Here is a 57,671-nt window from a genome sequence, read left to right on the forward strand (position 1 = left end):
TAAATTGGGTATTGCTGTACGTACAGGTCACCATTGTGCACAACCCGTTATGGATCGGTTCGGAATTCCAGGTACCATTCGAGCTTCTTTTGCGCTGTATAATACAAAAGAAGAGGTAGATGCTTTAGTTACTGGTCTTAGAAGAGCAGTTAATATGTTAGTTTAAAAAAATATAAATAGTAATGACTATTAACGAAATACAAGATGAATTAATGGATGATTTTTCTTTTTTTACAGATTGGATGGAAAAATATGAATATATCATTCAATTAGGAAAAGAGCTTCCATTAATCAGTGAAGAACATAAGAAAGATGATTACATCATCAAAGGGTGCCAGTCAAAAGTATGGTTGTTTCCTGAAGTAAAAGATGGTAAAGTATATTTTACTGCTGATAGTGATGCTATCATTACAAAAGGCTTGGTAAGCTTAATGGTAAAGGTATTATCTGGTCATACTGCTAAGGAAATTGTGGATGCAGATTTATACTTTATTAATCAGATAGGTCTAAACGAACACCTTTCTCCAACACGTGCGAATGGGTTGCTTTCGATGGTTAAACAAATGAAATTATATGCTTTGGCTTTACAGGCGAGGGGATAAAAAATACTTTAGAACCGTTAACTATTGTATGAATAAAAAATCCCGATGTGAGCTTTTCACATCGGGATTTTTTATTTATCACCTACTTTATTTATACTTCTAATAATAAACGAGCAGGATCTTCTAATAGTTGTTTTACACGTACTAAGAAGCTTACTGACTCACGACCATCAATAACACGGTGATCATAAGAAAGAGCGATATACATCATTGGACGGATGACCACTTGACCATTCTCAGCAACTGGACGTTGAATGATGTTGTGCATACCTAGGATAGCAGATTGAGGAGCATTGATAATCGGCGTCGACATCATTGAACCAAATACACCACCATTTGTGATGGTAAATGTACCACCAGTCATTTCATCAATCGTTAATTTATTGTCACGTGCTTTTACAGCTAATGCGCCAATTCCTTTTTCGATTTCATGTAATGACATTGATTCTGCATTTCTAAGTACAGGTACTACTAATCCTTTAGGAGCAGAAACTGCAATTGAAATATCTGCAAAATCAGAATATACCAATTCGTTTTCTTCAATTCTAGCATTTACAGCAGGCCATTCTTTTAAAGCAGTTGTCACTGCTTTAGTGAAAAATGACATAAATCCAAGACCTACACCATGTTTCTCTTTGAAAGTATCTTTGTATTTAGCGCGTAAATCCATGATCGGTTGCATATTGACCTCATTGAAAGTCGTTAACATAGCCGTTTCATTTTTTACAGAAACTAAACGTTTAGCAATTGTTTTGCGTAGAGACGTCATTTTTTCACGACGTTCATTACGAGAGCCAGCCACAGCAACCGGAGCAGCAGCTTTAGGTGCTTCTTTAGCAGGAGCAGCAGCTTTAGGAGCTACTTGTGCTTTTTCAGCATCTTCTTTTGTAATACGTCCTTCTTTACCTGTGCCTTTAATTGTAGCAGGATCAATTCCTTTTTCTCTTAAAATTTTTGCAGCAGCAGGAGAAGCAGTTCCAGCGGCATAAGAATCAGGGTTCTCATCGGCAACATTAGCTGTTGCAGCAGGAGCACTAGCTTTCTCTTCAGAAGCAGCAGCAGCAGGTTTTGCATCACCAGCAGGAGCACCACCTTCTTCGATAGTACATACTACAGCACCAATTTCTAAAGTATCTCCTTCTTGAGCAATGATTCTTAAGATACCTGCTTTTTCAGCTGGTAATTCAAAAGTTGCTTTGTCAGATTCCAATTCCGCGATGTTTTCGTCCATTTCAACGTAATCGCCATCTTGTTTCAACCATTGTGACAAGGTTACCTCAGTAATGGATTCACCTACGGTTGGTACTTTAATTTCTAAGCTCATATATAATGTTCTTTACAGACAATTGCGTCTTTTTGATAAAAGACGCAATTGGATAAAAATTGTTTTTATTCGAATGATTTATTTAAAATTTCAGCTTGTTGTGCTACGTGTTGTTTCATGTAACCCGTTGCCGTACTTCCACTTTCCTTACGCGCTACAAAACCAGTAAATGCAATTTCTGTATTCATCAGTTTACGACAATAGTAAGACCAAGCTCCCATGTTTTCGTTTTCTTCCTGAACCCAAACAAATTGAGTAGCTTTAGTGTATTTTTTGCGAATTGCTTTCAATTGCTCCTCAGGAATAGGGAATAGTTGTTCCAATCTGACAATGGCAATATCTTTACGTTTGTCAGCTTCTTGCTTCTCTAATAAATCATAATATACTTTACCAGAACAGAACAATACACGTTTTACGTCTTTTGCATTTACATGTGCATCATCAATTACTTCTTGGAATGTATTTGATGTAAAATCTTTCAACGGTGATACCACTTTAGGGTGACGTAATAAAGATTTTGGTGTAAATGCGACCAATGGTTTGCGGAATTCGCGAACTTGTTGACGGCGTAATAAGTGAAAATAGTTAGCTGGTGTAGTACAATTTGCTAGAATTAAGTTTTCATTAGCACAAAGTTCTAAGAATCTTTCGATACGAGCAGAAGAGTGTTCTGGACCTTGTCCTTCCATACCGTGAGGTAATAACATGACCAATCCATTCGAACGTTTCCACTTGGTTTCTGCAGATGATAAATATTGATCCACGATGATCTGTGCACCATTATAGAAATCTCCAAATTGAGCTTCCCAAATCGTTAATGCATGTGGATTAGCAGAAGCATAACCGTATTCAAAACCTAATACTGCATATTCAGAAAGAAGCGAATTGTAGATAGAGAATTTGTCTCCACCAGTGATATTTGCTAAAGGTGTATAAGTCTCTTCAGAATTTTCCAATGTCAATACTGCATGTCTGTGCGAGAATGTACCACGTTGTACATCTTGACCAGAAATACGAACACGACTACCTTCATTTAATAATGTCGCGTAAGCCATTAATTCACCCATTGCCCAATCGTAAGAATCTTTTTCAATCATCTTAGCACGATCTTCGAATAAACGAGAAATTTTACGGAAGAACGTTTTATCTGTAGGAAGTGTTGTAATCTCTTTCGCTAATTGCAAAAATGTTTGATCTGAAACATTAGTTTTGACAGGCGTGAACGATTCTCCTTTTTTAGCAGGGCGTAATCCTTTCCAAGCTCCAGAGAACATAGGAGTCTCTTCTGTTAGATTAACAACTTCTTTAGATTCCTCTAGTTTTTCTTGTAATACAGCTTTGAATTCTTTCTCAATTTTTTTAGAGTAAGACTCATCTATGCTTCCCTCATCAATTAATTTTTTAGCATATACCTCTTTTGGATTAGGATGCTTTTCAATGAGTTTATATAATAAAGGTTGAGTGAACTTAGGTTCATCTGCTTCATTATGACCAAATCTTCTGTAACATAACAAGTCAATGAAAACGTCAGTTTTGTATTTTTGACGATATTCTACCGCTAGTTTAATCGCATATACTAATGCTTCTGCATCATCACCGTTTACGTGAAATACAGGAGAAGAAGTTATTTTTGCTACATCAGTACAGTAGGTTCCTGATCTTGCATCTTTATAGTTTGTTGTAAAACCAATTTGGTTGTTGATAACGATATGAATAGTACCACCAGTTTTGTAACCATCTAATTTAGACATTTGTGTTACTTCGTATACCACACCTTGTCCTGCAATTGCAGCATCACCATGAATAGCAATAGGAGCGATTTTTGAAGAATCTCCCTCATATTTCATGTCAATCTTTGAACGGACCAAACCTTCAACAATAGGATCTACTGTTTCCAAGTGTGATGGATTTGGTGCTAAACTTAAATGAATCGTTTTACCATCATCAGTTTTAACATCTGTGGAATAACCTAAGTGATATTTAACATCACCACCAAAGTTTACTTCAGGATCTTCTGCATATGTCTTACCTTCAAATTCTGAGAAAACAGTTTTGTAAGGTTTTCCCATGATATTGGTCAATACATTTAAACGGCCACGATGAGCCATTCCAATAACAAATTCTTGGATACCTAATTCTGAACCTTTTTCAATAACGGCATCTAGAGCTGGAATTAAACTTTCTGCACCTTCTAATGAAAAACGTTTTTGACCTAAAAACTTTGTTCCTAAGAAACTTTCAAAAGCAACTGCATGATTTAATTTATCTAAAATTCTTTTTTTGATATCTAAAGAATACGTTGGTTTGTTGCGGTCAGCTTCCATACGATCTTGTAACCATTTAATTTTTTCAGGGTTACGAATGTATTTGAATTCTGCGCCGATAGAACGACAGTAGGTATCCTCGATGAGTTGTCTGATATCTTTCAATTTGGCAGGACCTAGGCCAACTTCAACACCAGCATTAAAAATGGTGTCCATGTCTGCTTCAGAAAGACCAAATGTTTCTAATTCTTTTCCAGGGTAATATTTGCGACGCTCACGTACCGGATTTGTTTGTGTAAATAAATGACCACGATCTCTGTAGCCATTAATCATGTTCAATACATTTATTTCCTTTAAAACATGATCTGGTGTTGCATCTGCTGAAACACCAACACTTTCGCCCGCATTTTGACCAAAGTCAAAACCTTCGAAAAATTTTTGCCAGCCAAAATCTACGGATTCTGGATCTTGTTTGTACGCTTGATATAACCCGTCGATGTAGCTCGAATCGGCGTTACTCAAATATGTAAGTTTGTCCATCTATTTGAAAAAATATGAATGTGTCAAAGTTAGGAATAAAAATAGAGTTTTAGGTACTGTAATTGATTATTTTAGTGAGGAATCTAAATTTTAATCTCGTTTTAATAAAGATTAAAATTGTGACGATAAATCATCAATGATCTTATATTTATTCAAAAAAGACATTAATTTATTTGTCCTAAATAATTCTCTGGTACTTGAATACCTTTTGGATAATGCGTGTTGATGAGTTTTTGCCAATCTATCGGCATATTATCTTTCTCACTTGTACCTACCCCTGCTATATGTGACCAATTGCCATAATTAGTAGCTGGCGAATAGTCAAATATATTTTGTTCAAACCAATACGCTCCTTTCAACCAGTTGATATTGTATTCTTGTACCAGATAGCTAGAAACAATGATTCTGGCGAAGTAAGGTAAATATCCAGTTTTTTGAAGAAGTCTCATGCTTTGGTTAACAAAATCATTTTCCGTTTCTCCAAATCTCCATTTGTCAAATAGCAATTGATCGTTCTTACTCATGATCTGTTCTTTCTTAAATCCTTTTTCTTTAAAAAATACGTTTGGATATTTTTTTAGCATGAATCTAAAATAATCTCTCCAAAGCAACATATCTATGATTTTATCAAATCGCTTGTTCTTCTTCCCATTTTCTCTTTTTTTGATTTCATGGTACAATTTAATTGGCGATAATGATCCTAATGCAATAAAAGGTGACAATAACGTGTAATCATGCTCTGAGCCTTTTGGGTCATCTAATATCATTTGCATCGTCTCCAGACCTAAATCTTCTCCACCTTCGATTAATTTATTGCTGACAAGAGCAATTTCTTCTTGGCTATAGCCTAATTCTTCTAAAGTGGGAAGGGGTGTTTTTTCGAGATGAGGAGCAGTCACGAAATTAGTTGGATAATCTGCTGTATTTCTAACAAAACTCTCGCGTTCTATTTTCTTTTTGAATGTTGCAAAAGAATTTGGAATATCACGTATAGGAAAAGGTAAGTCCTCCTTGTGATACAAGGTATGACCAATAATATGCTTTAAGTTAATTCTACTTTTCCACAGTTCTTCTTCAACTTTTTCGGAAATAGTTGTTTCTCTATGAGCAACCTCACGATGATGATACACTTCATCTACTTCATATTTTTGAGCAATACGCGGTATGATATCTTCTGGATATCCTACAAAAGTGATTAAATCACTTCCAAGAGATTGCAATTTTTCTTTTAGTGCTTTTACGGTTTCTAGTTGAAAAGCTGCTCTTATGACATTTGTATTTAGAAAATCGTATTGATTTTTAGCGTAATATCTAGGGTCGAAACAAAATACGGGTATGATAAAGGTACTTTTTGAGGATGCTTCTAAGAATACTTCATTATCATGAAGCCTTAAATCATTTCTAAACCAAATCAACGCAGCCCTTTTTTCCATACAGATATAATTTTTTTGTACTATTTCCCCCAAGAAAGCATATAGGATGTACAAATATATAAGGTTATTGTTGGTTTTATTGACATTATTGACATATTTACAATAAAAGGACAATAATTAAATATGTAAAAAAACGGTTTCAATTAAACCTTACTGCATTTTATTTGTTTAATTTGTGATTAAGGAAATTTTAATAATTCATTCATGGATGTATTAATTACAGGTTTAAATACGTATTTGGGAAGACGGGCTGTTAGCCATCTACATAGTGATGAATTTAAGGTTACCGGATTAGTGCGGAATTTGAAAATTTTTAATAAACGATTGGATGAATCTGTAACGGCAGATCTAATTGAAATTGATTTATTTAAATCGAATACGCTACCTCAAGATTTTTACTTAGAAGATTTACAATTAGGGATCTATTTTACTCAGGTTCCCGGATTAAATGATCCCTTGAATATGCAGATGGAGCTTATTTCACTCCGTAATTTTATTGAAGTATGTAAGCAAAATTCTTGTGATCGAATTGTATACATGGCCCAATTGATGGATTCTTTTTATATTGATGCTATTCAGACTTTATTTGAAGAATATAGAGTTAAATATACGGTGGTATTAAAGAGTAGTGCTATTGGGAAGGGAACTATTTTGAGTGATATTTTTAGCAAGTTAGCGAAGAGTAGATACATACCTTATTGGAAGTATATTGGCAATCTTAAATTTAGACCCATATCCTTATTAGATGTTTACCGTTGGATTAGGATAATGCCATGGAAGAATGATTTTATTAGTGAAGTTATTTATTTAGGTGGGGACGAGAGCTTAGATTATAAGCAACTTTTTTCTCGTTATATGCAAGTACATCATCCGGGGGGAACGTATCAAACGATCTCTATTAGCAAGTGGATGGTCAAATTGTTTTATACCCGTTTTTACAATATCCATAAAGAAAACTTTGATGAATTTCGGCGGATAATGAAATATGAGTCTGACGTTGATAATACAAGTTGGTCTAGCAAAGTTCATTTTACTTTTACAAGCATGCATCATAATTTTTTGATCGATAAATAATGTCAATGTATGTGTCATTTAAACTTTATCCTGCCAATTATTCTGTTATTTTTGTAGTAGAATAATAAAAGGGGGCATTATGGGGTACAAAAGTTTAGCGGAGTGTGTTGCCGACTTAGAGCAGCATGGACATTTGATTCGTATCAAAGAAGAGGTAGATCCTTATCTAGAAATGGCGTCAATACATATGCGTGTATTTGATGTTGAGGGTCCAGCTTTATATTTTGAAAATATAAAAGGTTCTGAGTTTCCTGCTGTTTCAAATCTATTCGGTACTTTGAATCGCTCTAAATTTATGTTTAGAGATACACTTGACCATATAAAAAAATTGGTCGATGTTAAGATGGATCCTACTTCGGTTTTAAAAAATCCATTTAAGTATTTAAGTTCATCGGCTGTTGCGTTAGGAGCTTTACCCTGGAAAAAGAAAACCAATGCCCCGATTCTATACGGTAAAACAGCGATAACTAAGCTTCCTCAGATAGTCAATTGGCCTATGGACGGTGGTGCATTCGTTACTATGCCTCAGGTTTATACAGAGGATATTACACAGCCGGGTATTATGCAGGCTAATCTAGGTATGTATCGTATTCAGCTTTCTGGTAATGATTATATTCAAGATAAAGAAATCGGTTTACATTATCAATTGCATCGTGGAATTGGAATTCATCAACAAAAAGCAAATCAATTAGGAAAACCTTTAAAAGTTAGTATTTTCATTGGTGGTCCACCTTCACATCCACTTTCTGCAGTCATGCCTTTGCCTGAAGGATTATCTGAAATGATTTTTGCTGGAGCTTTAGGTAATCGTAGATTTCGTTATTTCTATGACAAAGAAGGTTTTTGTATTTCTTCTGATGCTGACTTTGTTATCACGGGTACTGTATATCCCAACGAAACTAAACCCGAGGGACCATTTGGTGATCATATCGGTTATTATAGTTTGACCCATCCTTTTCCATTGATGAGGGTTCATAATGTCTATCACAAGAAAGATCCTATTTGGTCATTTACAGTTGTTGGAAGACCTCCACAAGAGGATACTAGTTTTGGTAATTTGATCCATGAAATTACTGGAGCCGCAATCCCCAAAGAGATCAATGGTTTGCAAGCTGTCCATGCCGTAGATGCTGCAGGAGTTCATCCATTACTTTTTGCGATTGGTAGAGAAAGTTATACACCCTATCAAAAAGTAGATCGTCCGCAAGAAATTTTGACCATAGCAAGTCAAGCTTTAGGTAAAAATCAGCTGAGTTTGGCAAAGTATTTATTTATAGCAGCAATTGAAGATGACCCATCATTGGATATTTATAATGTTGCAGGGTTTTTTATGCATATGTTGGAAAGAATCGATCTTACCCGAGATTTGCACTTTCATACCAATACAACAATAGATACTTTAGATTATTCTGGAGATGGACTCAATGCTGGATCAAAGGTTGTTTTTGCGGCCGCAGGTTCAAAGAAAAGATCGTTAAGTAAGGAGATCCCTGTGGGTTTAACCATCCCAAGACCATTTAACAATGTTAAAATAGCTTTGCCAGGGATTCTTGTAGTTGACGCAGCTGCATTTACATCTTATGAGCAGGAGGAAACTATTTTAAAAAATTGGTGTGATGCCATGAAAGATGAAGATTTTGCTGGAATTCAGATGATTGTTTTGGCTGATGATGCTGACTTTACTGCAGCAAATGAGAATAATTTTGTTTGGGTAACATTCACTAGGTCAAATCCTGCTTATGATATTTACGGGGTTAATAGTTTTACCAAATACAAACATTGGGGCTGTCACGGACCAATTATTATTGATGCTAGGCGTAAACCACATCATGCTCCAGATTTAGTTAAGGACCCTGCAGTAGAAAAAAGGGTTGATAATTTGGGGGCAAAAGGCGGCTCATTGTACGGGATCATATAAGAGTTAAATAAAATCAGGTGACAGTTATATCATTACAGATCCTGATTTAATTAGATTAAAAGGAACGCTTCTAAATAGCTAGTAAATTGCAAAAAGTCATTTGATTATTCCTAGGTTTGTATAGGAAAATATTAATAAAATAGCTATGTCAAAGACAAAACTTACGATCAACAATAATGGTTCGGTAAAAATAGAAGGCGATTTTGAAATCGTTGATAGAAATGGAGATACTTATGGTTTACAGGGTAGAACAGTGCTTTCTATCTGTCGTTGTGGATTATCCAAAAACAAACCATTTTGTGATGGTGCCCATAATGGACATTTTGAACATGAAGCTATTGCTTTTGACCTTCCTCCAAAAAAAGTATAAAAGCACTTAGTAATCTTACAGATTAGGATTTTTTTTTATCTAAAACACCCATTTGTACTTCATTGATGCAAATGGGTGTTTTATTATCTTTATATGTTTTAAGAGATTATCATCATTAACCTTTTGTCTTAATGATAGTTATTTTTAAATCTTGTTGTATCGCCATGTATAATCGTTAAGTGAACGGTTATTTTATACTATTCCTCAACATTCACTTTAAAGTCTTCCGGAATTACTCTTCTACAGATATGTGATCTTATATTTTTTATGGACATTATGCCATTTACGTATGCGTGTTGATTTGTCAAAAGTGTAGATTAAGACGTCCAATACCATATTGATATGGTGTGCATTATTAATGGGTATGAAGTTAATATCTTATTAATATATGATAGAGCTATAATAGTGTAATTATAGAGGGTTGATAGAGGGTTTCTATAGGGTTTGTATAGGTAAAACTCTATATAACCTCTATTATAACATAAGAATAACTAGATAAATACTGGATTTGATTATCATTTGTTCCCCATATGATAATAACTTATCAAGGGATAGCATTATAGCCATATTTATTGGCTCAAAAAGTCCATACTTTGTCAGAAATGATAGTAGGAGAATACCGTCTAAATTTTTTGTTACGATCTGGAATTGATATTTATCGTTCGGAATAAAAAATGAAAAGATATTGAACAAAATACCTTAGTCGAAAGATGAAGATTGTTGCGGAGCGTTAGGGATTATTACATGATTTCGGAAAGGGGCAGGCTAAATCATAAACTAAAGCTATCCGCTTTGCTTATTTCTTTTGCTGTGAATATTTTGTTGTTTGATCAAGTTCAGGAGGAAACATGTTTCTTTATTTCGAATAAAGTTTGAAATATGCTCATATTCCATCAGGGAGAATATGAGCATATCTCCATTATGATGATGTTATTTAAATAACAACGGTGCTAGTTCGCGCAAGCTACGGCGCCAAGTCTGAAATTCATGTCCAGTATTTGGTGATACGTAAGATACCGCATAAACGCCAGCTTTTTTTAGTTCATCAACCGCTTGTTTTACTTTATCTGGGTTTTCTTTACTGCCAGAACTGAGAAATATCAGTTTTACATCCGGTTTATGAGCTAAATCGGATGCGGCGTATGTACCTCCGCTTAATAATGCGTAGTGTGCGAAGACTTTTGGATTGCGTAGTGTGATCATTTTTGTCTCCATTCCACCCATTGATAATCCCGCCATGGCACGGTTTGCCTTATCCGTTAATGTTCTAAAGTTAGCATCGACATAAGGTATTAGTTCTTTAATTAAAACGGTTTCGAATTCTTCGATTTTAAATTCATTGATTCTTCCCCATTTCACTTCATTAGTCATACCGTAGGTCATGACAACGATGAATGGTTTTATTTTTCCTTCGGCAATCATATTATCCATGATTAGATTTGCTTTTCCTTGATTAGACCACGCCGTTTCATCTTCGCCCCAACCGTGTTGTAGATATAAAACGGGATACCGCTTATTGGTGTCTTTACTATAGCTTGGCGGTGTATAGACAAATGCTCTTCGAGAAGTGTTTGTACTAGGGGAGGGGAACAATATTTGAGATACCTGTCCATGGGGCACATCTTTGAAGGAATAAAAATCTTCATCAGGTGCTGGAATTTCTATCCCACTTTCCCAGCGTACAGATCCATAGTAATTCATCGATCCTGGATCGTTGAATTTTCCTCCATCTACCGTAATGTTATAGTAATGGAATCCTTCATCCATTGGGCCTTCTGTAGTGCCTGTAAAGAATCCATCATTTTGTTTTTGTAGGACTGTGCCACTTCCTCCGCCTAAACCTAAGCTTACCCGTACACTGTCTGCTTTTGGTGCGTGTATTTTAAATCTGGCGTACCCCTGCGAGTTAACCTGTGGGAAGAGTTGTCCTGGTTGATTAGTTGCTGCTGGTTTAAAATCCTCTTTTAAAGATTGAGCAGATAGCATATTACTGATGAATAAGCCTGAAAGGAGAATAATTAGTTTTGTCATTAGAATAAAGGTTGTTTTATATAATAGGTTGTAATTGTTAACTAAATATAAGGTTTTTTATTTCCATATGAAAAAAAATAAGAAAGATCAGTACTGATGTACTTACGCATGCGTTCAGGTGTGTCTTTTACGACACATCTCCGTGGAAAATGGAGAAGCCAAGATGTACAGTAACCAATTATAAACAAAAATTGGTTAATAATTTATCTTAAATTTTTAGGCTATGGAGAAACGGGGTAATCGAAGTGAAGAGGGTATTACCCGCATCGAGACTTGTTTGGATAACGAGACGGTATGGCTGACACGGGGCAGAGATAGTATTTTACTGAAATTGGCGCAGCATAATATGGGGAATAGCGAAAGTCGCACCTGAGCGTAATGCGAAGATATTATTCAGATGTATTTTAGTGACTATAGAAGTGATAAGGGGGCATGAGTGCCATCTTGGGAATGACTAGATTGCTTATATTGACAAATATTTATACCTAAAATATGTCATGTCCCCAAATTTTTGTCTTTGACCCTTTTGTTTGATCTAGCTCACAAAAGTCCATACACAGCAAAAGCCCAAATTGCTTTGGGCTTTATTTTTTTGGCGGAGAGCGAGGGATTCGAACCCCCGGACCTATGACAGTCAACAGTTTTCAAGACTGCCGCATTCGACCACTCTGCCAGCTCTCCGCGACAAAAGTACAAATTTTAAGGTTGCAACCAAATTTATTTTTGTATTTATATGCCTTTTAATCCCATTTCCATTGTATCTTATTGTTTTTTAGTTACTTTAATTTTGATTTTTTTCTTTAAATCTTTATCCTTAGTTTGCAATCATGGAGAAGGATTATACTTTATTACGATCATCACTAATGGAATCATGTAAAATGCATGTTGAAGATCGGATTGCAAATTTGGAATTAGCTTTGAAATCGGCTCATGAAGCAAGTACTGATGATACAAAAAGTAGTGCAGGAGATAAATATGAGACCACACGCGAGATGATGCAACAGGACATTGCACGATGTCAGATGCAACTTGCTGAGGCAAAAAAGGATGAGTTAATTTTAAATAATCTTGTTGAACCAAATCATACTGATTATGTTCAAAATGGAAGTGTTGTTAAGACAAATTTGGGTATTTATTTTATTGCAATTAGTATTGGCGTTGTAAAAATCGATGAGGAGAAGGTATTTGTTATCTCAAATCAATCTCCTATTGGAAAGTTGTTATTACGAAAGAAGGTCGGAGAGTCATTTATCTTTAATCATGTAGAACAACATCTACTTTCTATAAATTAGTATTTAAATCGAAACCATTTACTCTTTTAATTGTTAACTTTAAGTGTCTATATAGGATAATTTAGGCTTTTAAAAATAATAAAAATGTGTGATTATGAAGTTAAAAAGAGTATTCCCAATGTTAATGATGGCGGGCACTTTAGTTGCTGCAATGCCTTCTTGTAAATCTAAAGTTTCTGATGCTGATTTGAAAGCAAAAGTAGAAACAGTGATTACTAGTCATCAAGGTATCACAACTTCGGTTAAAGATGGAGTTGTTACCCTGGAAGGTTTCGCTTCTTCAGAAGCTGAAAAAGCACAGATCGAGACCGATGTTAAAGCAGCTGATAAATCAATCAAATCTGTTGTTAATAATATTATAGTACAAGTTACTGCTCCAGCAGCAATATCTGTTAATACTGTTGATGAATCGTTAGCAAAAGGTATTGTTGATGCAACGAAAGACTTTCCTACTGTACAAGCTACTGTGAAAGATGGTATCATTACCGTGACAGGAACTATTGAAAAAGCTAAATTAGTAACATTAAAACAAGCTTTGGACAATTTACATCCTAAGAAAGTAGATCTGAGTGCAGTTGTTACTAAATAATTATTTCAAAATCGAATATCATGGCTTTACAAGAAAAATATAAAGTATTATTAGATACTGCAAGATCATTAGGCACTAAGGATTTAAATTTTGCCGAACAAGACGGTGTTCTCCAAATTAGGGGAACAGCACCATCTGCTGATGTGAAAAATAAATTATGGGAGGTATATGGAAATATAGATCCTAATTTTGCATCTGGAGATGTCGTTATGGATGTCGATGTCACTACGGAAGTTCCAGGCAGCCAAGTAAAGGTTATTACGGATAGTTCAAATTTGAATATTCGTAAAGGGCCAGGTACAGATCAACCAATTGTAGGAAAAGCGGCTAAAGACGAAATTATAACGTTGATTAGTAAAGCTAATGATCAGTGGTGGTTGGTTCGTACTAAGGATAACGAAGAAGGATATTGTTACGCGCAATATTTGCAAACTGTTTAAGTTTATTTTTACATTCAGCAAAGCCTAAAATAATTCTATTTTAGGCTTTGTTATTTTTTTTCAATGGTTGTAGTGAGACGTTGACAATAATTGCGCTTGTCTTAACTAATTATAATATCATTTGAAACATTGTTATCTTTGACTTTTTAAGCAATTTCTTAATCATATTATGCGAAATTTAGGGCTTGTATATTTTTTGTTTATACTATTATTTACTTCTTGTCAAACTAAGGCTCCTACTTATGGAGATATTTTAGCGACATCATTAGATCAAAAGCTATTTAAAGATTTTGATAGTACAGCCTATTTCAATACTATTCAAAATGAATTGAAAAATGAAAATTCCCATTTATTTAATCCTAAATGGATGAGTGAAATAGCCGACTCATCTCGGGGTTTTACATGGATTCAGAATCAATTAGTTAGTGGTGGTACAGATACATTACTGCATTATTTGGAAAAATCAGGTGAACATGGCATTAATCCATCAATTTTTCATACAGAAGAAATTCGCAATGCACTTAATCGTCTTCAAAGTAAGGAAATTAAAGATATAAATGAAGCCTATACGATATTGGCTAAAATAGAACTTCTTTCTTCTGATGCCTTAGTTGCCTATGTCAATATACTCGAAAATGGACTTATAAATCCGAAGAAACTCTATGGAAGATATTTTGTCGGGCATAACCGTTATACATTAAAAAAAGCAAAACAGTTATTAGACAGTACATTAAATGTCTCTCATATTGCTCAGGAAGCCCAACCTAAAAATGCTTTCTATAAAAAGTTTCAACAACTACTGATAGCTGGTAATTTGAGTAAGGAAGATCGTAATCACGTCCTCATGAGTATGGAACGTTTACGTTGGATGGGAAAAGATTTTCCAGATAAATATGTATTCGTCAATATTCCCGAAATGAAATTGCGCATGATTGATGAAGGTGCTGTACAGCAAATAATGAATGTTTGCGTGGGAGAAACTGAAAATAAAGCCTTCGCTAAAACAGGACAAAATCATGAAACACCGATGATGAGTGGCGTATTAGATCGAATGCAGGTAAATCCGGTATGGAATATTCCTAAAAGTATTGTAAAAAAGGAATTACTAAATAGTGTGCGGGCTAATCCAGGATATTTGGAAAGTCGAAATATGGTTGTTTACAATTTAAAAGGACAAATTGTAGATCCATATACAATCAACTGGCAAGCCGACTCAGTAGAGAATTTTAAATTCAAACAAAATCCGGGTTTTGATAATTCATTGGGAAACATCAAGTTTATCTTTGCAAATCCTTATGCAATCTACTTACATGATACCCCCGCTAAACAAAAATTTAAAGTCAGTAACCGTGCACTGAGCCATGGTTGTGTTCGTGTAGAAGATCCCGCTAGTTTAGCTTCTTTTTTAGTTAATAATGAAAAGGAAGCAGCTAAAATTGCTACTGAAATAAAAGATTCAGTTAATAATTCCCGATGGGTTAAAATGAAAGTAGGTGTTCCTGTTTATTTGTCTTATTATACAACCTGGTTAGATAAAAATAATAAAATTGAACAGTTTCCGGATATTTATGGTTATGATGATAGATTGAGAATAGCTATGAAAAAATATCTGAATTAAAGTTCAAAATAAAAATTAAAGTCCCTTTTCTTTAATAAGCGAAGGGACTTTAATTTTATTCAGATTTGCTTTTACTAGCTTTTTTTGTTTTCTTTTCAGCTCGTTTTTCTTTTAGCGTCTTTTCAGCTTTCTTTTTATCATTCTTTACTGCATTTTGTTCTTTTGCCATAACAGTTATGTTTAAGTGAATAATAACATTTCTTACTAAAGCTACTGATAATAAATAAGATTATGCCCATATTTGCATATTTTTAATTATATAATAAGACTTTTATTTTTTATTGAAAATAAATAATATACTGAATACTTCTTATTGGAATATTTAGATTAAACTTTAATCCACTGTCTGAGTCATATTTAGTGGATTTTTATAATTTTGAACAAATGAAGAAACAATTTCTAGGTAAAGCATTGGCTTTATTTGAAGGATTTAGAAAACATAAAATTACGACGGCGGATTTAGAGGCTGCTGAGCTAAAAGCAAAAAATTTAGATGTTCGAAAAGAGGATTTTCAAATTTTAATTGCTATGTGTAAAGATACATTTTCAGGTAAATATAAAATGAATAAGTGGAACTTATCTGTGATAGTTGCTACAATTGTATATGTAATATCACCATTAGATGCCATTCCAGATGTAATTCCTGTTTTGGGATGGGTAGATGATATCACTATTATTGGGTATGCTGTTGCCAAACTATCGGAAGAAATATTACAATATAAGTTGTTTAGAAAACAAGCGTTAGTGAATCAATCATAATACTTAAATTTACTGTTTTTAAGAAGCCCTTGTTAAGATAATTTTCAAGGGCTTCGTTTTGACTTATGGATTCTAATTTATTTTAGCATTATTTAACTTTATTTTTTTGTTTTAATTTAGCTTTTGAAATTATTTTAATTTTATTTGCAATCACAAGTTGTTCTTTTTCAGTGTTTTAAACCTGTGTAATTTAAACAATAAGCTAAATTTTGTTTGTATCTATCTATTAAATTTAGCTAGATTTGGACAATATTTTAAAACAAAAGTATGACTTTATCAAAGATTAAACAGTTAGCTACTTTAGGAATCCACCAACCTAAAGAAGTATTTTGTCAGTTGGATAGAACCGCCCTTATTGCGCATGCTATCCAAAATGGAGAAGCTTCTCTTGCCGAAAATGGAGCTTTGAATATTTTGACTGGAAAATTTACAGGTAGATCGCCAAAAGATCGATATATCGTACAAGATGAAATCACTGAAAGTAGAGTTTTTTGGAATGAAGTTAACCAAGCAATTACTCAACAAATCTTTAATAGATTATATGATTTAACTACCAACTACCTATCGGCTAAAGAACTTTTCGTAAGAGACTGCCAAGTTGTATCGAGTGATGATTTAGCAAAACACATTCTGGTTGTATCGACAAAAGCAACTCAGGATCTTTTTGCTTCTAATATGTTTATTTCAAACCCTGTTATTGAAAATACGGAAGTAGATTGGACGGTGCTAGTAGCTTCTGATCTTCAAGTTTCAAATTATCAGAAATTGGGACTTCATGCTGCTAATTGTGTAGCTATTGATTTTACACGTCACGTTGTTCTAGTTATTGGTACGGGGTATACTGGAGAGATTAAAAAAAGTATTTTTTCAATTCTCAATTTTGTTTTACCAGTTGAAGATGGGGTTTTATCTATGCATTGTTCTGCTAATGTAGGGAAAGAAGGCGATACCGCATTATTTTTTGGATTAAGTGGTACGGGAAAGACAACATTATCTGCAGATGTCAACCGCTATTTGGTAGGGGATGACGAACACGGTTGGTCAGATCATGGTGTGTTTAATTTCGAAGGAGGTTGTTACGCAAAATGCCTAGGATTAGATCCTAAACATGAACCAGAAATTTGTGGAGCCATTAGGTCAGGCTCACTATTGGAAAATATTAAATTTCATGAAGGTACGACTATACCTAATTTTCAAGATGCTAGTATAACCGAAAATATGCGCGTTTCATACCCATTGTCCTATGTTTCTTCTTACAGAGATGTTAAATTGGTTGATGCTCCTCATAATATTTTCTTTTTGTCAGCGGATGCATTTGGTGTATTACCTCCCATCTCAAAGTTGACGGTTGAACAAGCGATGTATTATTTTATTAATGGTTATACTGCTAAGGTTGCTGGTACGGAAATGGGTGTTTCAAAGCCTACAGCGACATTCTCAGCTTGTTTTGGACAAGCATTTATGCCTTTGCACCCCATGGAGTATGCCGAACTATTGCGAGATCGGTTAAAAAAGAATCCTGATACAAAAGTATGGTTAGTGAATACAGGTTGGATAGGAGGTCCTTATGGTGTTGGTCGTAGAATCAAATTATCTTATACACGTAGTTTAATCCAAGCAGCCTTGTCGGGAGAACTAGAAGAATATCCAATGGAGTTGCATCCCATATTTGGTTTAAAATATCCAACATTTTGTCAAGAAGTACCACAACAGGTTTTAGGTGCTAAACAATTGTGGAACAATGATGAAGCTTATGACGAGCAGGCTAAGGCGCTTAAATTACTTTTTGAAAATAATTTTAAAAAGTATCAAGACACCTACTTTACAACCGTTTAATATATAAGCTATTTTAAATCAATAATTGATATATGAAAACGTTAGGTCAATTTATTATTGAAAAGCAGGCGGATTTTCCATTTGCGAAGGGGGAGCTATCTCGATTACTTCGAGATATCGCTATTGCTGCAAAATTGGTTAATCGAGAAGTCAATAAAGCAGGGTTAGCTGATTTATTGGGCGTCCATGGCGATATGAATATCCAAGGTGAAGTACAGCAAAAGTTGGATGTATATGCCGACGTTCAATTTATTTCAGCCCTGCAAAGAGGTGGAGAATGTTGTTATTTAGCTTCAGAGGAACATGAGTTAGGTATTGATCTATCTAATGATTATGTTTCTAAAAATGCAAAATATATGGTCTGTATTGATCCGTTAGATGGCTCGTCAAATATAGATGTAAACGTATCAGTGGGAACCATTTTCTCTATCTATAGGAGAGCTTGCAAAGAGCAAGTGACGATGGCTGATGAATTGCTTCAGCAGGGAAAAAAACAAGTAGCTGCTGGCTACATAATTTATGGCTCATCAACGATGCTTGTATATACAACTGGCAATGGTGTGAATGGATTTACGTTAGATCCTTCAATAGGGGAGTTTTGTTTATCTCATCCTAATATGAAGATTCCTGAGCATGGACAGATTTATTCGATTAATGAAGGAAATTATATTAAATTTCCGCAAGCTATTAAGAATTATATCAAATATTGTCAAATTGAAGACTCTGATACCAATCGACCTTATACTTCACGCTACATTGGTTCTATGGTTGCTGACATTCACCGTAATTTGATTCGTGGTGGAGTGTTTATTTATCCTGAAACGTTATCTTTTCCTAAAGGAAAGTTACGTTTGATGTATGAGTGTAATCCAATGGCTTTTATTATCGAGCAAGCGGGAGGAAAGGCTACAACTGGTAGTGATCGTATCTTAGATATTCAACCTACTGAATTACATCAGCGTGTTCCTATAGTGATTGGCAGTAAAAAAATGGTGGAACAGGTCGAGTATTTTTATAGTATGGAACTTGAAACCGTGTTAGATGCTTAAAAAAATAGGTACATGATGTTCTTTATTTAAATCTCCTTTCTTTAAATTTGATTTTATATTTAAGTAGAGTCATTTTATATGCAAAGGATTATAAAAGTCATTGTGCTATGCTTTGTTTGTATCAGCATTCAACAAGCTAATGCGCAAACAAAGTCAGTAGTAGAGAAAGATACGTTATCATTTCCATATGATCCAGAAGCGAATGCCAAAGAGGATTTGGACAAATTAATCACTCAGGCAGCTAAAGAATCAAAGCATATCATTATTCAGGCAGGTGGCAATTGGTGTATCTGGTGTTTGAGATTCAATGATTATATTCATAAGACAGCAGATATTAAGCAGTATCTACAAAATAATTATTTGTACTATCATCTCAATTATTCTAAAGAGAATAAAAATGACGATGTGTTTCAAAAATATGTTCCAGATTCATTAAAATTAGGCTATCCTTTTTTTATTGTTTTGGATAGTAAAGGGGAAGTGCTCAAAATTCAAGAAAGTGGTGCTTTGGAAGATGGTAAAAGTTATAGTAAAGATCGGGTAATGGAATTTTTTAGAACTTGGGCTAAAAAATAATTATTCAATGGATATGAAAAGGCTTTAGAATTTTATTCTAAAGCCTTTTTTGTTTTGATAATAATAGCTTAATAGTATTATATCTTAATGTCTTTTTATGGACAATAACATCATTATTATTTTATTTGGACTATTTAGTTAGTTTTGCGAACTTATTCTCTTCATATTTTGTTAAAGAGATATTCTTGTCGTTAAAGGCGAGCACTATTTATGATAGATTGGAATGGAACAAAAATTGAGAATATTTGATTTAATAGATCGGCAATTGGAATTATATCCAAATTTAGCCATGTTTTCTAGTAAAACAAAGGGTGACTGGAAAGCTTTAACTACCACAGAATTTCTAAATCAGGTTAATACTATTTCAAAAGGATTGATTGAACTAGGAGTTAAACCAAATGAAAAAGTTGGTTTAATTGCAGAAAGTGGTATACAATGGCATATTGTGGATTTTGCTATTCAACAAATAGGTGCAGTTGTAGTCGCCATATATCCTAATATAACCGACGCTGATTATCAATATATCTTTAATGATGCAGAAATTAGGGTAGCTATTGTGAGTACTAAGAGCCTGTATCAAAGAATTGTTAATCTTAAAGATTCTATTTATACATTAAAATATATTTTTTGTATTGAAGAACACGATCAAATCAGAAATTGGAGTGAAATTGTTCAAATTGGACGACATATAGAGGATATTGAAGTTCAAAAACTGAAAGATCAAGTAAGATCAACAGACCTTGTAACATTGATTTATACCTCAGGTACGACAGGTAAACCCAAGGGAGTCATGTTATCTCATGATAATATTGTTGCAAATGTAAGGTCTGCAACTGAGATTACACCATGTAAAGCATATGATAGAGGGTTGACATTTTTACCCCCTTGCCACGCCTATGAAAGAATGGTTATCTACACTTATTTTTATCTCGGTATTACCGTGTATATAGCGGAGTCATTTGACAAAATCGGTCAAAATTTAATGGAAATAAGACCTAATATTATGACTGCAGTACCAAGAATTCTGGAGAAGGTGTATGAAAAGATCATAAAAAAAGGGCATGAGCTGAATGGGATAAAAAGAAAGATATTTGACTGGGCGGTATCTGTAGGAGAAAAGTATGATCCAGTTTCTGAAAAAAGAAGTTTTGTGTATGATTTAAAATTGAATTTAGCCAGAAAGCTCGTCCTGAATAAATGGTATGAAGGTCTTGGTGGTACATTACAAACCGTTGCGTCTGGGAGCGCATCTTTACAAAGTAAATTGATACGTGTATTTTTAGCAGCTGGAATCCCGATTTATGAAGGGTATGGTATGACCGAGGCATCTCCCCTTATTTCTGTTAATCATTATCTAAAAGGTATTCGTGTTGGAACTGTTGGTCCTGCAGTGAAGGATGTTGAGATCAAATTGGCGAGCGATGGCGAAATCTTAGTCAAAGGACCGAATGTGATGATGGGGTATTATAAAAATCCCGAGGAAACGAGTAAAACCATTATTGATGGGTGGCTATATACTGGAGATATTGGCACTTGGGAAGATGATATATTTTTGAAGATTATCGATCGAAAAAAGGAACTTTTTAAAATATCTGGAGGTAAGTACGTCACTCCACAACCTATTGAAAAAAAATTGGTGGAATCCAAGTTTATTGAACAGGCTATGGTAGTAGGAGAGGGGATGAAGTTTGCATCTGCTTTTATCGTTCCTGATTATGGACATTTGGTAGATTGGTTTAAATCAGAAGATCCAAGTTTAGTGCAATTATCTAAAATTGATTTTCTTAAAGAAGATAAAGTTATAAAAAAAATAAATCAAGAAGTTAGGATAGCAAATCAGCATTTTGGCAATTGGGAACAAATTAAGAGGCCTATTATTATTGCGGAAGAATTTACTATTGATGGAGGTGAATTGACACCGACACTAAAATTAAAACGGAAAATGATTTTGCAAAAATATAAATATGAATATGATCAACTTTATCAAAGTGTGGTCGATTAACTATATTTTATAAGTTTTAAAATCTAAACTTAAGATCAAGAATCTGAAAGATACGTATGATTAAGAGGAGCAAGACATGTTTATTTCTGCTCCTCTTTTTTTTCTATTAATTGCTTTCAAGATCAAATTTAAAGATGCTATGATTTAAGAAAAATAAGCATGTTTTCCATATTAAAAAATAATGCTTAAAGTTATATATTAAAAATTGCCATGTTAATCGATAAATCGGAATTGTTTTTACCATAAATTCAACAATTTAATAACTTTTTATTTTAAATAAGTTGATAGTATGGACAGGAAATAATCAGAAATTAGCTTGCGAATTGGGGTGCTGTTCATATAAATGAAATTTAAAATATTAATTATGAACGATGTAAAAATTTATTGCAAAAAAATATTAGAAACAGTTTTTAAATACCAATAATTGTTCTACTTTTGTAGCACAAACACGGTAGATGTAGCTCAGTTGGTTAGAGCATCGGTTTGTGGTACCGAGGGTCGTGGGTTCGAGCCCCATCATTTACCCAAAGCCAGTACATATTGTACTGGCTTTTGTTTTTTCAAAACTTTCTATTCGCATATTCACTAAACATTATCCTTTATTTTTTGTTAACTTTAGCTAAAGAATCTAATGAAAATATACTTCTGCTTACTTTTTATCTTGAGTATCGGTCATGCTACTATCTTTGCTCAACAAAAGTTACCAAAGGGCTTTAGTTATGTACAAGATATTATACCAGAAATCAATTTTGACTTACGCTATTATGGTTCACATAATTTTGTTGGTAAAAAAATTGAAGGTTATGATTCTCCTACCCTTATTCTAAGTACCGCTGCAACTCAAGCCTTGGAAAAGGTGGAGAAAGAATTGAATAAAAAAGGAATGGCTTTGAAAATTTTTGATGCTTATCGGCCTCAAAAAGCAGTTGATCATTTTAAAAAATGGGCTACCGATGTTAATGATACCTTGGGTAAAAAGGAGTTTTATCCAAAGTTAGATAAAAGAAATTTATTTAAACTAGGTTTTATAGCAGGTAAGTCTGGGCATAGCCGTGGTAGTACTGTTGATCTCACCATTATTACAATCCATGATCACCAGGAAATAGATATGGGAAGTCCTTTTGATTTTTTTGGTTCTATTTCACATTTTGATAGTAAAGATATCGATCGTGTTCAAAAAAAGAATCGCACGTTATTGAAAAATATCATGTCTAAATATGGTTTTAAAGGTTATGCTAAGGAATGGTGGCATTTTACTTTGATCAATGAACCTTATCAAAAAACTTATTTTGATTTTAATGTTAATTAATGAGAGATTTTTAGTGAAAATAAGTGTATTTAATGGTGCTTTTCTCATGCTTTTAGGTCTTCCAAAGCTTTTGATAAATGTGGTCGTTCTTATAATTAGTGTAACTTGAATCGCTATACTTAAATTGGCATTAACACGTTTTTTTCTTTTTGGATTAATTGATAATCTTCTTCCATATTTTTCAAAGTAGGATCTGGATGCAATTTTTCCGAAATTCTTTATAACACTTAAATATCGGAAACGCGCATTTCATTACGCATATTTTTAGCATCCTGTAGATCTCCATTGCTTTTTGGCAGTTAATAACGCTTGTGCCTACAATATCAAGCATAATTAATTATTTTTGCAAATTTGACCACACTTCATATGTTTGTTCTCATACCTTTGTTTATAATTTATAGTACATATTAAATGAAACAATCTAAATATATCTTAGTATTATTTTTATTACTTTTTTTTGTGGAAAGCGGCTTTACGCAGGTTTTTGTTGATACTAGCAATGCAAAGAAAAGTACTCCTGTTACAGGGAATTCTCGAAATCGTAAAGATTTAAGTCGTCGAGAGAGTAGGGTACGACGTAGCCATATTGATACTGCAATTGTCCAGTCAGATCCAGCTATCGATAGTTTGCGAATGGACCTGTCAAAAATAAATGTTAAATATATTACGAATATTCGTGCGGCCGCGCTAGAAAATGAAGCTGTACATAAGCGTGATCTTCGTACACAATTTATTGAAAAGGTAAATGCTTTTTCAGGAACCTTACCTCCAGATTCTGTAGAAAGATGGACTATGCATGCTAGAAGTCAAATAGCAGATTTGAATACTTTTCAGGGAAGTTTGGATAGTTATAATCGAAGTCTTCACCTGACTTTAAGTCAATTGAAAGATTTTAGATCAAAGTATAGTCAGAGTGAAACGAGTACTAGATTGAATAATTATCTGACGACTGCCGAGCTGGAAGTTCAAAGTAAGATTGATTCGTTAAAGGTTTCTGTTGATATTACGAATGAAAATTTGAAAGCTTACTATAGTTTATCTCACCGTGTAAAGGAAACAGCTAGCAAACAAATTAATAAAGAGCCTTCTGATTCAGCTACTGTGAAAAGTTCTTTGTGGAAAGCCGGTAGTACAACAGTAACAAAAGAGAAAATTTTAAACAATTTAAAAAATAACTACAGAAAGAGTAAGTCAATAGATACTTATGTCAATAAAACAGCATGGACAAGTAGGATTTTATTGATTATTTTGGTTATTGCATATTTATATTGGATCACATCTACGGCCTTTGTTTTAAATAGAGATAACAATAGTAAGAGAGAGGCAAAATTACCATTGCATATATGGCCTCTTATTGGAAAAGCAATTATTTTATTTTTGACCTTATTACCCATTGTCTCGATCGTTACTCCAACGTTAATTATTCAGGCAACACAACTGCTACTAATGGTGTTTTTTGGGATTTTACTTCGGAAAAAATTTACGCTAAAACATGGTAAAATTGTTGGTTTTCTATTGTTGTTTTACATCTGTGATGTATTTGTAAATTCTGTTGTAAGTGAAGATCTTATCATGCGAATTGTCTGTATTATATTTAATATCGTGGCTCTTTATATTGGTTTTTATTTAAAGAAACACATTAAAGACCCTGCTGCAGCCGGATATATTCAATTACCTGTTTTTATCATATTTGCCATTTTAAATGGTGGTGCTATCTTTTTGAATATTTTAGGATATGTAGATCATTCTCGCAGTTTTAGTATTGCTGGCGCTGTTGGGCTTGCCCAGTCTTTTACGTTGACGTTTTTTATACATATGATCAAAGATGATGTCAAAAATCAATTCGCCAGAAATCGAGTGAAAAAAGGTTTTTGGTTGCGATTCAATGAAGAACGAGCATTGAAAGCTACAGGCGATGCCCTGAAATTTTTGTGTCTTCTATTAGCGATTATTGTACTGGCAAATAACTTGCAATTTGCAGCTTCATTAGCAACATCTGTTTCTAAGTTTTTAAGTAATAATCACCAACTCGGAGGTATCAATTTTAATTTTGGTAATCTAGCGTTGGCTGTTATCATATTAGCTGCAGCTAATTGGTTTCAGAAGAATTTGAATTTACTTTTGATTGGGGGCGAAAATGGAGCTTTAAGCAAGGATTACGATCATAAAATGACGCTTTTTCCTTTGTTTAGGTTGATTATAATAGTCATTGGATTTTTTATAGCGATATCTGCTCTAGGTGTTAGTTTGGATAAGCTAACGGTTATAGTAGGGGCTTTAAGTGTTGGTATCGGTTTAGGGATGCAAAATATCATCAATAATTTTGTGTCTGGAATTATTTTAGCTTTCGATAAACCTTTTCGGGTAGGTGATCGTATTGAATTGGCTGATAAAAAAGGGCGCGTAAAAGAAATTGGTATTCGTGCAAGTGTTTTGAATACAGGCGACGGAGCGGAAGTGATCATCCCTAATGGTGATTTACTATCTGGTCGGGTCGTCAATTGGACGTTGTCAAATGATGATGCAAGGACGAGTTTTGTCGTTCAGGTCGACCGCTCTGCTGATCTGGAAACAATGAAATTATGGATTAAGGAAGCTGTTGGGCATAGTAGCCATAGTAAACCTGAGATGGGGGTAGGTATTAGTGTTCAGGATATCAGTGAAGAAATGATTTATTTGAGTATAGGTTGTTGGATCGATAATCCAGCCAATGGTGGAGATTTTAAAAATGATGTTTTGATTGAATTGAATAATCGATTCAAAAATGAGGGATTGAAATTCTTTAGTATTGTTACACCGACTAAGTAGTTGAAAAATAAATACAGAAATGAAAGGTCATCATGAAGATACATCATGTTGACCTTTTGTTTTTTAGAACTAGATAGGTGCCTATGAAATAATTTAATAAGATCACAGAGTGCAACTACTTATAGTGATTAAAATGATCAAAGACATTGAAGTAGATTCATCATGAATAAAGAATATGTATTTTAATAGATACAATCTATTATTTTCAAATCTCTTTCCTACATTTACATACCTAAAATACAATTTTAAAACAATCTATTATTTAACGTCTAAACAGCTATAAATAAAATAAGAAAACACAAAATTGTAATATAATGTATAAACAACACAGAAAGGTGATGCTTGCTTTGGCATTTCCTTTAATGGTAAGTATTGCTCCGACACAGGCTCATTTTAAAACAATGGCGATTCAGCAGCAAACTAACCCAATGTTAACTATTGTCAGTGCAAAAAAAATAAATGCTACGACTGTAGAGGTTTTATTTTCCAATAATCAGCGCTTGACATTCGATTTTTATGGTAACCATATTTTTCGATTATTTCAGGATAATGGAGGGGGGATCATTCGAGATCCTGAAGCTAAACCTGCTGCTGAAATATTGGTATCAAATCCAAGAAAACCCATTCAACAATTAAATCTTAGCGATACCAACAATCAAATAATAATTGCTACAGGGGAGATCAATATCCTGATTGATAAAACCACAAATTTGTTGAAAGTGATCAATGAGAAAAATAAAGGTGAAGCAGTTGTTTTTACGAAGCCTATTATCTTTGAAAAAAATAAAGTTACCTTAAGCCTTCAGGAGAAAACTGATGAATATTTTTATGGTGGAGGCGTTCAGAATGGTCGTTTTTCTCATAAAGGAAAAGTCATTTCCATTGAAAATCAAAATAGTTGGACCGATGGAGGAGTAGCTTCACCTACTCCTTATTACTGGTCGTCAAACGGGTATGGTTTTATGTGGCATACTTTTAAACCAGGAAAATATGACTTTGGATCAAAAGAAAAAGGACAAGTTCATTTGACACATGATAGTGATTATTTAGATGTTTTCTTTATGATCAATGACGGGGCAGTTTCTTTATTGAACGATTTTTATCAATTAACGGGAAATCCAATTTTACTTCCAAAATTTGGTTTTTATCAAGGTCACCTGAATGCCTATAATCGTGATTACTGGAAAGAAGATGAAAAAGGAATTCTATTTGAGGATGGGAAGCGCTATAAAGAAGGTCAAAAAGATAATGGTGGTATTAAGGAATCATTAAATGGTGAATTGAACAATTATCAATTTTCGGCTCGTGCTGTTATTGACCGTTATAAGAAGCATGATATGCCATTTGGTTGGTTATTGCCTAATGATGGTTATGGAGCAGGTTATGGACAAACAGAAACATTAGATGGCAATATTGCGAACTTAAAAAGTTTAGGAGATTATGCTCGTAAAAATGGTGTCGAAATTGGACTATGGACACAATCTGATCTGCACCCAAAATCTGAAATTAGTGCTTTGTTGCAACGTGATATTGTTAAAGAAGTAAGAGATGCAGGAGTTCGTGTACTTAAAACTGATGTGGCATGGGTAGGAGCTGGTTATTCCTTTGGATTGAATGGAGTGGCAGATGTCGGTCATATCATTCCTTATTACGGAAATGAAGCTAGACCGTTAACTATTTCATTAGATGGTTGGGCAGGTACTCAACGTTATGCTGGTATTTGGTCTGGAGATCAAACAGGCGGTGTTTGGGAATATATTCGATTTCATATTCCCACTTATCTGGGATCTGGACTATCAGGGCAGCCAAATATTACTTCAGATATGGATGGCATATTTGGAGGTAAAAATAATGCGGTCAATATTCGTGACTTCCAGTGGAAAACTTTTACTCCAATGGAGTTGAATATGGATGGGTGGGGTTCTAACGAAAAATATCCACACGCATTGGGGGAGCCAGTTACCTCAATAAATCGAAACTATCTGAAATTGAAATCAGAATTGATTCCTTATGCGTATAGTATAGCTAAGGAAGCAGTAGATGGATTGCCAATGATCAGAGCATTATTCCTAACCTATCCAAATGTTTATACACAGGGGACAGCCACGCAGTACCAATATTTATATGGTCCATCGTTTCTAGTGGCCCCAATCTATCAAGCTACAAAATCTGATGATAAAGGGAATGATATCCGTAACGGTATTTATTTACCTGAAGGAAGTTGGATTGATTACTTTAGCGGAGATAAATTTGAAGGAAATGTCATTCTTAATAATTTTGATTCTCCGATTTGGAAATTACCTCTATTCGTTAAAAATGGCTCTATTATTCCAATGGCAAACCCAAATAATAACGTTCATGAAATCAATAAATCTCTTCGTATTTATGAAATCTATCCAAAAGGAAAAAGCTCATTTACGGAGTATGATGATGATGGTATTTCAGAAGGATATAAATCTGGAAAGGGAGCTTCGACATTAATTGAATCTCTTTTAGGTGAGCAGGATAAGCTTTCGGTAACTGTAAATCGCACGACTGGTGATTTTGATGGGTTTGTGAAAAATAAACAAACTGAATTTAGAATCAATGTTACAGAGATACCTAAAAAGTTAAAGGCTACAATAGGTAAAACTAAAATTAAATTGGTGGAAGTGAAATCTATTAACGAATTCATTAACCAAGAAAATGTTTATTTTTATGATGCTGCCCCTAATATGAATAAGTTTGCAACCAAGGGCAGTGAGTTCGAAAAACAAATCATAGTAAAAAATCCAGTTTTGCATATTAAATTAGCCAGTACTGATATTACTAAAAATGAGGTCAATCTATTATTAGATGGTTTCAAATTTGAACCTGTTAATCGATTCCGAATTTCGCAAGGAGCATTAACCACACCTCAACATGCACTTGTTACTGAAGATCATAGAGCAGCATATACATTGACTCCTTCTTGGAGTAGCGTAGACCATGCTGATTATTATGAAATCGAATTTAATAATATGCTTTATTCGACAATAAAAGATAATGCATTGCTGTTTGAGGGGTTGGCCCCAGAAACGACATATACTTTTAAATTGAGATCGGTTAATAAACAAGGTTTTTCTGATTGGACGGAAATTCAGTCTAAGACGAAGGCAAATCCATTGGAGTTTGCTATTCGCGATATTAAAGGAGAAACTACAGCTGAAAATCAGGATGGTTCTGGTATTGATAAGTTGTTAGATTTTGACGAAGGAAATATGTGGCACACTGCTTGGGGTAAAAAAGCCATACCATTTGATATGATCTTAGATTTGAAATCAGTGAATCAATTGGATAAGTTTCAATATTTACCACGTACAGGACGCGGCAATGGGATCGTATTGAAAGGTAAAGTTTATTATAGTGCAGATAAGGATAATTGGACTGAATCGGGAGTTTTTAATTGGGCAAATAATGATGAAGTAAAAACTTTCAATTTTGATGGTCAACCTACTGCTCGATTTGTAAAATTAGCAATTACAGAAGGTGTAGGTGGTTTTGGCTCAGGCCGAGAACTTTATATCTTTAAAGTACCTGGTACTGAAAGTTATCTTCCAGGAGATATCAATAATGATCGTTTGATTGATCGAAATGATCTGACATCCTATACAAACTATACCGGACTAAAAAGAGGAGATGCTGATTTTGAAGGCTATGTGAGTAATGGCGATATTAATAAAAATGATTTAATAGATGCTTATGATATTTCTGTTGTTGCTACTCAGTTAGATGGTGGTATCAAAGAAGCTCAGGTTGATAAAGTGGCAGGTCAAATTAGCTTATCAACTGCAAAACAAAATTATAAGAAAGGTGAGATCATCGAAATTATGGTCAAAGGTAAAGATCTTAAATCTGTGAATGCAATTAGTTTTGGATTACCTTATCTATCACAAGATTATGAATTTGTTTCTGTTCAGGCATTAGCCGTTAAAGATATGGATAATCTAACAAATGATCGCTTGCATACGAGTGGTGAAAAAGTATTATATCCCACTTTTGTACATGTTGGAGATCAGAAGGCTCTCTATGGAAATGAAGATTTATTTGTGTTGAAATTACGAGCGAAGCGTGATATTAATTATACATTGAAAGCTATTCAAGGATTTTTAGTTGATAAAAATCTGAATACGATAAAGTTTTAATCTCAAAAATTTTCATCTTAAAAACAGGCTTAGAAATCACTTTCTAAGCCTGTTTTATTTTCATGAGCTCCAATTGTTTGCTCCGTATTTATTGATGTAAAATAATTATCTTTATATCAACGATTATGATTAAATTTCTATTTGAACTAGCCTTTGACAAAAGGTATTAATATGTTACCAATATACTTATTGGCAATTGATTCGAAAATATGAAAGAATTCACATGTGATATATGAAAAGATCCATTAAAATTATCAAGAATAGGTCAGATATAGGAGCGGGTACAAGAGGGTCTGATTTGGGGATTGATGCTATTGAAATTGCTGCTATCAATAAGGGAAGTCAGTACTTTCACCACTACCCATTTACGGATGTCAAAACACGAAATGATGTCGTATACGATCCTGCTCTGCATCCATTTGCAAAACGTATTAAAGAGGTTTTGAAACAATGTGGTGAAGTTGCTTCTATAGTAGAGCAAACATTAAAGGATGATTTCTTTCCTCTTGTATTTTCGGGAGATCATTCTTCGGCTATTGGCACGATTTCAGGAATAAAATCTGCATTTCCAGAAAAGTCATTAGGCGTAATTTGGATTGATGCACATGCAGATATTCATTCCCCTTACACGACACCATCTGGAAATCTGCATGGAATGCCTTTAGCTGCTACATTGGCAGAAGATAATTTATTGTGTGCTATTAATAGGATTGATGAGGAGACGAAGGAATATTGGCAAAAGTTAAAGACGTTAGGTCACATTACCGGAAAGGTCAAGTCAAGTGATCTCATTTATTTTGGTGTGCGAGATACTGAGCCTGCCGAGGATATTTTAATTAATGATTTAGAAATTAAAAATTATATCGTAGAAGAGGTTCGCAGATTATCTGTTAAAACATGTGTGCATGAGGTAATAAAAAAACTTGACGATTGTGATCTGATCTATGTTTCTTTTGATGTGGATAGTATGGATAGCGAGTTGATCTCAGATGGCACAGGTACTCCTGTTCCTAAAGGTTTTTATCCGGCTGAGGTTATTGAATTGTTGGAAGAGCTATTAAGTTTAAAAAAGGTTGTATGCTTTGAAGTCGTTGAGGTAAATCCGTTATTGGATCATAAGGGAAACAAAATGGCTGAAGTGGCTTTTGAAATATTAGAAAAAGCAACTCAAGCAATTGAAGGGTGACGTACTTTGCATTTATAATGACAATTATACTTATATTTTCACTGTTTGTAAAAAATAAAAAGAGATCAGGCTGATATATCCTGATCTCTTTAAAATATACTATGTTATAAATCTAAAAATATTATTCTTTGAATTTATTATATATAAGTCGTGTTGTTAAAGATTTGCATGATAGCAGTGATTGTTATCATTATTGCATTTTTTTATTGCCTTCAAAGTGAATCATCCATGAAATACCATACTTGTCTTGAAATGATGAATACAGTTCTGCCCAAAATTGTTCTCCCAAAGGCATTTCAATATTTTGTGCCGCCACTGTAAGTTTATTGTATAAATCTTTGGCCTCTTCAGCAGTTTGGGTGTCTAACATTAAATAAGCGTTTGTACCTGCAGTCGCTTTATGACCAAAACCTTCTATGCAGTCGGAGCCCATTAACATCACCGAATCATTGATTTTTATTGCCGTATGCATGACTTTGTCTGCGACCTCAGTAGGTAAAGGGGAGTTGGGATCTGCAGGCATATCTTTGAAGCGATACACACCTAAAGAGGTGGTGTTGAAAACAGATTGATAAAATTCGAAAGCCTCTTCGCAATTACCATTAAAATTTAAATAAGCATGTAAAATAGCCATAATTTTGTTTTTTAATTTATGTTTAATCAAAGTTAGGTGTTCCATTGACAACTGAATGTCAGTAATAAATACAATGTAATTTATTTTAATCGCATCATTCTAAATTTTTTATTTCTCAATCAAGTCCAATTATTTAAGCTGAATATATTGATTTTGCCGTTTATGGTTAAAAGTTGGTGCCATTTCTAAGTCAAAAATAATGTAAACATCGATCAATATACTTCGCATATGACAAGTAATGGTCAGGAGGATATTAAAATTTATTGTTCCTTTCGTATTCGACTTAAGGAAGTGTCTGTAATACCAAGATAAGAGGCAATATACTTTAAAGCCGCTTGTTTGATTATTTGTGGCTTGTTTTTGATGAGATTTTGATAACGCTGGGTTGCAGAGAGTGAAACCATATCAATAAAACGTTTTTTATTGGTATGCAAGGCAAAGGTCATCCAAGAACGGCCCCACTCACTAAATGTTGGGATGGTATGATATAAGGTTTGGAACGTATTGAAATCAATTTTCCATGCAGTACAGTCTGTTAAACATTGGAGATTTTCTGGAGAAGGAAATTGGAGAAAAAGCGACGTGACTTCAATAACGATATCATGATTTCCAAAAAAATCGGTCGTAATTTCATTTCCTTGGTAATCGTGGATAAAAGAACGTACCAGTCCGCTTTCCAAGATATAATATTCATGAGCTTTTTCATCTTTCCGAAGTAAAAAATCATTTTTAGAAAACTGAACGAGTTCGTGTCCCATCATGATTTTATCCAGGTCACTTTGATTAATTGCCAGGTTTTGGTAATGATGAAGTAAAGCTTTCATAATTATCTGTTTACTGTAAAATTCTTTATATGAATTTATATAAAAACAGTATAGAAAAGTAATAATGAAACCATTTATTTAAAGAAAGTGATAGGGTATCCCTATTGAAAGAGTTGTTTAAGTTTTTCATATGCATATCGATTTGTTTGTTTTAATGTGTAATTGATAAAGAAATAAATATTTTTATGTTAAATTTTCAATAAAAATTTAAAAATATTATGAATTTCATTATTATTTGTTTTACTTTGTATCAATAATTCAAGTTTGGGATAGAAACAATAAAATAACAATAATATGTGTGGTATCATAGGAGCATTTGATTTAAAGGAATCTGTAGAAATAATCAGACCTCAAGTATTAGAAATGTCAAAGCGTATACGTCATCGTGGGCCGGATTGGTCAGGTATTTATAGTTCTGATCATGCTATCTTAGCTCATGAGCGGTTAGCTATAGTAGATCCAAAATCGGGTAGTCAACCTTTATATAGTCCTGATGGGCAAGTGGTGTTGGCTGTCAATGGTGAGATCTATAATCATCAAGAACTTCGTGATAGTTTGCCTAATTATGCTTTTACTACACAATCTGACTCTGAAGTTGTACTTGCCTTATATCTAGAAAAAGGTCCACAATTTATAGAAGAGTTAAATGGAATTTTTGGTTTCGCTTTATATGACGCACGAAATGATTCATTTTTTGTTGCCCGTGATCATATGGGTATCATACCTTTATATTATGGAACTGACAGTAATGGACAGTTTTTTGTTTCATCAGAATTGAAATCTTTGGAAGGATTTTGCAATACCATAGATCAATTTCCTCCTGGACACTATATCTATAGCATTGAAAGTAAAGAACCAACAAGATGGTATTCTAGACAATGGGAGTCTTACGAGGCGGTTAAAGATGCAGAAACTGATATCGTTCGATTACGTGATGCTTTAGAGGCTGCTGTACATCGTCAATTAATGTCCGATGTACCTTATGGTGTATTATTATCTGGAGGCTTAGATTCTTCTGTTATTGCTGCTGTTACGAAGAAGTTTGCTTCAAAGCGTATTGAATCAGGCGACGAAGAAGAGGCTTGGTATCCACAGTTACATTCTTTTGCAGTGGGTTTGAAAGGAGCTCCAGATTTAATTGCAGCACAAAAAGCAGCAGATCATATCGGTACTATCCATCATGAGATCAATTTTACAATTCAAGAGGGGCTTGATGCCATTCGTGATGTAATCTATCATTTAGAAACCTACGATGTGACTACGATACGGGCTTCGACTCCTATGTACTTATTATCACGTGTTATTAAATCGATGGGTATCAAAATGGTACTTTCAGGAGAAGGGTCTGACGAGTTATTTGGAGGATACTTGTACTTTCATAAAGCACCAGATGCTAAGGAATTTCATGAAGAAACGGTTCGTAAATTGAAAAAACTATACCTATATGATTGTTTACGTGCTAATAAGTCTTTAGCCGCTTGGGGAGTAGAAGGACGTGTTCCATTCTTGGATAAAGAATTCATGGATGTGGCGATGACGATCAATCCAAAGGATAAGATGATTAAAGATGGTCGTATGGAAAAGTGGGTTTTACGTAAGGCTTTTGAAGATTATCTTCCGGAAAGTATTGCATGGCGCCAAAAAGAACAATTTTCTGATGGAGTAGGATATAGTTGGATCGATACTTTGAAAGAACAAGCGGAGGCTAAAGTAAGTGATGCAGTATTTGCTGAAGCTGCGGATAGGTTTCCGATTAATACGCCTAAGAATAAAGAAGAATTTTTATATCGTACAATATTTGAATCTCATTTTCCTTCTGAAGCGGCTGCTAAAACAGTACCTTCGGTTAAATCGGTTGCTTGTAGTACACCAGAGGCATTATTATGGGATGCTTCATTTCAAAACTTAAATGATCCTTCAGGAAGAGCTGTTGCTGCGGTGCATAATGATAGCTATGCTAAAAAAGTGGTATTGGCAGACTAATTGGATTTAAATATTGATCACATAAAAAAGACTCGGTTCCATCAGGCGAGTCTTTTTTATGTGACTTTAATGTGTTTGGCATTTATCTTTTGACCGAAAAATATCTCTGCTTTTGATTCAAAATCAAGTGGATCATCAGTTGTATAAAATTTCATAGTTCCATTTTTAGAACTTTTGAGCTCTATATCATGATGCACGTCTAAATATTTTTTCAAGCTCTTAGCAACAAGTGGTCCTTGGGAAATGATCTTGATATGATCGGGTACAAATTGTTGAATTACAGGTAATAATAATGGATAGTGTGTACATGCCAGAACGATGGTATCGATATCTAGTGATTGTTTTAATAATTGATGGATATCTTTTTCTACAAAGTATTTTGCACCTTCTGTATCAATTTCATTATTTTCAACTAGAGGAACCCAAAAAGGACAGTCATGTTGAAAAACTTCAATTTCTGGATAGAATTTATTGATTTCAATTTTATAAGATTCGGATTTCACTGTACCGGTTGTGGCTAAAATGCCTACGTGGTTGGTTTTTGTGAATTCTTTTACAATTTCTGTGGTGGGGCGTATCACTCCCAAAACTTTCTTGCCAGGAGGAAGATCATTTTGCTGAATGGATCGTAATGCTTTTGCTGATGCCGTATTACATGCCAAAATGACCAAATTGCACCCCAACTCAAATAATTTAAATACACATTGTTTAGTAAATTCATAAACCGTTTCGAATGAACGGGTGCCATAGGGAATACGAGCATTATCGCCTAAGTAGATATAATCATATTGGGGCAATTTTTTTTTGATCTCCTTAAATACGGATAAACCTCCGTATCCAGAATCAAAAATCCCTATCGGACCAATATGTTTTTTTTCTTGCTCCATAAAAAAGTGCTATAAGTGTTACCTTACAGCACTTTTAATACTATAGGGTAAAACTATATTTGTTTAAGCAAAGATGGTTTTTCTTTATAAATTTTCCATAATAATTCTCCAAATAAAGTGTTCTGCCAAGCGAACCATTTACGTGTGAAGTTTTTGGGATCATCTTTGTGAAATGATTCGTGCATAAAACCGGTATCTCCATGTGTAGCAATTAACATTTTTACACATTCTACCACTTCTTTATCATTATTTGATGTAAAAGCACGCATCATAATGGACATTGGCCAAATGAAGTCGCGACCAATATGTGGACCTCCAATTCCTTCGCCTGCTGTGCCTTTGAAGAAAAATGGATTATTATCTGATAGTATATATTGACGTGTACGTTGATAAATTGGATCTTCGACTTTTACAGCATCTAAGTAAGGTAATGAAAGCAGACTTGGCACATTGGCATCATCCATCATTAAGAATGAACCGAAACCATCAACTTCAAAAGCATAAACTTTTCCAAACTGTGGGTGATCTACTATTCCATGTTTTTGAACAGCAGACTCTACCTCATTAGCAAGAGCTTCCATCTTAGCCGCTAAGCTGTTATTATTTTTGACTTTTCTTAAGATTTCTGCTGACTGTCTTAAACTTACTATTGCAAATAGGTTAGAAGGGATTAAGAAGGAAAATATAGTTGAATCATCAGAAGGTCTAAAACTAGAACAAATTAAACCGACAGGTTTAACAGGGTATCCGTATCCATCAACTTGTAGCGTATCTGATCCACGTGGAGTAGTTCGCATAAATTTATATGGACCTAAGTTCTCTTTACGCTGCTGCTCGACAAATGTTTTGTAAATTTTCTCCTGTGCTAATTCCCATTCTTCATTGAACGGAGTTGCATCGTTTGTTTCTTTCCAGTAGTGATAGGCGAGCCTAATCGGATAACAAAGCGAATCGATTTCCCATTTACGTTCATGAATTCCAGGTTTCATATCCGTGTGGTCACTGAACCATTCTCCTTTTTTTGTTGGGTCATTATAGAATGCATTTGCATATGGGTCTATATTGATACATTTGCTTTGTTTATGAATTAAACCTGAAATTAGATTTTTTAGATTTTTATCATCTTTCATAAAAGCTAAGTACGGCCATACTTGAGCACTACTGTCTCGTAACCACATGGCATCAATATCTCCAGTGATTACATAAGTGTAATTACGGTTATTTTCGACATACGGAAATACGGTCGTGTCTAGGGTATTAGGAAGACAGTTACCAAAAAGCCAAGCTAATTCCTTATTATTTGTAGCCTTACCAAATGTTACAATAGAATTTTCAATTGCTTTACTGGAGAAAAGACGTTTATCTGCTGGAATACGCACCGTCGGGAATGAAGTCTGCATCGAAGCAAAAGATGCCTTGCTCGCAAATAATCCAGCTCCCAATACGGCTGAATTTTGAATGAATGTTCTGCGTTTCATTGTTAAATATCAAAAAGGTTATATATTATCATACTGGTTTTTATCAAATGCAAGGTAATAAAAAAAGGTTAAAACAGAAAGCAAATACGTTTTAGCATATTTTTTTTATTACCGTTAAACCTTTTAAGTGCAAAAAAAAGTGTTATTTTGTTTTTAGGAATAGATTTTGCTGTTCCATATAGTTGTTTAAAAAAATCTCATGAAAGAAAAAGTTTCATTAAAATTTATAGCATTAGCAGGGTTACTCTCTACCGCTATGCTAGGTCAAAATGAAGTCCGCGCACAAATTAAAAATCAGCCCTATTCTTATCAGTTGTCACAAAAAATGAATGATGTTTTGTATTCGCCGCAAACACGATTACATACATCATCAAAACCATTTCTTTTTAAAGATGAATTATTGGTCAAGTTTGATTCTATTCAGTCAAATCAACCTGTAGCTTCAGATAATTGGTTTATGCGCAAGCTGTTTAACGAGCACCTAATTGAAGTTTCAAAAGAAGACTATACTTTTTATGCCGATTTTTTACCTGATTTGACTATCGGAAAGGATATGATGGGAGATAAACGTCGTACTTGGATGAATTCTAGAGGTTTTCAAGCCGGCGTTACATTGGGTGAAAAATTCACATTCTATACGAGTGCAACTGAAAATCAAGCCGTATTTCCTCAATATCTGAGTGATTATATTGATGAAAAAAGAGTAGTAACTGGACAGGGTACTACGAAATTTGGTTCTGGAAATGAAAAGGATTGGATGAATGCAACAGCAAGTTTGACTTATGACTTTAGTAAGTATTTTCAAGCAACTGTAGCATATGATAAGAATTTTATTGGAGATGGATATCGGTCTCTTTTATTGTCTGATTTCTCTTCAAATTATACACATTTAAAATTTACAGGTACCATTGGTCATGTTCAGTATACTTCGGTTTGGGCGTATATGAATGATCCAACCAATAAAAGGTCAGATCAATTTGGTGCTACTGATCGCTACGGAGATGGAAAGAAGTGGGGTGTATTTCAATATATAGATTACAACGCTACAAATAGATTTTCTATTGGTTTCTTTCAAGCGATTACATGGGCAAATCAAGATGCCGCAGGTAAAAGAGGTTTTGATTTCACTTATATAAATCCTGTGATGTTTTTGCGTCCTGTTGAATCCAATAATTCGAGTTCTCCAGACAAAATGTTTCTAGGATTGAATTCAAAATATAAAGTACTAAAAAATGTAACAGCCTATGGACAGTTCCTCTTAGGTGAATTTACGGCTAAAGAATTTTTTGCTGGAAAGGGTTATGTACATAATAAGTGGGGTGCTCAATTTGGTGTAAGAGGTTACGACATATTTGAGGTGAAAAATTTAAACTTTTTATTCGAGTATAATACGGCTAGACCTTATACGTATGCCCATTTTGATTCTGGTTCGAACTATAGTAATAATGCTGAACCTCTTGCACATCCTTTAGGTGCTAATTTTAGAGAGATCGTTGGTATTGCTAATTATGCTTGGAAGAGATTTGATTTTTCTGCACAGCTCAATTATAATCAAAAGGGTTTAGATCCTGAAGATGGTACGAATATGGGTGGAGATATTTTTCAATCCTACCGCACTTTTCCTAATCGATATGGTAACCACATCGGTCAGGGGATAAAAAGCCAAGTTGTATATGCAGATGCAAAAGCAGCTTATGTCTTGAATCCTAAATATAACCTTAGGTTTGAGATCGGATATTCACAACGCTATCAAAAGATTGAATATGATACTCCTCTAAAACATAAGTCTGGCGTATTTAGTATCGGTCTCCGTTCGAGTTTTAGATCATTATACAGTGATTTTTAATCTGCAGTCCATTATCGATAACAGGATATCTGCTCAATAAAGTTGTGCATATTTCAAATTAATGTTATCGTTTATCATCATAAGTGAACGTAATCTAAGAAAAACAAGTAGGGCTAGCGAGCTCAGTAATAATTATCCTGATGAAAAAAATATTAATCCTTAATGGACCTAATCTAAACTTATTAGGCGTGCGCGAAACATCCATTTATGGGGCGCAAGATTTTGAAACTTATTTTTCAACATTGAAAAGTAAGTATGATGTTGTCGAGCTTAGTTATTTTCAAAGTAATACCGAAGGATTTATTATTGATAAATTACATGAAGTTGGTTTTGAATTTGACGGAATTGTACTCAATGCGGGGGCCTACACGCATACTTCTGTTGCTATCGCTGATGCGATTGCAGCAATTAACACAGCAGTAATTGAGGTACATATTTCTAATGTACATACGAGAGAAACATTTAGGCATCATTCTTACTTAGCTAAAAATTGTGTAGGGGTTATCTGTGGTTTTGGTTTAGATAGTTATCGACTCGGGATAGAGGCACTTCTTGCCCGTTAAATAGTAATAAGTATAAAAAAATCCCCTTGATCAATGATCAAGGGGATTTTTTTATACTTATTTTTTATTTCTTCAAATGAAGATCGAAGTATCTTGCAATTTTTTCATACATATGAATTCGGTCTTTTCCTGAAACATTGTGTTCATGAGTAGGGTAGAGGAAATAATCAACTTGTTTTCCAGCTTTGATACAAGCTTCTACAAACTCCATACTATGTTGTTGTACTACGACAGGGTCTTGAGCTCCGTGAATAATCAATAAATCGCCTTTTAATTGATCTGCTTTGTCAATGAGTGAGCTCAACTTATAGCCCTCTGGATTTTCTTGAGGCATATCCATATACCGCTCACCATACATGACTTCATAGTATTTCCAATCCATTACTGGACCTCCTGCAACAGCTGCTTTAAAGATATCGTTGTGGTGTATCATAAATGATGTTGTCATGAATCCACCAAAGCTCCAGCCGAATATACCCATCTTGCTTTGATCAACAAATGATTTGGATTTCAAATATTCTATGCCTTTCATTTGATCAGCCATTTCTGCCTGTCCAAGTTGACGATGTGTTGCGGTTGCAAATGCACGTCCGCGAGCGTCCGTACCTCTATTATCCATGGTGAATACGATGTAACCTTGTTGCGCCATATACATATCAAAATAACCTGCACCGCCTAACCATTTATTCGTTACTAATTGAGAGTGAGAACCTCCATAAAGATAATACATGACAGGATACTTCTTATTTGCATCAAAATCATTAGGATAGATGATACGTCCTGTCAATGGTGTTACACCATCTGCAGAGGTTAAAGTGATAAATTCTATTTTTGGAGGATTGATCTTACCTAAAAAGGGGTTTGTTGATTCGACTACTTTATCTACTTTACCAGATTTTGTTCCTTTTATTTGAACAATATTAGGAGTGGTTAGATTACTGAATTGATCTAAGATGTAAGTGCCATCACTGTTTACTTTAGCGTTGTGTGTACCCGTACCCTGTGTTAACTGTATTGTTTTTCCAGTTTTTAGCTCTACTGAAAATAGTTGTCGATCTAATCCATCGTTTGTAACGCCAGTATAATAGAGTAAATCTCCTTTGGGAGAAAAATCGCCTAATTGTTGTACAATAAGATTTTGATGTCCCAGTTTTTTGATCAACTTACCATCAGTGTTGTACAGGTAAAGCTGATTAAAACCTTCTCTGTCTGATTGATAGATAAATTGTTTTGGGTTATTGGGTAAAAATAATAAATCATTTTGAGGTTCTACCCACGTGGAAGCTGTTTCTTCAAACAGTGTTTTGATAAAACGACCATCTTGTGTATTATACTGATTTAATTTTAGATGGTTTTGTTCCCGATTTAATACTCCAACGTAAATATATTTTCCAGATGGATCCCAAGTGACGGCTGTTAAAAACTGTTCTTTTGGTTCTCCAGTGGATAATGTTACTTTTTGATTTGTTTGGGTATCATAAATGACTAAGGTAACTTTCTCACTTTTCATGCCTGCCATGGGATAGCGAATATCCTTTACAGAAGCTACCCGAGTATCCCACTGTATTAAAGGGTATTTGCTCACCATCGTTTCATCTTTCCGGTAGTACAATAGTTTGTCATTTTGAGGATTCCACCACATGCCTTTTTTGATGCCAAATTCTTGTCTATGCGTATAGTCACTGCCGTTTAGAATACCATCTATTGTATCTTTTGTCACACTGGTTAATTGTCCAGTAGCTTCTTTGATTTGAATATTATTATCAATTAAGTATGCTACTTTACTATAATCTGTAGTATATTCCTGATTTGTTGCTGTGGCATCTGATGCGAGTAGATGGACTATTTTTTTATTTTTTATATCAAATGCAATGTGATATTGTGCTTGTTTTGTATGAAGTGAAAAACTGATTGTATTGGCATCTTCCCATTTATAGTCACTGGGAAAGATCTGCAAATTAATCCGATCATTTTGAAGTTTTGTTTGCAAAGCACTTTGTAATTCGGCTTTACTTAGGATGATCTCTTCCGCTCCATTATTCGAAGCACTTTTTTGAACTAAATTTTGATAACCTTTGTCCAAATAACTGAAGTTATTGCTATTGGGTACCCAGTTACTGCTTACAAGAGCTGTAGGTGCATATGTACGGGGGCCAAAGACTGTCTCTTCTATATTCAAGTTGCGCTGACCATAAGCCATTGAACTTGCTAATAATAAAAGTAGCGTTAGTTTTTTCATTCTTTTAACGATTTTTTTGTCTAAAATTATTGTTTTCTTTTGACTATTTCTCATTTCCATTACAAACATATCCATTTTATAGGAAATATAAGATGTCGAATTTTGGTGTAAAACGATATTTTATATATGTTTTGTTTAGTTTTATAAACTTTATAGTAGATGAAAATTTCTTTTTGTAGTATTAAATTTGGTACTTTTGCAAAAGTTAAATGATGAGCATAAGCATAATCTTTAATCGACATATTTCCACATTAATAATATAATTTATATTGCGTGATCGTATAGAAAAAGTATGGCAAAAGACACGGTTTTTCGTTAATAGCCAACCGTTTCATGAAGGATTAAAAATTACTATTGCTGTCCTGATTCCAGTTCTCGTGTTCACTTTTTTTGGTCAATTGCACCATGGTGTAACCTTGGGTATAGGTAGCATTATAGCAAGTACTCCAGATTTGGTCGGTCCCTATCGTGAGCGCCGTCAATCTTTGTTTATCAATGTTATAGTTATTTTCGCGATGAGTATGCTTACACGCATATTACCTTTTTCAGATTTTTTCTTGGGTCTATTTATGGCTTTCTTTTCTTTTGCGGCTTGTATGTTGACTGTTTTTGGTATAAGGGCGATGGGCATTGGTGCATCTTGTTTATTAGCGCTATTTTTTAGCTTGACGTTGACCCATGAAAGTAGTCATCCTATTACAGAAGCTTTATTGCTCACTGCTGGTGCAATTTGGTATATGATTTTTGTATTAGTCCTAAGACACATGAGACCATATCGTGTTAGCCAGCAAGTTTTAGCAGAATGTGCTTACAAAATAGGTAGCTTACTTCGTATTAAGGCTGATTTTTTTGATGCTAATACTGCTATTGCAAAGACGCATAAACAAGTTATTCAAATCAATATGGTATTAAATCAACGTCAGGAAAATGTCCGTGAGGTTTTGTTTTCTGCAGCGACCGAGAAGCAATTTGCAAGTTATCAATATAAACAGCTTACCTTTATTTTCGCAACATTGATGGAATTGTTTGAGAGAATTAATGCTTCCCATCATGATTATTATCAGATTCGTGAAAAATATGGACATACCAAGGTGTATCAAGTCATTCCTGAATTATTGATTAGTTGTGCCCAAGAATTAGAGCGATTGACCACTCCAATTAGTTTGCTAAAATCGCCAAAGAATGCTATTCAATTTACAGGCCTATGGGATAATGCATATGCAGAAATTATTGCTCTTGAAAAGCAAGAAGGAGGGACAACAATTGTGTTGAAAAAGATACTTGTTAATATCAGGTATGTGATGCAAAAAATAAGAGAGGTCCATCGTATTTTATCTAAATCTGAAGAAGTTCATGATCACTCTGAGCTGATCGCACAGAAAGAGCGTTTCTTTAGGCAAAGGACATTTTCATGGCCAATACTGCAAGCGCACCTGAACTTAAAGTCACCAATTTTTAGACATTCTCTTCGTGTGGCTATTGTGATGTTGATTGCTTTTGTGATTACCAAAGCGCTGCCGATTTTCTTCCCTGATTACATTGCCTTAACAAAGCATAGTTTTTGGATTTATATTACTATTATTGTGATCTTACGTCCAGGTTTTAGTTTAAGTAAGCAACGGAGTATTGATAGGTTAAAAGGATCATTTTTAGGTGGCCTCTTGGGTCTCTTAAGTATTTTCTTGATTACAAATAGTTATGTACTGCTTGGCTTAATGTTGGTGTATATGCTTTTAACATTTACTTTTTTAAGGAGTAAATATGTTTATGGTTCATTTTTTCTAACTGCTTTTTTTCTTATTGCCTACTATTTCTTTACAGGAGTAGATGATTTTGGAATTCTCCTATTGAAAGAACGCTTATTAGATACTTTAATTGGCTGTGTTCTGTGTTTTTTATCTTTTCATCTTATTTTTCCGACATGGGAAAGTGATTCGGTAAAGAGTTATTTAAAAAATGTCATACATTCTAATGTTCATTTCTTATCCATTTGCTTTCGTAAACTGTCGGGCGATCATATTGATATTGCAGATTATAAAGTCGCTCGCAAAGAAATTTATCTGAGTTTGGCGGAGTTGAATGCCTTAAATGAAAGAATTCTAAATGAACCTATATATCAGCGCCCATTTACTAAAGAATTAAATGATTTTTCAATTTTTACACATCAGTTGATTTCTTATGCAATGGCATTTACCCATATGATTGATCATCGCTCAACTTTGAATTTTCATGATGAGCACGAACGGTTGATGAATAAAATTCTTTTAAAATTAAAAAAAACATATGCTTTATTTGAGACTGAATTATTAGAAATTCTTCCTTTGAAGTCCTCGGTCTCTCGATCGTATGTGCTCAATCAGAGTGATGAGCTATTAATTAAAGAACAATTGCAGCTTATGCTTGGGCTTGTGGAGAAATTGTATCATAATTCATTGGATATCTCTTTATTGGCCAAGAGGTCGCTATAGGTATTTATAGAGTAATAAAAAAGGATAGCTTACGTATAATTTGCTACCCTTTTTAACATATTTTAAGCTAGTGGATTAATTTCATCTGCAACTGGAAATTCCTGACCAGTATTACCAATTAGTTTATTTAACTCAAAGCGAGCATTGTCTGTCATATCTCTGCCTCCAGCTAACTTAGCTTTATCTAATAAGTCCAATGCAAGTTTTTCTTCTTCACGTTGTTCATTAACAAGCCATTGAAGGAAATTCCATGTCGCCCAATCGCCTTCTTGCATGCTTAAATTTACTATTTTATAAATTGATTCGGTATTTTCTATTTCTTGTTGCAATACCATTTCAAAGCACTCTAAAATATTGGTAGGCTCGGGTTCGGGTTTTTTTATTGCATCAATTTTTACAGAGCCACCTCTTTCTTGTATATATTCTATTATTTTAGCCATATGCACTCTTTCCTCTTGGGAATGTTTCATAAGGAATGAATTGATTCCATCTAATCTATTGTCATCTGCCCAGCAGGCTAACATGAGATATACTTGAGCAGAATATGCTTCCAATGTAATTTGATCATTTAAAGCTTGACAAAGTGTCTGAGATAATCGATTGGTTGTTATTGCCATTTTATTAAGATTTAAGCACCGCACATTTTTAAATGTGAGTATGTGTAATAGATATTATTTTAGTTGGCACATCATAAAATGTATTCCAATTGTTAAAACAACAATTTGGACATAAAAATGTTTGGAAATAACTTTAGTTCAGCTATGGAATTGTGTATAACGGAATGAGGTATTGATATAAAAAATTAATAAGTATTTGTCAAAAATTTAGTTATATGCCTATTCTCAATTTAAAATTATGGCGCAAATATTATTAAAGTATCTTAATCAAAGTTTTTAAAATTTATCTTTCTCATAAGATCAAGTTTTATAAAGTATGATTATCTAGTTGGTTATGATCTAGTTTTAAAATTTGTGTCAAAGCCATCAAAAGCTTATTTTTATGCTTTTAATAATTCAAGAGCTAATTAAATATAGCATAAAATGAGTGTAGAACAACAAAAAATTATCTTGGTTGAAGATGAACAAGGCGTAGCAGATCTGATTGTTCAAGGTTTAGAGGAGGATGGTTACCGAGTAATACATTTAAATAATTCGGAAGGATTAGAAGTACTACTTTCAACTCAGGATATCTCACTTGTTCTCTTGGATATTTTATTACCCGGTACTAATGGATTGGAGATCTGTAGACAGATACGATTTTGGGGATATACTGATCTTCCTGTGATGATGCTGACTGCTTTAGGGACTCCAGAAAATGTTGTACTTGGTTTGGATAATGGTGCAGATGACTATTTATCTAAACCATTTAAATTAATCGAATTAAAAGCCAGAATACGATCTTTGATACGTCGTAAACATTCTATTATTCAGGCGACACAGAAAGATCAGGATCATACTCAAGAATACAAATATGGATTTTTGAAAATAGATGATTATAAAAAGGTCGCTTATTGTGATGGTCAGGAATTGAATCTGACAAGTACCGAATATCGATTACTTTTATTATTTATACAAAGTCCTAAAAAAGTATTTGAACGTAGTTTGCTTCTGGATAAGGTGTGGGGGATTAATTTTGATATCGGATCCAATGTAGTGGATGTTTATGTTAATTATTTGCGTAAAAAAATAGAAAAAGTAACCTCTAAAAAAGCCATTCATACTGTGATCGGTATGGGCTATGTGTTAAAAATAGAAGACTAAAATCTGATGCATAATTATAACAGAAAACTTATTTATCTTATTGCCATATTGGTTATTTATGTCAGTTGTTTTGTTGGTTTTATTTTTTATTCCATTTCAAATTTTGCTTTTACAGATTTTTATAAAAGATTGGATCTGAGGCGAAATATAGCTGCAGAAAAGTTCCTGAATATCAATAATGCGTTGCAAAGTAATCAATGGAGTCTAGATTTTATTGAAGATTTGAATAATCAACATGAATTTCTTGTTGAGTTTGACGCAAATGAAAATATATTGAACAGTCATGGCTTTAATCATGAAATATGGAGTAAAATCAATAAGAAGGGAATTTCTAATTTCAAAGTTGACAACCAATTTTATTCTACTAAATTTTTCACCAAGGATAAACGAAACTTTATCATTGGGGCTTCTGCGGAAAATTATTTTTATACCCATCATCTTGCTTACTTAAGGAATTTGTTGATTATTAGTTTAGTCTTAGGCATATTATTTATATTAGTCGTGTCTGTATTTATGAAAAGGTCCTTTTTGAAACCTATTCTTACAATGATGAAGGAGGTACAACAGATTGGTTCTGAAAATCTGGATAAAAGATTGGATGAGGTTAAATATAAAGGGGAACTCAAAGATTTAGCAAGTACTTTTAATAATATGCTAACACGATTAGAAACCTCATTTGAAACGCAAAAAAACTTCATTAGTAATGCATCACATGAGCTTAATACTCCTCTAACCTCTATTATTGGTCAGGCAGATTTAGCGCTTTCTAAAGAGCGAAGTCAAGCAGAATATCAAAGAACGCTTTTGAAAATTATTGAATCTGCAGAGCATTTAGAAAAAAAGACAAAGGCTCTTCTTTTGCTGGCACGTACTGGATTTGTTAGTAATTCATCTTCATTTGGTCCTATCAGGATTGATCAGGTTATAATGGATGCAGAATTGATGGTCAAAGCGATCAATGATAAGTTTAGGATAATCACCGATTTTGATCTTTTACCAGATGATAGTATGCGTCTTAAAGTTAGTGGAAATGCAATTTTACTTCAGTTAGCCTTGTCTAATATCATCAGCAATGCTTGTAAATATTCTAGTAATCGAACGGCCTATATTGCTTTAGGTGCTTTGGATAAAAAAGTGTTTATCCTAATAAAAGATGAGGGAATAGGTATTCCTTCAGAGGATTTGCAACATATCTATGATCCCTATTTTCGGGCATCTAACACTGATGGGATTGACGGGTATGGTATTGGATTACCATTGGCCAGAAATATCATTAAGTTACATGAAGGTTCATTAAAGGTAACTTCTATTGTAGGGAAGGGCACTACTGTTGAGATTGAATTACCTACTTTTCTTAAATTTTAATCTCATTTTAATCTTTATAATGATTCTAATCTCATTTTAATACGGGCTTTGATATTCTAATTAAAAGCTAATTTCAACTTCATTCCATTGCAATCTCTGTCTTTTAACTTTGTATTAAAAGTAAAAGGCATGAAAAAACGTATATTGATTCCGAGTGATTTCACGATAGATTCGCTATTTTTTGTTATACAGACCATCGAACAGTCGAAAGCGAATGAATTGGAAATCATATTGGTATATGGCAACAGAAGTAGTACTTCAATTACTGAACTGTTGGGAATTACCCTCGAAGATCATTTAAAGGAACTCCATTCTGAAGATTTTATTAAAGCTTGTCAAATGATCTGTCATCGATATGAAGATCGTAAACTCAATATATATACCGATATCATCGGTACGGAGAATGCCAATTACTTACACAACTATTTGAAGGGTGCTGCGATTGACGAAATCAGAGTACCATCAAATTATGCATTTGAAAAAAGAACAAAACAGTTTTTTGATGTTGGAAAGGCTCTGTTACGTTTAAACGAACGTAAACGAGGTCGTGTTGGGATCATCCAAAAGACCGGGGCAGAGAAAATTGAACGAAATGTTTTATCAGATTTATTCTTTAACAAAAAATGGGATGTCAATTATTAAAAGAAAAATATTATCAAGATTTAATTTCATCTTTCTCGCCTTACTTCTGTTTGTCGCGACGACGATGGTCATGTTTTATGAAAGTCCAGAACGTATGCTGGAAGGTGAGTGGGTAGAGCAGGGCTGGTATTTTGAAAAAGTGGAAAATAATCCATCATTTAAAAAACAAGCTATTATACATGATGAAATAAAAACAGCGGCTATAGCACATCTTCCACCTCTTCAAGATGGTTTGTGGCATTTCGAAAGAAGTGGAAATGATAATTATGTTGCTCATCATGAGGATAAAAGATACAACTGGTTTTTAAAGGGAAGAGGGCATATTCTTGAATTGCGTAAAGACGATAAACTTGTTGAGAGTTTTGTTATCCATGAATTGAATAGAAATGAATTGATCCTATATCTTAATTTGGATCTTCAAGCCAAAGGTATTGCACGTATAGTATTGAAAAAAGGAGGAAGAGTAAATTATGCTGAGAAAATATAGTAATCATCGTACGGTACAGGACAATATAAAGTTGGGTGCATTGACTGCTTTTTCAGCGGGAATGGTCAATGTCGCATCGGTCATTGTATTCTTTTCGTTCACTTCAAATGTGACCGGATATTATGCGATTTTTGCACAAGAGATTACTAAAGGAAATTGGTACCAAGGCGCTGTTGTTTTGTTTTGGATTCTACTATTTCTTGTTGGTAGTATGCTTTCAAATATGATCATCATCCACGGAAAGGGACGCTTTAGCACTTATTTGACACATTCTATTCCATTAGGATTAGAGATATTAAGTATTTTATTTGTGGGGATCTATTTAGATTTTTTTTATAAAGACTCTTTACAAGAGACAGAAGTATTGGTGGGGGCTTTGCTTTTTGCCATGGGATTGCAGAATGGTCTGACTGCTACTATTTCCAATTTTGTAGTGAAAACAACTCATTTAACAGGGCTTACGACAGATTTAGCGATATTAATATCGATGTTTACAAAAGAATCTAATCGGCACAATAAGGCATTGGTTGACAAGTTTCATTTGCTTCTTAGCATTGTTGTATCTTATGTAGCTGGTGGATTGATCAGTGGATTGTCTTTTGCATTTTTAACATATAAAACATTTTATGTTGTTTGCTTTGTTTTACTTATTATTGGTTTTTATGACTATTATAAGCTCTACATTATTAAAAAACAGTACTTACAACGGCATCGCCAAGATCCTGTTTCTGTATAGGTTTTCTACCTCAAGTGATGTGCTTAGTAGATTAATTAATTAGATTTTATTTTTAGCTATATTTTCAATTTTGCTTGTTGTAATTAGCGAAGTGTGCTAATCAATCGATTCATTTTAAGGAGTTGTGAAGGAGTACAACTGGCATTTTAGCACAAGTATTATTAAAGATTTTCGTTGACTACAAGAAAATGTATTACACAACGAACTGTTCAGTATAGTAAAATAATACTAGTAATCATCCAATCGCAACATGCGATAAAATAATTTTTTCAAAGACTTTAATACGAGTAGTTTATTATATTTTATATTTTTTTGAAGTGGTTTGTCAGACCTTTACATACCATCTTGTAGCCCTCGTATCTTTCTATACTTATTTTTTTATATATATTGTGGATTAATAAAATAAACTAGTCTTGCTGTATAAAAATCAAGCTGGTTACATGATGAATGGTATTTTAATTATAGAATTATGATTATTTTTATAATTTTTACCATAGAATGGAATTATTATTAAACCATATAAAGAAATTTATTGAATTAAATGATGATCAGATATCCCATATTTGTAATTCATTTTACATCATAACCGCACCTAAAAGAAAACTAGTTTTAAATGAGGGAGAAATGTGTACTCACCTTTACTTTGTAGTAAAAGGATGCTTACGGATGTTCTATTTTGATGAGAAAGGGGTGGAACAGACAGTACAATTTGCTTTGGAAAATTGGTGGATGACAGATATTGATGCTTTTAATAAGAGAGAAAAGTCCATATTTTCTATTCAAGCGATTGAAAAAACGACTTTAATAGGGATTCGTAAAATTGATTTTGATCTTTTGCTTACCGATCATCCAAGCCTAGAGAAATATTTTAGAATGATTTATGAAAGAGCCTATTCTGCTTCACTTTATCGTATGAAATACGCCAGATCATCAAAAGAGGACTTTTATTATTTGTTTTGTTCTAAATATCCTGATTTTATACAACGTGTGCCTCAAAAATTGTTAGCTTCATTTTTAGGTTTTACGCCTGAATATTTGAGTGAATTACGGAAAAAGAATAGTAAAGTTAGGCCGTAATTACTTTCTTAAACCAGCTTAAGTTTTTTAGAAGATGAAATTCTGAATTTTGATGTTATCATCATTGATCACAATTTAAATAATCGAAAAAATGGAAACTCGAATTAAAATTCAGGAGGTACAACCTGCAGCATGGAAAGCAATGTATGGTTTATCAAATTATTTGACTCATACTGATTTAACGAAATTACAGATGGCACTCATTAAAACTAGAGCTTCACAAATTAATGGATGTGCTTTTTGTATTGATATGCATACCAAAGATGCTATAAAAAACGGTGAAACTGCCCAACGTATCTTTTTACTTAATGCATGGAATGAAACAGATCTTTTTACTGATGAAGAAAAAGTCCTGCTTGCTATAACTGAGGAAATAACCTTAATCAGTAAAAATGGCTTAACGACGAAAACTTATAATCAAGCTAAGTTGTATTTTTCCGAAGAAGTAATTGCACAGATCATCATGACAATAGTGATCATTAATAGCTGGAACCGGATTGCAATCAGTACTCAAATGCCTGTAGAAATTTAATTGTTATTTGAACTATCAAAAAACTATTATTCTGTAATTAATTTTAGAATAGTAGTTTTTTGATAGTTCCTTTTTTATAATCGAATAATATTTCTTTTTTGATTGTTTATATTGAATTGTATCTGTTTCTTTTTATTAAATCATTGTTAATTTTAATTATTGAAGATTTTCAACTGAAATAATTGTTCAAATCATCTATTATTACATTTCGATTGCCAATATAGTAATGAATTTTTATAATTATGTCTATATTAAAGTGTCTATTTTTAGCATTTAAGATGTTTTTTACCATTTTTATGGTTTTATTTAATCTTTAACAATACAATGAACATCTAAACGCTATAGGTAGCTGTTGCAGCTTAATTTAGATATTTTTAAAATAAGTTGTAACATAACGTAAAAACAGGCGACTAACAATAAAATAACTTAATGAATTATGAAGCAGATTTTTTATACAATTGTATTAATAATTTTGAGTATGTCAAATACAAATGCACAAATTAAAGGTGATTGGACAGGCACTTTAGACTATCAAGGAACCGCTGTCGCTATTATTTTTCATTTAACAGAGACTAATGGAGCGGTTCAAGGTACTATGGATGTTCCTCTTCAGGGAGCTGTAGGTATTCCGTTAACTTCAGTAACTTTTGAAAACAATCAGCTGGCTTTGAATATCGAGCAGGCTGGAATCAAATATGAAGGAACATTGGAGAATAGTAAAATCACTGGCACGTATAGTCAAGCTGGTGTTAAACTACCTTTGGTTTTAGCTAAAACGATGATTACTAAGCCTGGTGATACCACACTCGTGTCCACTAAAACACAATTAGCAGAACTTATAGCCTTAGATAAGGGTAATCATAAGTATCAGGTCGCGGATTATTTTGCTAAACCTAAACTTTCATCTTTTCAATTGTCACCAAATGGTAAGTACATTTCTTATCGTGAAAAGGATGACAAGAATAAACGCCACGTGATGGTTAAGGAAGTCAAAACTGGCAAAATAATTCGTGCGATCGAAGAGAAAGATGAACTAATTCGTGGTATGGGATGGATCAATGACGATCGTTTGGTCTATGTCATGGATCAAGGTGGTAATGAGAACTACCACCTATATGCGATTAATATTGATGGAAGCAATAATATAGATCTGACTCCTTTTGAGAATGTGCAAGCTTCTATCTTGAATATGCTAAAAGAGCAAAAAGACTATATTATTATCCAGATGAATAAAGATAATAAGCAAGTATTTGAGCCTTACAAAGTAAATATTAATACAGGAGCTTTAGAAAAACTATTTACAAACGAAGACCCTGCAAATGCCATTGTCGGATATGATTTTGATAAAGATGGTAACCTTCGTGGATATAGCAAAATGCTCAATGGTATCAATACCCAATATTTCTATAGACCACAAGGAGCTACAAGTTTTGAATTGTTTCATACGACCAAGTGGGATGAAACATTCAATGTTGTCTCATTCAATTATGCTTCAAAAAATCTTGATGAAGCTTATGTATTGACCAATTTGGATTCTGATAAATCAAGAATTGTTTTGTACGATCTTAAGAATAAGAAAATAATCAAGGAAATTTATTCCAATGAAGAGTACGACGCGAATCTAATTTCGTTATCGAGAAAACGAAATTGGGAGATTGACTTCGTCGGTTATGAAGGTGAAAAAGTTATAATCAAACCCATCAGCGAAACATTCAAAAAAATATATAATAACTTAGATAATCAGTTTAAAGGTTATGAGTTTTCCATCTCTGGAAAAACAGATCAAGAAGATCAATTACTTGTAATTGTTCAAAGTGATAAATTATATGGACGCTATTACCATTACGACACTAAGAGCGGAAAAGCAACATTATTGGTTGATTTGATGCCGCAATTGAAAGAGGAGGATATGGCGGTGATGCGTCCAATCTCTTTTAAATCCCGAGATGGTTTAACACTACATGGATACATTACTTTGCCAAAAGAAGCCCTTGACGGCAAGCGAGTACCTTTGATTGTCAATCCTCATGGAGGACCACAAGGTATACGCGATAGTTGGGGATTCAATCCCGAAACTCAGCTTTTCGCAAGTCGTGGATACGCTACGCTTCAAGTCAATTTCCGTATTTCTGGTGGTTATGGAAAGGATTTTCTTCGTGCTGGTTTTAAACAAATTGGACGTAAAGCGATGGATGATGTAGAAGATGGAATACAATATGTCATCGATCAAGGGTGGGCTGACAAAAGCAATGTTGCGATCTATGGCGCAAGTCATGGAGGATATGCCGTATTACGTGGACTAGCTAAAACACCTAATCTATATAAAGCGGGCGTAGATTATGTCGGAGTTTCTAATATTTTTACGTTGATGAGCTCTATTCCGGAATATTGGAAACCGTATAAAGAAATGTTGTATGAGATTTGGTATGATCTAGATAAAGAAGATGAAGCAGCTATAGCAAAAGAAGTTTCTCCAATTTTCCATATTGATGCGATCAAATCACCATTATTTGTAGTTCAGGGAGCAAATGATCCACGTGTCAAAATTGCCGAGGCTGATCAGATTGTAAAAGCATTGCGTGATAAAGGAGTAGATGTACCTTATATGGTTAAATATGATGAAGGTCATGGATTTGGTAAAGAGGAGAACCAAATTGAATTTTATAAGGCCATGATGGGATTCTTTAGCAAGCATCTTCATTAATAAATATACTATGTAAAAGATTAGGAAAGCTGTCTACTCAATAGGAGGGGCAGCTTTCTTTTTTATCATTATTTTGTGATCTCTTAAGACAAAGGCATTTCATTTATTTCTAAAATGCAGTATGTTGGAAATATACACGATACATCATATTTGCTCAGGACAAGTAATCGGAGCATATCCAAAATGATAAAATTTGAGCATATATTGATACGAAGTAGCGATTGATTTAAAATTTTTAAAGCGTTATTTGACTAATAAAATTAAGCTATACTTTTTAGAATCATAATACTCCTTGAATAACTTATTTTCTTGAGGTATTGGCTTATTTGAATTTAATAATATGTTTTAATCCTTTTTAATAAACCTAATTACTGTGATGAACGAATTAAAAAAAATGAATATTTGGTGTTTTTTGACCTTTTTTTTGACCATATGTCAAGTACAGGGGCAACATAGAAAAGCGCCTGCATATCCTCTAATTACGCACAACCCGAATTTTAGTATATGGTCAACTACTGATAATCTGCATGAATCAACGACTAAACATTGGACTGATGCCGATCATTCACTATTAGGATTAATCAATGTAGATGGTCAAATCTATCGTTTTTTAGGAAAGGAAGAACCAAATTATAAAACGATACTAAATGCGTCTGATACCAAGCCTTATGACGTGCAGTACACAGAAGTTAAACCTAGTGAAGATTGGATATTATCGGACTACAATACTAGTCATTGGAAGTCGGGAATGGCAGCGATTGGTGATGATGAAAAACATGTGAAGACGCTTTGGAAGACAGATGATATTTGGGTAAGACGTACATTTAATATTACTGATCCTTCCAGTATCAATGATCTCTACTTAAAAATAAATCATGATGACAATATCGAAGTATTTTTGAATGGGAAAAAGGTATATGAAAAAAACGGATGGACCAATAGTTTTCAATATCAGTCAATTAGAAAAGCTGATTTGAAAAAAGGACAAAATGTGCTTGCTATTCATGTATCAAATACTGCAGGTGGACGGTTTCTTGATTTCGGTTTGGTAGATAAGTTGAAAGAAAGCGGACCAAATGTGCAGATAGCGGTACAAAAAGATGTGGAGATTACTGCAACTCAAACCATCTATAACTTTATAGCAGGAAAGGTTAATCTTAAGCTTACTTTTACATCACCTTTGCTTATGGATGACCTGACATTATTGTCTAGACCAGTATCGTACATTACTTACAGTGTAAGGGCTAACGATGGTAAATCGCACGCTGTAGATGTGCTTCTAAGTGCTTCATCAAATATTGCTGTATATAAACCATCGCAGGAAGTAAGTGCTCAAAATTATAGTACAGACCACTTATCAATATTGAAAACAGGTACTTTAGAACAACCTGTTTTACAAAAGGGTGCGGATGATATGCGAATCGATTGGGGATATTTCTATGTAGCTGCATTAAAAAAAACAGGTGCAGTTCAATTTGTCACTCCTGTTGGTGCTGCAGTTGATGCTTTCAGAAGAGGATCTAAAGTTTCAACCGTATCAAATGGAACTTCACTAGCTTTGAATACGATCATACCCTTTGGTAGCGTGGGCAATACCGAAGTAAATCGTTTTGTTGAGTTGGGCTATGATGAAATATATGCTATCCAATATTTTAAAAATAATTTGAGACCTTGGTGGAATAATTCAGGTAAAGAAACGATAGAGGATCAGCTCAATAAAGCTGCTGTAGATTATCAATCTGTGATGGACAAATGTGCTGCGTTTGACAAACAAGTTTATGCAGATGCCATTAAATCCGGGGGAAAGGCCTATGCACATCTTAGTATCCTAGCTTATCGTCAAAGTATCGCAGCTCATACACTTGTTAAAAGTCCAACAAATGAACTTTTATGGCTTTCAAAAGAAAATAATAGCGGTGGTTTCATTAATACTGTGGATGTCACTTATCCATCAGCTCCGCTTTATTTAATCTATAATCCCGAATTGTTGAAGGGCATGTTGAATGGTATTTTCTACTTCAGCGAAAGTGGTCTATATCCGCATCCTTGGGCTGCCCATGACTTAGGGACCTATCCTTTGGCCAATGGTCAAACTTATGGAGAGCCCATGCCAGTAGAAGAATCTGGCAATATGATTATTTTGACAGCGGCTATTACTAAAGTGCAACAAGATGGTAGTTATGCTAAAAAGCATTGGAAAACGCTGACAACTTGGGTTAATTATCTTGTTCAGGAAGGATTTGATCCCAAAACCCAATTATGTACAGATGACTTTGCTGGGCATCTTGCTCGCAATGCTAACCTTTCTGTAAAAGCTATCGTAGGTATTGCCTGTTATGCACAAATGGCTGAAGTATTAGGAGAAATTGAGACCGCTAAAAAATATCGCAATATCGCCGAAAATATGGTTGTCAAATGGATTGATCTTGCGGATGCTGGAGACCATTATGCGCTTACTTTTGATAATAAGAATACTTGGAGTCAAAAATATAATTTAGTTTGGGATAAAGTGTTGGGATTAAACCTGTTTCCACAGCAAGTATATGATACTGAAATAAAATACTATTTAACTAAACAAAATAAATTTGGAATACCGTTAGATAGTAGAAAAGCTTATACAAAAAATGATTGGATTCTATGGACATCAGTTTTTGCGCCTAAACGTGAACAATTTGATGCTTTGATACAACCTGTTTATAGGCATGCTATTGAAACCGAATCACGGGTTCCACTCAATGATTTTTATGATTCCAATACAGGTATTCGTGAAAACTTCAAAGCTCGGAGTGTAGTAGGGGGATTTTATATGAAAATCTTAGCGGATAGGATTCAGAAAAAATAAAACTAGTTATATGATCTGAAAAAGGATCTTAGAATCTGAGTAAAGCTAAAACAATGATCGGGCAACAATTCCGAAATTGTTTTAGCTTATTTATTTTGTTGACAATTCTTCCTTTTTAGACTCGTTTAGAGTCATTCAAATTTTCCCACTTGAAATTCAAAATATCAAAATCCTCTTCATTTTAATAATTTTAGGACAAACCAGAGGGGCATAGCACATCTCATTCATAAGGGCGTTCTTCAAAATCTATTAGATTGATCTCAACTGTTCTTCTTTAAAAAAAATAAAAGAAAGTTTATAAGGTAATCGTTCATTATTGCTATAGATTATGCTTTAACATGTTAATATGATGAATTTATCTTTAATATTTAAAGAAATTAGTAATTATTTCATTACGATATATAAAACTTTAATCCGATTTCTTATTGATAACTCAAGATAAATTCATGAAAAATTAATGGTGTAGAAATATCAAAATTGGTTTGTATATTTTGGTATTGTTTGTATATTTGTTCACTATATTTAATTAATCTAAATAAGAATGAAATACATAAAACACTTATTAATCATAGTCATGATGCTATTTGTCAGTAATCAAATCGTACAGGCACATGCGATATGGATCGAAAGTAATCCCGTAGGTACCAAGAATCAATCGCATACCATCCGTATTTATTATGGAGAATATGCAAGTGGAGAAATTGAAAAAACGAAGGATTGGTATTCGGATTTAAGTCAATTGAAATTGAATTTGTTAGATTCAAAAAATAAGCAAGTTGAATTGCATTTGACGGATAAAGGAGCGTATCTGGAAAGTAGTTTTATTCCTGTTGAGGATGGGATTTATCAGGTTTTCATTTCTCATCCTGCAAAAGAATTAGGAGGAACTACACGTTATGAATTTATTGCACAGAACCGTATTCAGGTAGGCAAAACTGCAGCCTATTCTTCAATTCCTTTGGACACCCACTTCGTATTTGCTAATCAATTATTGAAAGTAAAAGATCAAGTAGAAATTCAATTGTTACGTGGAAATAACCCAGTAGAAAATGAAGAAATTTTATTGATGTCCCCAAGTGGTTGGAGTAAAACTTACAAAACAAATAATCTAGGTAAGATTCAAGTGGAGGTTATTTGGCCAGGTACTTATGTGATCGAACATAGTCACATGGCTGATCAGTCAGGAACTTGGAATAATAAATCTTACACTAAAAATTGGCAAGGACTAACCGCAAGTTTTCAAGTGAAGTAAGTTAGAACAGATGATGTGATAATTGCGCTACAGCAATAGAGATTTAAATCTTGTATGTTATGGTGGAGCTTATGAAAACGCTAATATGCCTATTCTATTTTTTCAATATTATTTATTTTATAAAATCATGATGAGTACTGTTTGCTTTATTTTATTTTTAGCTTTTATG

44 protein-coding genes and 2 tRNA genes (2 of these 46 running past the window's edge) are annotated in these 57,671 nt (G+C 33.8%); 35 read left to right on the plus strand and 11 right to left on the minus strand.

Annotation, left to right across the window (positions count from 1 at the left end; all coding sequences use genetic code 11):
* Nucleotides 1–166, plus strand: the end of a protein-coding gene (locus C8N37_RS00525; protein WP_186812873.1) for a cysteine desulfurase. 1,073 nt of this gene lie to the left of the window's left edge; only the last 166 of its 1,239 coding nucleotides appear in the window; its start codon lies off the left edge, out of view; the stop codon is at nt 164–166.
* Nucleotides 167–182: 16 nt separating this feature from the next.
* Nucleotides 183–602: a SufE family protein gene (locus tag C8N37_RS00530; RefSeq protein ID WP_108157066.1), complete on the plus strand. Its 420-nt coding sequence runs from the start codon at nt 183–185 to the stop codon at nt 600–602.
* A gap of 91 nt (nt 603–693) precedes the next feature.
* On the opposite strand, the gene odhB is transcribed toward C8N37_RS00530, so the two are convergent.
* The 3 genes from odhB to C8N37_RS00545 all read right to left on the minus strand — a co-directional run bounded on the left by odhB (nt 694) and on the right by C8N37_RS00545 (nt 6,163).
* The gene (gene odhB / locus C8N37_RS00535) at nt 694–1,926 is read right to left on the minus strand and encodes a 2-oxoglutarate dehydrogenase complex dihydrolipoyllysine-residue succinyltransferase (RefSeq protein ID WP_108157067.1); all 1,233 of its coding nucleotides are present in this window, start codon (nt 1,924–1,926) and stop codon (nt 694–696) included.
* A 65-nt stretch (nt 1,927–1,991) separates the two neighbouring features.
* Nucleotides 1,992–4,730, minus strand: coding sequence for a 2-oxoglutarate dehydrogenase E1 component (locus C8N37_RS00540; RefSeq protein WP_108157068.1), 2,739 nt, complete (start codon nt 4,728–4,730; stop codon nt 1,992–1,994).
* A gap of 164 nt (nt 4,731–4,894) precedes the next feature.
* Nucleotides 4,895–6,163: a deoxyribodipyrimidine photo-lyase gene (locus tag C8N37_RS00545; protein WP_108157739.1), complete on the minus strand. Its 1,269-nt coding sequence runs from the start codon at nt 6,161–6,163 to the stop codon at nt 4,895–4,897.
* Between the two features lie 204 nt (nt 6,164–6,367).
* On the opposite strand from C8N37_RS00545, the gene C8N37_RS00550 reads away from it, so the two are divergent.
* From C8N37_RS00550 to C8N37_RS00560, 3 genes are all read left to right on the plus strand, one after another.
* Nucleotides 6,368–7,237, plus strand: a complete 870-nt coding sequence (locus C8N37_RS00550) for a Rossmann-fold NAD(P)-binding domain-containing protein (RefSeq protein ID WP_108157069.1) — start codon at nt 6,368–6,370, stop codon at nt 7,235–7,237.
* A 79-nt stretch (nt 7,238–7,316) separates the two neighbouring features.
* Nucleotides 7,317–9,155, plus strand: coding sequence for a UbiD family decarboxylase (locus tag C8N37_RS00555; protein WP_108157070.1), 1,839 nt, complete (start codon nt 7,317–7,319; stop codon nt 9,153–9,155).
* A 145-nt stretch (nt 9,156–9,300) separates the two neighbouring features.
* The gene (locus C8N37_RS00560; RefSeq protein WP_108157071.1) at nt 9,301–9,525 is read left to right on the plus strand and encodes a CDGSH iron-sulfur domain-containing protein; all 225 of its coding nucleotides are present in this window, start codon (nt 9,301–9,303) and stop codon (nt 9,523–9,525) included.
* 930 nt (nt 9,526–10,455) lie between these two features.
* On the opposite strand, the gene C8N37_RS00565 is transcribed toward C8N37_RS00560, so the two are convergent.
* Nucleotides 10,456–11,556: an alpha/beta hydrolase-fold protein gene (locus C8N37_RS00565; RefSeq protein ID WP_108157072.1), complete on the minus strand. Its 1,101-nt coding sequence runs from the start codon at nt 11,554–11,556 to the stop codon at nt 10,456–10,458.
* A 223-nt stretch (nt 11,557–11,779) separates the two neighbouring features.
* On the opposite strand from C8N37_RS00565, the gene C8N37_RS22705 reads away from it, so the two are divergent.
* Nucleotides 11,780–11,929: a hypothetical protein gene (locus C8N37_RS22705; protein ID WP_170114444.1), complete on the plus strand. Its 150-nt coding sequence runs from the start codon at nt 11,780–11,782 to the stop codon at nt 11,927–11,929.
* Nucleotides 11,930–12,149: 220 nt separating this feature from the next.
* On the opposite strand, the gene C8N37_RS00570 is transcribed toward C8N37_RS22705, so the two are convergent.
* Nucleotides 12,150–12,237: transfer RNA gene (locus tag C8N37_RS00570), tRNA-Ser, on the minus strand.
* A 182-nt stretch (nt 12,238–12,419) separates the two neighbouring features.
* Between C8N37_RS00570 and C8N37_RS00575 the strand changes: the two genes are divergently transcribed.
* The 14 genes from C8N37_RS00575 (at nt 12,420) to C8N37_RS00640 (ending at nt 31,183) form a co-directional block, all read left to right on the plus strand.
* The gene (locus C8N37_RS00575; protein WP_108157740.1) at nt 12,420–12,848 is read left to right on the plus strand and encodes a 3-oxoacyl-ACP synthase; all 429 of its coding nucleotides are present in this window, start codon (nt 12,420–12,422) and stop codon (nt 12,846–12,848) included.
* Between the two features lie 94 nt (nt 12,849–12,942).
* The gene (locus C8N37_RS00580) at nt 12,943–13,437 is read left to right on the plus strand and encodes a BON domain-containing protein (protein WP_108157073.1); all 495 of its coding nucleotides are present in this window, start codon (nt 12,943–12,945) and stop codon (nt 13,435–13,437) included.
* A gap of 20 nt (nt 13,438–13,457) precedes the next feature.
* Complete coding sequence (locus C8N37_RS00585) at nt 13,458–13,877, plus strand: SH3 domain-containing protein (protein WP_108157074.1); 420 nt, start codon at nt 13,458–13,460, stop codon at nt 13,875–13,877.
* A 169-nt stretch (nt 13,878–14,046) separates the two neighbouring features.
* Complete coding sequence (locus C8N37_RS00590) at nt 14,047–15,495, plus strand: L,D-transpeptidase family protein (RefSeq protein WP_108157075.1); 1,449 nt, start codon at nt 14,047–14,049, stop codon at nt 15,493–15,495.
* Nucleotides 15,496–15,879: 384 nt separating this feature from the next.
* On the plus strand, nt 15,880–16,254 hold the full coding sequence (locus C8N37_RS00595) for a YkvA family protein (protein ID WP_108157076.1): 375 nt from the start codon (nt 15,880–15,882) through the stop codon (nt 16,252–16,254).
* A gap of 267 nt (nt 16,255–16,521) precedes the next feature.
* Nucleotides 16,522–18,090: a phosphoenolpyruvate carboxykinase (ATP) gene (gene pckA, locus C8N37_RS00600; RefSeq protein ID WP_108157077.1), complete on the plus strand. Its 1,569-nt coding sequence runs from the start codon at nt 16,522–16,524 to the stop codon at nt 18,088–18,090.
* 32 nt (nt 18,091–18,122) lie between these two features.
* On the plus strand, nt 18,123–19,139 hold the full coding sequence (gene fbp, locus C8N37_RS00605; RefSeq protein ID WP_108157078.1) for a class 1 fructose-bisphosphatase: 1,017 nt from the start codon (nt 18,123–18,125) through the stop codon (nt 19,137–19,139).
* 78 nt (nt 19,140–19,217) lie between these two features.
* Nucleotides 19,218–19,715: a thioredoxin family protein gene (locus C8N37_RS00610; protein WP_108157079.1), complete on the plus strand. Its 498-nt coding sequence runs from the start codon at nt 19,218–19,220 to the stop codon at nt 19,713–19,715.
* A 223-nt stretch (nt 19,716–19,938) separates the two neighbouring features.
* Entirely contained in the window at nt 19,939–21,717 is a 1,779-nt protein-coding gene (locus C8N37_RS00615) for an AMP-dependent synthetase/ligase (RefSeq protein WP_108157080.1), read from the plus strand.
* Between the two features lie 451 nt (nt 21,718–22,168).
* A tRNA-His gene (locus C8N37_RS00620) sits at nt 22,169–22,242 on the plus strand.
* A gap of 106 nt (nt 22,243–22,348) precedes the next feature.
* Nucleotides 22,349–23,026: a M15 family metallopeptidase gene (locus C8N37_RS00625; protein WP_108157081.1), complete on the plus strand. Its 678-nt coding sequence runs from the start codon at nt 22,349–22,351 to the stop codon at nt 23,024–23,026.
* A 411-nt stretch (nt 23,027–23,437) separates the two neighbouring features.
* Nucleotides 23,438–25,834, plus strand: a complete 2,397-nt coding sequence (locus tag C8N37_RS00630) for a mechanosensitive ion channel family protein (protein ID WP_108157082.1) — start codon at nt 23,438–23,440, stop codon at nt 25,832–25,834.
* A gap of 314 nt (nt 25,835–26,148) precedes the next feature.
* Entirely contained in the window at nt 26,149–29,997 is a 3,849-nt protein-coding gene (locus C8N37_RS00635) for a TIM-barrel domain-containing protein (RefSeq protein ID WP_108157083.1), read from the plus strand.
* Nucleotides 29,998–30,229: 232 nt separating this feature from the next.
* The gene (locus C8N37_RS00640; protein ID WP_108157084.1) at nt 30,230–31,183 is read left to right on the plus strand and encodes an arginase; all 954 of its coding nucleotides are present in this window, start codon (nt 30,230–30,232) and stop codon (nt 31,181–31,183) included.
* Between the two features lie 190 nt (nt 31,184–31,373).
* Here the strand turns inward: C8N37_RS00640 and C8N37_RS00645 are convergent, their stop codons facing one another.
* Nucleotides 31,374–31,817: a VOC family protein gene (locus C8N37_RS00645; protein ID WP_108157741.1), complete on the minus strand. Its 444-nt coding sequence runs from the start codon at nt 31,815–31,817 to the stop codon at nt 31,374–31,376.
* A gap of 260 nt (nt 31,818–32,077) precedes the next feature.
* Nucleotides 32,078–32,641: a Crp/Fnr family transcriptional regulator gene (locus C8N37_RS00650; RefSeq protein ID WP_108157085.1), complete on the minus strand. Its 564-nt coding sequence runs from the start codon at nt 32,639–32,641 to the stop codon at nt 32,078–32,080.
* 294 nt (nt 32,642–32,935) lie between these two features.
* On the opposite strand from C8N37_RS00650, the gene asnB reads away from it, so the two are divergent.
* The gene (gene asnB, locus C8N37_RS00655) at nt 32,936–34,624 is read left to right on the plus strand and encodes an asparagine synthase B (RefSeq protein WP_108157086.1); all 1,689 of its coding nucleotides are present in this window, start codon (nt 32,936–32,938) and stop codon (nt 34,622–34,624) included.
* 56 nt (nt 34,625–34,680) lie between these two features.
* Here the strand turns inward: asnB and murI are convergent, their stop codons facing one another.
* On the minus strand, nt 34,681–35,511 hold the full coding sequence (murI, locus tag C8N37_RS00660) for a glutamate racemase (RefSeq protein ID WP_108157087.1): 831 nt from the start codon (nt 35,509–35,511) through the stop codon (nt 34,681–34,683).
* A gap of 53 nt (nt 35,512–35,564) precedes the next feature.
* Nucleotides 35,565–36,989, minus strand: coding sequence for a glycoside hydrolase family 125 protein (locus C8N37_RS00665; protein WP_108157088.1), 1,425 nt, complete (start codon nt 36,987–36,989; stop codon nt 35,565–35,567).
* A 199-nt stretch (nt 36,990–37,188) separates the two neighbouring features.
* Here C8N37_RS00665 and C8N37_RS00670 point away from each other — a divergent pair, with 199 nt between their 5' ends.
* Together C8N37_RS00670 and aroQ are read left to right on the plus strand one after the other, a co-directional pair.
* Nucleotides 37,189–38,835, plus strand: a complete 1,647-nt coding sequence (locus C8N37_RS00670; protein WP_244914302.1) for a gliding motility protein RemB — start codon at nt 37,189–37,191, stop codon at nt 38,833–38,835.
* 140 nt (nt 38,836–38,975) lie between these two features.
* A complete protein-coding gene (gene aroQ / locus C8N37_RS00675; RefSeq protein ID WP_108157089.1) occupies nt 38,976–39,398 on the plus strand; it encodes a type II 3-dehydroquinate dehydratase in 423 nt (140 codons plus the stop codon).
* Between the two features lie 64 nt (nt 39,399–39,462).
* Here the strand turns inward: aroQ and C8N37_RS00680 are convergent, their stop codons facing one another.
* Entirely contained in the window at nt 39,463–41,637 is a 2,175-nt protein-coding gene (locus C8N37_RS00680) for a S9 family peptidase (protein ID WP_108157743.1), read from the minus strand.
* A gap of 269 nt (nt 41,638–41,906) precedes the next feature.
* On the opposite strand from C8N37_RS00680, the gene C8N37_RS00685 reads away from it, so the two are divergent.
* Nucleotides 41,907–44,105, plus strand: coding sequence for an FUSC family membrane protein (locus C8N37_RS00685; protein WP_108157090.1), 2,199 nt, complete (start codon nt 41,907–41,909; stop codon nt 44,103–44,105).
* 62 nt (nt 44,106–44,167) lie between these two features.
* Here C8N37_RS00685 and C8N37_RS00690 read toward each other — a convergent pair whose 3' ends face one another.
* The gene (locus C8N37_RS00690; RefSeq protein WP_153196313.1) at nt 44,168–44,722 is read right to left on the minus strand and encodes a ferritin; all 555 of its coding nucleotides are present in this window, start codon (nt 44,720–44,722) and stop codon (nt 44,168–44,170) included.
* Nucleotides 44,723–45,145: 423 nt separating this feature from the next.
* On the opposite strand from C8N37_RS00690, the gene C8N37_RS00695 reads away from it, so the two are divergent.
* The 11 genes from C8N37_RS00695 to C8N37_RS00745 form a co-directional block, all read left to right on the plus strand.
* The gene (locus C8N37_RS00695; RefSeq protein ID WP_108157091.1) at nt 45,146–45,865 is read left to right on the plus strand and encodes a response regulator transcription factor; all 720 of its coding nucleotides are present in this window, start codon (nt 45,146–45,148) and stop codon (nt 45,863–45,865) included.
* Nucleotides 45,866–45,871: 6 nt separating this feature from the next.
* Complete coding sequence (locus C8N37_RS00700) at nt 45,872–47,230, plus strand: HAMP domain-containing sensor histidine kinase (protein WP_108157092.1); 1,359 nt, start codon at nt 45,872–45,874, stop codon at nt 47,228–47,230.
* Nucleotides 47,231–47,359: 129 nt separating this feature from the next.
* Complete coding sequence (locus tag C8N37_RS00705; RefSeq protein ID WP_108157093.1) at nt 47,360–47,872, plus strand: hypothetical protein; 513 nt, start codon at nt 47,360–47,362, stop codon at nt 47,870–47,872.
* Nucleotides 47,859–48,359, plus strand: a complete 501-nt coding sequence (locus C8N37_RS00710) for a hypothetical protein (protein WP_108157094.1) — start codon at nt 47,859–47,861, stop codon at nt 48,357–48,359. Before C8N37_RS00705 ends, C8N37_RS00710 begins: the two co-directional genes overlap by 14 nt.
* Entirely contained in the window at nt 48,343–49,095 is a 753-nt protein-coding gene (locus tag C8N37_RS00715) for a YoaK family protein (protein WP_108157095.1), read from the plus strand. The genes C8N37_RS00710 and C8N37_RS00715 overlap by 17 nt, the downstream gene beginning before the upstream one ends.
* 498 nt (nt 49,096–49,593) lie before the next feature.
* The gene (locus C8N37_RS00720; protein ID WP_108157096.1) at nt 49,594–50,172 is read left to right on the plus strand and encodes a Crp/Fnr family transcriptional regulator; all 579 of its coding nucleotides are present in this window, start codon (nt 49,594–49,596) and stop codon (nt 50,170–50,172) included.
* A 91-nt stretch (nt 50,173–50,263) separates the two neighbouring features.
* Entirely contained in the window at nt 50,264–50,704 is a 441-nt protein-coding gene (locus C8N37_RS00725) for a carboxymuconolactone decarboxylase family protein (protein ID WP_108157097.1), read from the plus strand.
* Between the two features lie 478 nt (nt 50,705–51,182).
* The gene (locus C8N37_RS00730; protein WP_108157098.1) at nt 51,183–53,408 is read left to right on the plus strand and encodes an alpha/beta hydrolase family protein; all 2,226 of its coding nucleotides are present in this window, start codon (nt 51,183–51,185) and stop codon (nt 53,406–53,408) included.
* A gap of 394 nt (nt 53,409–53,802) precedes the next feature.
* Nucleotides 53,803–56,250 (plus strand): glutaminase family protein, encoded by a 2,448-nt coding sequence (locus tag C8N37_RS00735; RefSeq protein WP_244914303.1) that lies wholly within the window; start codon nt 53,803–53,805, stop codon nt 56,248–56,250.
* A 541-nt stretch (nt 56,251–56,791) separates the two neighbouring features.
* Nucleotides 56,792–57,502, plus strand: coding sequence for a hypothetical protein (locus C8N37_RS00740; protein WP_108157100.1), 711 nt, complete (start codon nt 56,792–56,794; stop codon nt 57,500–57,502).
* Nucleotides 57,503–57,629: 127 nt separating this feature from the next.
* A protein-coding gene (locus C8N37_RS00745; protein WP_146170963.1) for a hypothetical protein crosses the window boundary here: on the plus strand, nt 57,630–57,671 show its 5' end (the start). Its footprint extends 291 nt past the window's final position; 42 of the gene's 333 nt are visible here — the first part of the coding sequence; its start codon is at nt 57,630–57,632; its stop codon lies beyond the right edge, outside the window.

The sequence above is a fragment of the Sphingobacterium faecium genome, assembly GCF_003054045.1.
Classification (GTDB): Bacteria; Bacteroidota; Bacteroidia; order Sphingobacteriales; family Sphingobacteriaceae; genus Sphingobacterium; species Sphingobacterium faecium.

Bases quoted from the DNA above. Each gene is read 5' to 3' on its own strand.
- C8N37_RS00650 (WP_108157085.1), bottom strand. From the start codon at position 32,641: ATGAAAGCTTTACTTCATCATTACCAAAACCTGGCAATTAATCAAAGT.
- C8N37_RS00715 (WP_108157095.1), top strand. From the start codon at position 48,343: ATGCTGAGAAAATATAGTAATCATCGTACGGTACAGGACAATATAAAG.
- C8N37_RS00610 (WP_108157079.1), top strand. From the start codon at position 19,218: ATGCAAAGGATTATAAAAGTCATTGTGCTATGCTTTGTTTGTATCAGC.
- C8N37_RS00695 (WP_108157091.1), top strand. From the start codon at position 45,146: ATGAGTGTAGAACAACAAAAAATTATCTTGGTTGAAGATGAACAAGGC.
- C8N37_RS00575 (WP_108157740.1), top strand. From the start codon at position 12,420: ATGGAATCATGTAAAATGCATGTTGAAGATCGGATTGCAAATTTGGAA.
- C8N37_RS00735 (WP_244914303.1), top strand. From the start codon at position 53,803: ATGAATATTTGGTGTTTTTTGACCTTTTTTTTGACCATATGTCAAGTA.
- C8N37_RS00560 (WP_108157071.1), top strand. From the start codon at position 9,301: ATGTCAAAGACAAAACTTACGATCAACAATAATGGTTCGGTAAAAATA.
- C8N37_RS00615 (WP_108157080.1), top strand. From the start codon at position 19,939: ATGGAACAAAAATTGAGAATATTTGATTTAATAGATCGGCAATTGGAA.
- C8N37_RS00545 (WP_108157739.1), bottom strand. From the start codon at position 6,163: ATGGAAAAAAGGGCTGCGTTGATTTGGTTTAGAAATGATTTAAGGCTT.
- fbp (WP_108157078.1), top strand. From the start codon at position 18,123: ATGAAAACGTTAGGTCAATTTATTATTGAAAAGCAGGCGGATTTTCCA.
- C8N37_RS00565 (WP_108157072.1), bottom strand. From the start codon at position 11,556: ATGACAAAACTAATTATTCTCCTTTCAGGCTTATTCATCAGTAATATG.
- aroQ (WP_108157089.1), top strand. From the start codon at position 38,976: ATGAAAAAAATATTAATCCTTAATGGACCTAATCTAAACTTATTAGGC.
- C8N37_RS00670 (WP_244914302.1), top strand. From the start codon at position 37,189: ATGAAAGAAAAAGTTTCATTAAAATTTATAGCATTAGCAGGGTTACTC.
- C8N37_RS00595 (WP_108157076.1), top strand. From the start codon at position 15,880: ATGAAGAAACAATTTCTAGGTAAAGCATTGGCTTTATTTGAAGGATTT.
- C8N37_RS00540 (WP_108157068.1), bottom strand. From the start codon at position 4,730: ATGGACAAACTTACATATTTGAGTAACGCCGATTCGAGCTACATCGAC.
- C8N37_RS00690 (WP_153196313.1), bottom strand. From the start codon at position 44,722: ATGGCAATAACAACCAATCGATTATCTCAGACACTTTGTCAAGCTTTA.
- C8N37_RS00700 (WP_108157092.1), top strand. From the start codon at position 45,872: ATGCATAATTATAACAGAAAACTTATTTATCTTATTGCCATATTGGTT.
- C8N37_RS00635 (WP_108157083.1), top strand. From the start codon at position 26,149: ATGTATAAACAACACAGAAAGGTGATGCTTGCTTTGGCATTTCCTTTA.
- C8N37_RS00585 (WP_108157074.1), top strand. From the start codon at position 13,458: ATGGCTTTACAAGAAAAATATAAAGTATTATTAGATACTGCAAGATCA.
- odhB (WP_108157067.1), bottom strand. From the start codon at position 1,926: ATGAGCTTAGAAATTAAAGTACCAACCGTAGGTGAATCCATTACTGAG.
- C8N37_RS00645 (WP_108157741.1), bottom strand. From the start codon at position 31,817: ATGGCTATTTTACATGCTTATTTAAATTTTAATGGTAATTGCGAAGAG.
- C8N37_RS00725 (WP_108157097.1), top strand. From the start codon at position 50,264: ATGGAAACTCGAATTAAAATTCAGGAGGTACAACCTGCAGCATGGAAA.
- C8N37_RS00665 (WP_108157088.1), bottom strand. From the start codon at position 36,989: ATGAAACGCAGAACATTCATTCAAAATTCAGCCGTATTGGGAGCTGGA.
- C8N37_RS00555 (WP_108157070.1), top strand. From the start codon at position 7,317: ATGGGGTACAAAAGTTTAGCGGAGTGTGTTGCCGACTTAGAGCAGCAT.
- C8N37_RS00580 (WP_108157073.1), top strand. From the start codon at position 12,943: ATGAAGTTAAAAAGAGTATTCCCAATGTTAATGATGGCGGGCACTTTA.
- pckA (WP_108157077.1), top strand. From the start codon at position 16,522: ATGACTTTATCAAAGATTAAACAGTTAGCTACTTTAGGAATCCACCAA.
- C8N37_RS00625 (WP_108157081.1), top strand. From the start codon at position 22,349: ATGAAAATATACTTCTGCTTACTTTTTATCTTGAGTATCGGTCATGCT.
- C8N37_RS00720 (WP_108157096.1), top strand. From the start codon at position 49,594: ATGGAATTATTATTAAACCATATAAAGAAATTTATTGAATTAAATGAT.
- C8N37_RS00630 (WP_108157082.1), top strand. From the start codon at position 23,438: ATGAAACAATCTAAATATATCTTAGTATTATTTTTATTACTTTTTTTT.
- C8N37_RS00710 (WP_108157094.1), top strand. From the start codon at position 47,859: ATGTCAATTATTAAAAGAAAAATATTATCAAGATTTAATTTCATCTTT.
- C8N37_RS00705 (WP_108157093.1), top strand. From the start codon at position 47,360: ATGAAAAAACGTATATTGATTCCGAGTGATTTCACGATAGATTCGCTA.
- asnB (WP_108157086.1), top strand. From the start codon at position 32,936: ATGTGTGGTATCATAGGAGCATTTGATTTAAAGGAATCTGTAGAAATA.
- C8N37_RS00530 (WP_108157066.1), top strand. From the start codon at position 183: ATGACTATTAACGAAATACAAGATGAATTAATGGATGATTTTTCTTTT.
- C8N37_RS00740 (WP_108157100.1), top strand. From the start codon at position 56,792: ATGAAATACATAAAACACTTATTAATCATAGTCATGATGCTATTTGTC.
- C8N37_RS00640 (WP_108157084.1), top strand. From the start codon at position 30,230: ATGAAAAGATCCATTAAAATTATCAAGAATAGGTCAGATATAGGAGCG.
- C8N37_RS00680 (WP_108157743.1), bottom strand. From the start codon at position 41,637: ATGAAAAAACTAACGCTACTTTTATTATTAGCAAGTTCAATGGCTTAT.
- C8N37_RS00550 (WP_108157069.1), top strand. From the start codon at position 6,368: ATGGATGTATTAATTACAGGTTTAAATACGTATTTGGGAAGACGGGCT.
- C8N37_RS00730 (WP_108157098.1), top strand. From the start codon at position 51,183: ATGTCAAATACAAATGCACAAATTAAAGGTGATTGGACAGGCACTTTA.
- C8N37_RS22705 (WP_170114444.1), top strand. From the start codon at position 11,780: ATGGAGAAACGGGGTAATCGAAGTGAAGAGGGTATTACCCGCATCGAG.
- C8N37_RS00590 (WP_108157075.1), top strand. From the start codon at position 14,047: ATGCGAAATTTAGGGCTTGTATATTTTTTGTTTATACTATTATTTACT.
- murI (WP_108157087.1), bottom strand. From the start codon at position 35,511: ATGGAGCAAGAAAAAAAACATATTGGTCCGATAGGGATTTTTGATTCT.